At 71.7% G+C, this 56596-nt stretch carries 52 protein-coding genes, 1 tRNA gene and 1 pseudogene (2 of these 54 cut by a window edge); 33 read left to right on the plus strand and 21 right to left on the minus strand.

Annotation, left to right across the window (positions count from 1 at the left end):
• Window positions 1-8, plus strand: partial view of a hypothetical protein gene (locus tag J2S41_RS38975; RefSeq protein ID WP_310375923.1) — the 3' end only. It extends 349 nt beyond the left edge of the window; only the last 8 of its 357 coding nucleotides appear in the window; its start codon lies beyond the left edge, outside the window; its stop codon occupies window positions 6-8.
• A gap of 603 nt (window positions 9-611) precedes the next feature.
• Here the strand turns inward: J2S41_RS38975 and J2S41_RS38980 are convergent.
• From J2S41_RS38980 to J2S41_RS38990, 3 genes are all read right to left on the minus strand, one after another.
• Window positions 612-683: transfer RNA gene (locus J2S41_RS38980), tRNA-Arg, on the minus strand.
• A gap of 183 nt (window positions 684-866) precedes the next feature.
• A complete protein-coding gene (locus tag J2S41_RS38985; RefSeq protein WP_310375925.1) occupies window positions 867-1538 on the minus strand; it encodes a DUF305 domain-containing protein in 672 nt (223 codons plus the stop codon).
• Window positions 1539-1546: 8 nt separating this feature from the next.
• Window positions 1547-2320, minus strand: coding sequence for a thioredoxin-like domain-containing protein (locus J2S41_RS38990; protein ID WP_310375927.1), 774 nt, complete (start codon window positions 2318-2320; stop codon window positions 1547-1549).
• Window positions 2321-2426: 106 nt separating this feature from the next.
• Between J2S41_RS38990 and argS the strand changes: the two genes are divergently transcribed.
• The 3 genes from argS to J2S41_RS39005 are packed head-to-tail and all read left to right on the plus strand — an operon-like array spanning window position 2427 to window position 6799.
• The gene (argS, locus tag J2S41_RS38995; RefSeq protein ID WP_310375928.1) at window positions 2427-4109 is read left to right on the plus strand and encodes an arginine--tRNA ligase; all 1683 of its coding nucleotides are present in this window, start codon (window positions 2427-2429) and stop codon (window positions 4107-4109) included.
• A gap of 3 nt (window positions 4110-4112) precedes the next feature.
• Complete coding sequence (gene lysA / locus J2S41_RS39000) at window positions 4113-5495, plus strand: diaminopimelate decarboxylase (protein WP_310375930.1); 1383 nt, start codon at window positions 4113-4115, stop codon at window positions 5493-5495.
• Window positions 5492-6799, plus strand: a complete 1308-nt coding sequence (locus tag J2S41_RS39005; RefSeq protein WP_310375932.1) for a homoserine dehydrogenase — start codon at window positions 5492-5494, stop codon at window positions 6797-6799. Before lysA ends, J2S41_RS39005 begins: the two co-directional genes overlap by 4 nt.
• Before the next feature lie 673 nt (window positions 6800-7472).
• Here J2S41_RS39005 and J2S41_RS39010 read toward each other — a convergent pair.
• Window positions 7473-8009 (minus strand): hypothetical protein, encoded by a 537-nt coding sequence (locus J2S41_RS39010; protein ID WP_310375934.1) that lies wholly within the window; start codon window positions 8007-8009, stop codon window positions 7473-7475.
• A gap of 248 nt (window positions 8010-8257) precedes the next feature.
• On the opposite strand from J2S41_RS39010, the gene thrC reads away from it, so the two are divergent.
• Window positions 8258-9307 (plus strand): threonine synthase, encoded by a 1050-nt coding sequence (thrC, locus tag J2S41_RS39015; RefSeq protein WP_310375937.1) that lies wholly within the window; start codon window positions 8258-8260, stop codon window positions 9305-9307.
• Between the two features lie 7 nt (window positions 9308-9314).
• Here the strand turns inward: thrC and J2S41_RS39020 are convergent, their stop codons facing one another.
• Together J2S41_RS39020 and J2S41_RS39025 are read right to left on the minus strand one after the other, a co-directional pair.
• The gene (locus J2S41_RS39020; RefSeq protein WP_310375939.1) at window positions 9315-11201 is read right to left on the minus strand and encodes an MFS transporter; all 1887 of its coding nucleotides are present in this window, start codon (window positions 11199-11201) and stop codon (window positions 9315-9317) included.
• Between the two features lie 37 nt (window positions 11202-11238).
• A complete protein-coding gene (locus J2S41_RS39025; RefSeq protein ID WP_310375941.1) occupies window positions 11239-11724 on the minus strand; it encodes a MarR family winged helix-turn-helix transcriptional regulator in 486 nt (161 codons plus the stop codon).
• 175 nt (window positions 11725-11899) lie between these two features.
• Here J2S41_RS39025 and J2S41_RS39030 point away from each other — a divergent pair, with 175 nt between their 5' ends.
• From J2S41_RS39030 to J2S41_RS39045, 4 genes are all read left to right on the plus strand, one after another.
• Complete coding sequence (locus tag J2S41_RS39030) at window positions 11900-15163, plus strand: efflux RND transporter permease subunit (protein ID WP_310375942.1); 3264 nt, start codon at window positions 11900-11902, stop codon at window positions 15161-15163.
• An 85-nt stretch (window positions 15164-15248) separates the two neighbouring features.
• On the plus strand, window positions 15249-16451 hold the full coding sequence (locus J2S41_RS39035; RefSeq protein WP_310375943.1) for an MFS transporter: 1203 nt from the start codon (window positions 15249-15251) through the stop codon (window positions 16449-16451).
• A 175-nt stretch (window positions 16452-16626) separates the two neighbouring features.
• Entirely contained in the window at window positions 16627-17493 is an 867-nt protein-coding gene (locus J2S41_RS39040; protein ID WP_310375944.1) for an SPFH domain-containing protein, read from the plus strand.
• A gap of 12 nt (window positions 17494-17505) precedes the next feature.
• Window positions 17506-17694 carry a type II toxin-antitoxin system antitoxin gene (locus tag J2S41_RS39045; protein ID WP_310375945.1) on the plus strand — a complete coding sequence of 63 codons (189 nt, stop codon included), beginning with the start codon at window positions 17506-17508 and terminating at the stop codon, window positions 17692-17694.
• On the opposite strand, the gene J2S41_RS39050 is transcribed toward J2S41_RS39045, so the two are convergent.
• Window positions 17684-18046, minus strand: a complete 363-nt coding sequence (locus J2S41_RS39050) for a hypothetical protein (RefSeq protein WP_310375946.1) — start codon at window positions 18044-18046, stop codon at window positions 17684-17686. The genes J2S41_RS39045 and J2S41_RS39050 overlap by 11 nt on opposite strands.
• Window positions 18047-18126: 80 nt before the next feature.
• Here J2S41_RS39050 and thrB point away from each other — a divergent pair, with 80 nt between their 5' ends.
• The 8 genes from thrB to J2S41_RS39090 all read left to right on the plus strand — a co-directional run bounded on the left by thrB (window position 18127) and on the right by J2S41_RS39090 (window position 27482).
• Window positions 18127-19071 carry a homoserine kinase gene (gene thrB / locus J2S41_RS39055; protein WP_310375948.1) on the plus strand — a complete coding sequence of 315 codons (945 nt, stop codon included), beginning with the start codon at window positions 18127-18129 and terminating at the stop codon, window positions 19069-19071.
• 301 nt (window positions 19072-19372) lie between these two features.
• Window positions 19373-21373, plus strand: coding sequence for a transcription termination factor Rho (gene rho, locus J2S41_RS39060; RefSeq protein ID WP_310375950.1), 2001 nt, complete (start codon window positions 19373-19375; stop codon window positions 21371-21373).
• Window positions 21374-21471: 98 nt separating this feature from the next.
• Window positions 21472-22665, plus strand: coding sequence for a nitric oxide synthase oxygenase (locus J2S41_RS39065; protein WP_310375953.1), 1194 nt, complete (start codon window positions 21472-21474; stop codon window positions 22663-22665).
• A gap of 14 nt (window positions 22666-22679) precedes the next feature.
• Window positions 22680-24761 carry a methyl-accepting chemotaxis protein gene (locus J2S41_RS39070; protein WP_310375955.1) on the plus strand — a complete coding sequence of 694 codons (2082 nt, stop codon included), beginning with the start codon at window positions 22680-22682 and terminating at the stop codon, window positions 24759-24761.
• A gap of 153 nt (window positions 24762-24914) precedes the next feature.
• Entirely contained in the window at window positions 24915-25145 is a 231-nt protein-coding gene (gene rpmE, locus J2S41_RS39075; RefSeq protein WP_310375956.1) for a 50S ribosomal protein L31, read from the plus strand.
• Window positions 25146-25235: 90 nt separating this feature from the next.
• Window positions 25236-26324, plus strand: coding sequence for a peptide chain release factor 1 (prfA, locus tag J2S41_RS39080; RefSeq protein WP_310375957.1), 1089 nt, complete (start codon window positions 25236-25238; stop codon window positions 26322-26324).
• 60 nt (window positions 26325-26384) lie between these two features.
• Complete coding sequence (locus tag J2S41_RS39085) at window positions 26385-26954, plus strand: permease-like cell division protein FtsX (protein ID WP_310375958.1); 570 nt, start codon at window positions 26385-26387, stop codon at window positions 26952-26954.
• A complete protein-coding gene (locus tag J2S41_RS39090) occupies window positions 26955-27482 on the plus strand; it encodes a SigE family RNA polymerase sigma factor (protein ID WP_310375960.1) in 528 nt (175 codons plus the stop codon). It begins immediately after the preceding gene.
• On the opposite strand, the gene prmC is transcribed toward J2S41_RS39090, so the two are convergent.
• The gene (gene prmC / locus J2S41_RS39095) at window positions 27479-28312 is read right to left on the minus strand and encodes a peptide chain release factor N(5)-glutamine methyltransferase (RefSeq protein WP_310375962.1); all 834 of its coding nucleotides are present in this window, start codon (window positions 28310-28312) and stop codon (window positions 27479-27481) included. The two genes, J2S41_RS39090 and prmC, sit on opposite strands and share 4 nt — an antisense overlap.
• A 169-nt stretch (window positions 28313-28481) precedes the next feature.
• On the opposite strand from prmC, the gene J2S41_RS39100 reads away from it, so the two are divergent.
• Window positions 28482-29996 carry a GGDEF domain-containing protein gene (locus J2S41_RS39100; protein WP_310375964.1) on the plus strand — a complete coding sequence of 505 codons (1515 nt, stop codon included), beginning with the start codon at window positions 28482-28484 and terminating at the stop codon, window positions 29994-29996.
• On the opposite strand, the gene J2S41_RS39105 is transcribed toward J2S41_RS39100, so the two are convergent.
• Together J2S41_RS39105 and J2S41_RS39110 are read right to left on the minus strand one after the other, a co-directional pair.
• Window positions 29986-30285 (minus strand): hypothetical protein, encoded by a 300-nt coding sequence (locus J2S41_RS39105; protein ID WP_310375966.1) that lies wholly within the window; start codon window positions 30283-30285, stop codon window positions 29986-29988. The two genes, J2S41_RS39100 and J2S41_RS39105, sit on opposite strands and share 11 nt — an antisense overlap.
• Before the next feature lie 816 nt (window positions 30286-31101).
• Entirely contained in the window at window positions 31102-31758 is a 657-nt protein-coding gene (locus J2S41_RS39110) for a MerR family transcriptional regulator (protein WP_310375970.1), read from the minus strand.
• 93 nt (window positions 31759-31851) lie between these two features.
• Here J2S41_RS39110 and J2S41_RS39115 point away from each other — a divergent pair, with 93 nt between their 5' ends.
• Together J2S41_RS39115 and J2S41_RS39120 are read left to right on the plus strand one after the other, a co-directional pair.
• Window positions 31852-32808 carry a hypothetical protein gene (locus J2S41_RS39115; RefSeq protein WP_310375972.1) on the plus strand — a complete coding sequence of 319 codons (957 nt, stop codon included), beginning with the start codon at window positions 31852-31854 and terminating at the stop codon, window positions 32806-32808.
• Window positions 32805-33245: an ABA4-like family protein gene (locus tag J2S41_RS39120; protein WP_310375973.1), complete on the plus strand. Its 441-nt coding sequence runs from the start codon at window positions 32805-32807 to the stop codon at window positions 33243-33245. Before J2S41_RS39115 ends, J2S41_RS39120 begins: the two co-directional genes overlap by 4 nt.
• A 93-nt stretch (window positions 33246-33338) precedes the next feature.
• Here J2S41_RS39120 and J2S41_RS39125 read toward each other — a convergent pair whose 3' ends face one another.
• On the minus strand, window positions 33339-33575 hold the full coding sequence (locus J2S41_RS39125; RefSeq protein WP_310375975.1) for a hypothetical protein: 237 nt from the start codon (window positions 33573-33575) through the stop codon (window positions 33339-33341).
• Window positions 33576-33671: 96 nt separating this feature from the next.
• Window positions 33672-35330, minus strand: a complete 1659-nt coding sequence (locus J2S41_RS39130) for a glycoside hydrolase family 10-like protein (protein WP_310375976.1) — start codon at window positions 35328-35330, stop codon at window positions 33672-33674.
• 90 nt (window positions 35331-35420) lie between these two features.
• On the opposite strand from J2S41_RS39130, the gene J2S41_RS39135 reads away from it, so the two are divergent.
• Window positions 35421-36062 (plus strand): L-threonylcarbamoyladenylate synthase, encoded by a 642-nt coding sequence (locus tag J2S41_RS39135; protein WP_310376869.1) that lies wholly within the window; start codon window positions 35421-35423, stop codon window positions 36060-36062.
• Window positions 36063-36671, plus strand: a complete 609-nt coding sequence (locus J2S41_RS39140; protein ID WP_310375978.1) for an arsenate reductase/protein-tyrosine-phosphatase family protein — start codon at window positions 36063-36065, stop codon at window positions 36669-36671. It begins immediately after the preceding gene.
• 169 nt (window positions 36672-36840) lie between these two features.
• On the opposite strand, the gene J2S41_RS39145 is transcribed toward J2S41_RS39140, so the two are convergent.
• The 7 genes from J2S41_RS39145 to J2S41_RS39175 all read right to left on the minus strand — a co-directional run bounded on the left by J2S41_RS39145 (window position 36841) and on the right by J2S41_RS39175 (window position 43007).
• A complete protein-coding gene (locus tag J2S41_RS39145) occupies window positions 36841-37443 on the minus strand; it encodes a DUF998 domain-containing protein (RefSeq protein WP_310375980.1) in 603 nt (200 codons plus the stop codon).
• Window positions 37440-38642, minus strand: coding sequence for a glycosyltransferase (locus J2S41_RS39150; protein WP_310375982.1), 1203 nt, complete (start codon window positions 38640-38642; stop codon window positions 37440-37442). Before J2S41_RS39150 ends, J2S41_RS39145 begins: the two co-directional genes overlap by 4 nt.
• Before the next feature lie 324 nt (window positions 38643-38966).
• The gene (tsaD, locus tag J2S41_RS39155; RefSeq protein ID WP_310375985.1) at window positions 38967-39965 is read right to left on the minus strand and encodes a tRNA (adenosine(37)-N6)-threonylcarbamoyltransferase complex transferase subunit TsaD; all 999 of its coding nucleotides are present in this window, start codon (window positions 39963-39965) and stop codon (window positions 38967-38969) included.
• Window positions 39962-40579 carry an L-threonylcarbamoyladenylate synthase gene (locus J2S41_RS39160; RefSeq protein ID WP_310375987.1) on the minus strand — a complete coding sequence of 206 codons (618 nt, stop codon included), beginning with the start codon at window positions 40577-40579 and terminating at the stop codon, window positions 39962-39964. Before J2S41_RS39160 ends, tsaD begins: the two co-directional genes overlap by 4 nt.
• Window positions 40576-41226: a tRNA (adenosine(37)-N6)-threonylcarbamoyltransferase complex dimerization subunit type 1 TsaB gene (tsaB, locus tag J2S41_RS39165; protein ID WP_310375989.1), complete on the minus strand. Its 651-nt coding sequence runs from the start codon at window positions 41224-41226 to the stop codon at window positions 40576-40578. The genes J2S41_RS39160 and tsaB overlap by 4 nt, the downstream gene beginning before the upstream one ends.
• Complete coding sequence (gene tsaE, locus J2S41_RS39170; protein WP_310375999.1) at window positions 41189-41704, minus strand: tRNA (adenosine(37)-N6)-threonylcarbamoyltransferase complex ATPase subunit type 1 TsaE; 516 nt, start codon at window positions 41702-41704, stop codon at window positions 41189-41191. Before tsaE ends, tsaB begins: the two co-directional genes overlap by 38 nt.
• Window positions 41705-41816: 112 nt before the next feature.
• Window positions 41817-43007 carry a cytochrome P450 gene (locus J2S41_RS39175; RefSeq protein WP_310376000.1) on the minus strand — a complete coding sequence of 397 codons (1191 nt, stop codon included), beginning with the start codon at window positions 43005-43007 and terminating at the stop codon, window positions 41817-41819.
• 188 nt (window positions 43008-43195) lie between these two features.
• Here J2S41_RS39175 and J2S41_RS39180 point away from each other — a divergent pair, with 188 nt between their 5' ends.
• Window positions 43196-43858 (plus strand): MarR family transcriptional regulator, encoded by a 663-nt coding sequence (locus tag J2S41_RS39180; RefSeq protein ID WP_310376001.1) that lies wholly within the window; start codon window positions 43196-43198, stop codon window positions 43856-43858.
• Between the two features lie 1220 nt (window positions 43859-45078).
• Here the strand turns inward: J2S41_RS39180 and J2S41_RS39185 are convergent.
• Entirely contained in the window at window positions 45079-46581 is a 1503-nt protein-coding gene (locus J2S41_RS39185; RefSeq protein ID WP_310376002.1) for an SDR family oxidoreductase, read from the minus strand.
• Between the two features lie 214 nt (window positions 46582-46795).
• Between J2S41_RS39185 and glyA the strand changes: the two are divergent.
• Window positions 46796-48004, plus strand: a pseudogene (gene glyA, locus J2S41_RS39190) (serine hydroxymethyltransferase); the annotation flags it as partial.
• Here glyA and J2S41_RS39195 read toward each other — a convergent pair.
• Window positions 47939-49054, minus strand: a complete 1116-nt coding sequence (locus tag J2S41_RS39195; protein WP_310376003.1) for a TerC/Alx family metal homeostasis membrane protein — start codon at window positions 49052-49054, stop codon at window positions 47939-47941. The pseudogene glyA and the gene J2S41_RS39195 sit on opposite strands and share 66 nt — an antisense overlap.
• Window positions 49055-49434: 380 nt before the next feature.
• Here J2S41_RS39195 and J2S41_RS39200 point away from each other — a divergent pair, with 380 nt between their 5' ends.
• The 9 genes from J2S41_RS39200 to atpD all read left to right on the plus strand — a co-directional run.
• The gene (locus J2S41_RS39200; protein WP_310376004.1) at window positions 49435-49821 is read left to right on the plus strand and encodes a Cg1360 family ATP-synthase-associated protein; all 387 of its coding nucleotides are present in this window, start codon (window positions 49435-49437) and stop codon (window positions 49819-49821) included.
• Window positions 49822-49987: 166 nt separating this feature from the next.
• Entirely contained in the window at window positions 49988-50206 is a 219-nt protein-coding gene (locus tag J2S41_RS39205; protein WP_310376005.1) for an AtpZ/AtpI family protein, read from the plus strand.
• A 25-nt stretch (window positions 50207-50231) separates the two neighbouring features.
• Window positions 50232-51035: a F0F1 ATP synthase subunit A gene (gene atpB, locus J2S41_RS39210; RefSeq protein ID WP_310376008.1), complete on the plus strand. Its 804-nt coding sequence runs from the start codon at window positions 50232-50234 to the stop codon at window positions 51033-51035.
• Window positions 51036-51126: 91 nt separating this feature from the next.
• Window positions 51127-51366 (plus strand): ATP synthase F0 subunit C, encoded by a 240-nt coding sequence (atpE, locus tag J2S41_RS39215; RefSeq protein WP_306834708.1) that lies wholly within the window; start codon window positions 51127-51129, stop codon window positions 51364-51366.
• An 80-nt stretch (window positions 51367-51446) separates the two neighbouring features.
• The gene (locus J2S41_RS39220) at window positions 51447-51998 is read left to right on the plus strand and encodes a F0F1 ATP synthase subunit B (RefSeq protein ID WP_310376009.1); all 552 of its coding nucleotides are present in this window, start codon (window positions 51447-51449) and stop codon (window positions 51996-51998) included.
• A complete protein-coding gene (locus J2S41_RS39225; protein ID WP_310376870.1) occupies window positions 51995-52816 on the plus strand; it encodes a F0F1 ATP synthase subunit delta in 822 nt (273 codons plus the stop codon). The genes J2S41_RS39220 and J2S41_RS39225 overlap by 4 nt, the downstream gene beginning before the upstream one ends.
• A gap of 86 nt (window positions 52817-52902) precedes the next feature.
• A complete protein-coding gene (gene atpA, locus J2S41_RS39230) occupies window positions 52903-54546 on the plus strand; it encodes a F0F1 ATP synthase subunit alpha (RefSeq protein ID WP_310376010.1) in 1644 nt (547 codons plus the stop codon).
• A 2-nt stretch (window positions 54547-54548) separates the two neighbouring features.
• Complete coding sequence (locus J2S41_RS39235) at window positions 54549-55478, plus strand: F0F1 ATP synthase subunit gamma (RefSeq protein WP_310376012.1); 930 nt, start codon at window positions 54549-54551, stop codon at window positions 55476-55478.
• Window positions 55478-56596: the 5' portion of a F0F1 ATP synthase subunit beta gene (atpD, locus tag J2S41_RS39240; RefSeq protein ID WP_310376014.1), read on the plus strand. Its footprint extends 312 nt past the window's final position; the window shows 1119 of its 1431 coding nt (coding positions 1-1119); it begins with the start codon at window positions 55478-55480; its stop codon lies off the right edge, out of view. The genes J2S41_RS39235 and atpD overlap by 1 nt, the downstream gene beginning before the upstream one ends.

Here is a 56596-nt window from a genome sequence, read left to right on the forward strand (position 1 = left end):
AGGATTGACCCTTCGCCTTTCCCACTCCCGGCGGCTCCCTCCCCGCATGCTCGGAGCGGGCACCGCTCGCCCGTGGCCGGCCTCCCTGCCAGTCCCGCCGCGCGTCACCGAGCCATAGCGGAGTCCGGTTCCCCGCCGCGGTGGCCTAGGTCCGGTTGCGTGGGCGTTGGCGGCGTGAGGCGCGCCAGAATTCGGCACATCCGCATGCGATGCCCAATGACGTGACCATGAGCCAGGTGGTGCGGCTGAAGGGCGGCTCGCCACTGATGATGTTGCCGCCGACACCGGCGACCAGGCCGGTCGCGACTCCCAGCATCGCCCACACCCCGGCGCGTACCCACCTGTTCCGCACGCCACGGCCTCCTTCGCTGCGCGATCGGCTCCGTCGGCCTGTAGGCATGCCTCGAACCTCAGGCCGCTGCACGCAGTGAAACATGGGCACGCAATCCCCGCCGTCGATCGCTGAGCGCCCGGCCGGTCCGCTGATCCTTTGGCGGAAGCGCCGAATCGACTGCGCCTCGAAGGCCGCCTGTCGGCGAGCCGGACATACGACGAAGCCCCGCGCTCTGGTTTCCCAGGATCACGGGGCTTGTTTCGCTGCTCAACCTCTGTGCCCCCGGCAGGATTCGAACCTGCGCCCCCGCCTCCGGAGGGCGGTGCTCTATCCCCTGAGCTACGGGGGCTCAGCGACCCTCAGAGACTAGCAAACCCCCGGAGCCCGCAGCGAATCGGTATCCGCGTGGCGGGTCGGGACGCGGCCGCGGTGCCGACCGGGCCCGGCGGGTGCGGACGCGGAGGGGAACAGCGAAAGAGCGGCCCGGCCGTCACAGGCCGGGCCGCTCTTCGGGAGCGAGAAACGCAGGGGCTCAGCCCGCCGGGAGCTCGCTCTTGATGATCTGGATGGCCTGGATCTCGCGCTGCTGGCTGGCGACCATCGTCCCGGCCAGCCAGTCGACGTCCTCGTTGCCGGTGAGGTCGACGACCTCCTCGGCCATGTGGATGCCCCCCAGGTGGTGCGTGAGCATCAGGTCCAGGAACAGTTTCTCCGCCTCCACCCCCGTGGCCGCGCGCAGCGCGTCCAGCTGTTCCGGCGTGGCCATGCCCGGCATGAGGCCGTTGGTGAGGCTGCCCTGGGAGTTGGGCATCCACGCCATGCGGGGCTCGGAGCCGGTCGGGTCGAGGCGCCAGTCGCGGAGCCAGGCGCTCATGGTGCCGATCTGGCCCTGCTGGGTGATGGCGATGTCGGCGGCGAGCGACGCGACCTGGTCGTCCTGGGCCTTGGTGTGCATGATCATGGCCATTTCCACGGCTTGGGCGTGGTGGGTGGACATGTCGCGGATGAAGCCGGCCTCGACGGAGTCGTCGCCGGGGGTGGTGGCGAACGGGGTGAGGAAGCCGGCGGCGTAGCCGAGGGCCAGGCCGATCACGACGGCCAGCGTGAGCCAGACGGTCGTGAAGCGGCGGGCGGGGGGAGCGGGGACGGGCTCCTCCGAGCCGTCGTCGGTGGACGGCTCGGAGGAGATGTCGGTGGTGCTCATGAAAGGGGTCAGCTTCCGGTGCTGATCTCGCGCGGCGTGGTGCCGGTGGCGGTCACGCCGGAGGAGCAGCCGGCGTTGGGTTCCTGGGTGGCGTTGACGCGCAGCGCGCGGATGAACGAGTCGATGCGGTCGTCGTCCGCGGTGTCGACCTTCAGCTGGTAGCCCCAGGCCTGCAGCGAGATGTTGTTGGAGAGGCCGTCGACCGGGCTCATCAGCATGAACTCGTTGCCCTGGACCTTCTCGGCGAGCTTGTCGATCTGGTCCTGCGGGAGGCCGGTCTTGTACGTGATCCAGACCGCGCCGTGCTCCATGCTGTGCACCGCGTGCTCGTTGGCGATCGGCGCGTCGTACACGTCACCCATGCAGTTCTGCCAGGCGGTGTTGTGGTCGCCGCCGACCGGCGGGTTCGTCTTGTACGTCTGCGGGCCGCTCTTGTGGTTGGCGGTCAGCATGCCGGGGTCGGTCTCCCGGTAGTTGACGATGCCGTCGATGCCGGCGGCGCGGTCCTCCCAGGACTCGCTGCCCTTGATCACGGCGAACGCGCCGTAACCGATGATGCCGACCGCCAGCGCACCGACCGCCACGAACAGCAGGATCGGGCCCCAGCTGCGCTGCTGGGCCACCTTGACCGGCGTGACCGGTTTGCGCGGGCCCTTGCCGCCGCCGGGACGGGCACCGCTGCCCTTGGGCTTGCCGCCCCCGGGGGAGTTCGGCTTGGCGCCGGCAGCCGGCTTAACGACGGAGGGCCGGCGCTCGGGGCCACCCTGCGTGCTGATGCTCATCATGCCTCGTCAGGTCGATCGGTCTCGGGGGACGGTGTTCGCCCCAGATATACGAGTAACCGGGCCGCCACCAAGTTCCCGAGTCTACCCCCGATAGCATGGCTCGGTGACTCCCGCCAAGCTCTCCGAAGTCGTCCTCGCCGCAGCCCGGGCCGTGTTCGCGGCCAGGGGCCTCGACTCGTCCCTGCTTCCCGCGTCGATCTCGGTGGAGCGACCGCGCAACCCGGAGCACGGCGACTACGCATCGACGATCGCCATGCAGGTGGCGAAGAGGGCCGGCGTGCCGCCGCGCGAGCTGGCGCAGGCGCTGGTCGAGGAGCTCGGCCAGGCGCCGGGCGTCAGGTCGGTGGAGATCGCCGGGCCGGGCTTCCTGAACATCCGGCTGGACGCGGCCGCGGCCGGTGAGCTGGCCCGCCTGGTGGTGGAGAGCGGCGAGAGCTACGGGAAATCCGACAAACTCGCCAAGCAGAAGATCAACCTGGAGTTCGTCTCGGCGAATCCGACCGGCCCGGTGCACATCGGCGGCGTGCGGTGGGCCGCGGTCGGTGACGCGCTGGCCCGGCTGCTGCGCGCGGCCGGCGCGGAGGTCGGTACGGAGTACTACTTCAACGACGCCGGCTCGCAGATCGACCGCTTCGCGAACTCGCTGCTCGCCGCCGCGAAGGGCGACCCGGCGCCGGACGACGGCTACGGCGGCGCCTACATCGCCGAGATCGCGCAGACCGTGATCCAGGAGCACCAGGACATCCTGAAGCTGAACGAGGCCGAGGCCCGCGAGGAGTTCCGGCGGTACGGCGTCGACCTGATGTTCGCCGAGATCAAGAAGAGCCTGACCGACTTCGGCGTGCACTTCGACACGTACTTCAACGAGAAGGATCTGCACGACCGCGGCGCGCTGGGGCACGCGCTGGACCGGCTCACCGCGCAGGGCCACACGTACGAGCGGGACGGCGCGGTCTGGCTGCGCACCACCGACTTCGGCGACGACAAGGACCGGGTGCTGCGCAAGTCCGACGGCGACTGGACGTACTTCGCCGCGGACTGCGCCTACTACCTGGACAAGCGGGAGCGCGGCTTCGACCGGGTCGTGATCATGCTGGGCGCGGACCACCACGGCTACATCGGCCGGATGAAGGCGATGTCCGCCTGCTTCGGCGACGACCCCGCGGTCAACCTGGAGATCCTGATCGGCCAGTTGGTGAACCTGGTCCGCGACGGCGCCCCGGTCCGCATGTCCAAGCGGGCCGGCACGGTCGTGACGCTGGAGGACCTGGTGGACGCGATCGGCGTGGACGCGTCCCGGTACGCGCTGGCCCGCTACTCCTCCGACTCGCCGATCGACATCGACGTGGAGCTGTGGACCAGCGCCAAGTCGGAGAACCCGGTCTACTACGTGCAGTACGTGGCCGCCCGTACCGCCAGCATCGCGCGCAACGCCGCCGAGTCCGGGCACGCGCGCGGCACCGCCGCGGACTTCCGGCCCGAGCTGCTGCACCTGGACCGCGAGCTGGAGCTGCTGAAGACGCTGGCCGAGTTCCCGGCCGCGGTCGAGTCCGCCGCCGAGCTGCGCGAGCCGCACCGGGTCGCCCGCTACCTGGAGGAGGTGGCGACCGCCTACCACCGGTTCTACGACAACAAGATCGACGGGAAGATCCAGCGCATCCTGCCGGCGGGCGACGAGGAGTTCACCGAGACCCACCGCGCGCGGCTGTGGCTGAACGAGGCCACCCGAACGGTGATCTCCAACGGATTGTCCCTGCTCGGCGTCTCCGCCCCGGAGAGGATGTAACCCATGCGCGCACACGAGGCCGGCGCCCTGCACGGCGACCTGGGCACCCGCGGTCCCGAGTGGCTGCGGGTCCCCGCCGACGTCAACGCGCTGCTCCCGCAGCTCTGGCCGCGGCACGTGGCCCGCGGCACCGACGGCGTCCTGGAGATCGCCGGCAGGACCGTGCGGGAGCTCAAGGAGGAGTTCGGCACGCCCGCGTTCGTGCTGGACGAGGACGACATGCGCGCCCGCTGCCGGGAGTTCCGCGACGCCTTCCACGACGCGGACGTCTACTACGCGGGCAAGGCGTTCCTCTGCAAGGCGGTCGTGCGGATCGTCGCGGAGGAGGGCCTGTTCCTGGACGTCTGCTCCGGCGGCGAGCTGGCCACCGCGCTCGCGGCCGGCATGGACCCCGCGAAGATCGGCTTCCACGGCAACAACAAGTCGGTCGCGGAGCTGGAGCGCGCCGTCGAGGCGGGAGTCGGCCGGATCATCGTCGACTCGATCCACGAGATCGACCGGCTCACCGCGATCGTCCGGGAGCGGCGGGCCACGCAGCAGGTCCTGATCCGGGTCACCGCCGGCGTCGAGGCCCACACGCACGAGTTCATCTCGACCGCGCACGAGGACCAGAAGTTCGGGTTCTCCATCGCGGGCGGCGCCGCGTACCGTGCGGCTCTGAAGGTCCTGGACGAGGGGACGCTGGAGCTGAGGGGCTTCCACTCGCACATCGGCTCGCAGATCTTCGACACCAGCGGCTTCGAGCTGGCCGCGCGCCGCGTGCTGGAGCTGGTCGGCGAGATCAAGCAGGCCCGCGACGTGGACCTGCCGGAGCTGGACCTGGGCGGCGGGTTCGGCATCGCCTACACCACCCAGGACGACCCCTCCACGCCGAACGACCTGGCCAAGCGCATGCGCAAGATCGTCGAGGACGAGTGCGAGGCGCAGGGGCTGGTCCGGCCGCACCTGTCCATCGAGCCCGGCCGCGCCATCGTCGGCCCGGCGATGTTCACGCTCTACGAGGTCGGCACGGTCAAGGACCTCCAGATGCGCACCTACGTCAGCGTGGACGGTGGGATGAGCGACAACATCCGCACCGCGCTCTACGACGCCTCCTACAGCGCCACGGTCGCCGGCCGGAGAAGTGACTCACACCCGATCCTGGCCCGGGTGGTGGGAAAGCACTGTGAGTCCGGGGACATCGTGGTGAAGGATGAATTCCTGCCCGCCGACGTGCAGCCCGGAGATCTTCTCGCCGTTCCGGGCACGGGCGCGTATTGCCGCAGCATGGCCAGCAACTACAACCATGTGCCGCGCCCGCCCGTGGTCGCGGTCCGGGGCGGTGCGGCCCGCGTCATCGTGCGGCGGGAGACGGAAGCGGATCTGCTCGCATTGGATGTGGGATGACGAAACCAGCTGTTCGCGTGGCCCTGCTCGGCTGCGGCACGGTCGGCGCCGAGGTCGTGCGGCTGCTGCACGACCAGGCCGAGGACCTCACCGCCCGGATCGGCGCGCCGCTCGAGATCGTCGGCATCGCGGTCCGGCGGCTCGGCCGTGATCGCGGCGACCTGCCCGTCGACCCGTCGATCTTCACGACGGACGCGCTCGGCCTGATCAAGCGCGACGACGTCGACGTGGTGATCGAGGTGGTCGGCGGCATCGAGCCCGCGCGGACGTGGCTGGTCGAGGCGCTGCGCGCGGGCAAGAGCGTGGTCACGGCCAACAAGGCGCTGCTGGCCGAGGACGGCGGCACGCTGCACGACGCGGCCGCGGAGGGCGGTGCCGACCTCTTCTACGAGGCCGCGGTGGCCGGCGCGATCCCGCTGCTGCGCCCGCTGCGCGAGTCGCTGCACGGCGACCGGATCAACCGGGTCACCGGCATCGTGAACGGCACCACCAACTTCATCCTCAGCTCGATGGACTCCTCCGGGGCCGGGTTCGCGGAGGCGCTGGAGGAGGCGACCGCGCTCGGCTACGCGGAGGCGGACCCGACCGCGGACGTGGAGGGCTTCGACGCCGGCGCCAAGGCCGCGATCCTGGCGTCGCTGGCGTTCCACACCCGGGTCACCGCCGCGGACGTCTACCGCGAGGGCATCACCGAGGTCACCGCCGCGGACGTGGCCAGCGCCCGCGACATGGGCAGCACGATCAAGCTGCTGTGCATCGCGGCGCGCGGCGTCGACGCGGACGGCACCGAGTCGGTCAGCGTCCGCGTCCACCCCGCGATGATCCCGCGCAGCCACCCCCTGGCCAGCGTCGGCGACGCGTACAACGCGGTGTTCGTGGAGGCGGAGGCCGCCGGGCAGCTGATGTTCTACGGCCGCGGCGCCGGCGGCACGCCGACCGCGAGCGCGGTCCTCGGCGACGTGGTCGCGGTCTCCCGCAACCGCCTGGCCGGCACCTGGGCCCCGAGCGAGTCCGCCTACGCCAAGCTCGCGATCCGCCCGATGGGCGACGCGATCACGCGCTACCACGTCAGCCTCGACGTGGCCGACCGCGCGGGCGTGCTGGCGCAGGTCGCCGGCGTCTTCGCCAAGCACGACGTCTCGATCGCCACGGTCCGCCAGGCCGGCCACGGCGACGAGGCCAGCCTGGTCATCGTCACGCACACCGCCCGCGACGCCGCACTCGCCGCGACGGTCGAGGAACTGCGCCACCTCGACATCGTCCGCAGCATCGCCAGCGTGCTGCGCGTCGAGGGCGATTCCTGAGAGCCGATATTCCCGCTCCCGGCGTGGTCCCGGTCCGCATGCTCCCGCGGGCACCGCTCGGCCGTGGCCGGCCTCCCTGTCAGTCCCGCGTGCGGTCACCCACGCGACTCCCGCGGCGGCCGGGTCCGCCGGCGCGGCCTCGGCACCACGACCGCGCGGGCCGGCCGGCCAGCCGATGACCGCAGGCGGGCGCGGTCCGCGCTCGCTGCCGGGCTCGGCCGCGAACGCCGGCAGCGCGCCCTCACCGTGGCCGCCGGTTCGCGGCCGTGAGCGCGGGTAGCGCGGTCTCGGCGTGGCCGGCCGCCGGTCCGCGGCTTGTGTGTTGAGCGCGGGCGGCGGTGCCGCCGTGGCGCCGGCTCGCGGCTTGGCTGCGAAGGCGGGCGGTGCGGCCCTCGCGGTGGTTCGCGGGTTGGGCCACGAACGTGGGTGGCGCGGCGCCGCTCTGCGGCTCATGGGATGAGCCCGGGCGGCGGTGCCGCCGTGGCCGCGGGTTTACGGCTTGGGCCGGGAAGGCGGGCGGTGCGGCCCGCGCGGCGGTGGCCGCCGGTTCGCGGCTTGTGTCGTGAGCGCGGGCGGCGCGGTCCCGCGGTGGCCGCCGGTTGACGGCCGGGCCGGGAACGCCGGTGGGGCGGCGGATCTTGAGATCCGTCGCCCCGGGCGTTGGTCAGGAAGGTCAGGCGGCCGCGAACGGGTCGGTCGTGGTGCCGGTGGTGGTGCCGTCCTCCAGGTTGACCGTGGAGCCGTCGGCGGTGACGGACTCGAGGGAGCCGTTGAAGTCGGTGTCGGTGATCGTGTAGTCGGCCACGCCGTCGCCGTCCTCGTCGATCTCGATCACGTCGACCAGGCGGTCGGCGTTGCTGTCCGTGGCCGTGCCGTCGGTCGTGCCGTCGCCGTCGATGTCGGCCTCGGCGTAGTCGAGCAGACCGTCCGCGTCGGTGTCGGTCGCCGCGGTGTCGTTGATGCCGTCGCCGTCGGTGTCCGCCCACACCGTCTCCGCGACGCCGTCACCGTTCTCGTCGAGGCTGGAGTAGTCGGTCGCGCCGTCACCGTCGGTGTCGATGTAGGTGTACGTGTTCCCGGCCGTGTCCGTGTCGGTGAGCGCGGTCTCGAACTCCGTCGGCGCCGCCAGCTCGTCGTTCAGCGAGACGGTGTCGAACTCCACCGGAGCCTCGTCCGTGGTGGTGTCGATGCCGCTGAAGTCCTCGCTCATGGATCTCCCCTTCGAGATGTGGTCGGTGCGCCCCCGGCGCTGAGAGAAATATGCCGGATCGGGCTGCTCACCGGATATCCCGGAAATGTGCCACCACTGCTCATCCGATGATCAAGGGGGCGGCGGCATCGGTCACCCGCTCAGGCGGGTCATGTCCCGCCAGGTGGGTACCGGCCGGTGTGTCCTCGACCACGTGCACCGCGGTAGGGCAGGCTAGGGGCGAACGGCGTCCGAGGGGGAGCAGCATCATGTGGCGTGGCTTGATCGAGGCGTACCGGGACCGGCTGCCGGTCACCGAGGCGACACCGGTGATCACCCTGCACGAGGGCAACACGCCGCTGGTGCCGGCGCCGGAGCTCTCCACGCGCACCGGCGCCGACGTCTGGCTCAAGGTCGAGGGGGCGAACCCGACCGGTTCCTTCAAGGACCGCGGCATGACCATGGCGGTCTCCCGCGCGGTCGAGGAGGGCGCCAAGGCGATCATCTGCGCCTCCACCGGCAACACCAGCGCGTCCGCGGCGGCGTACGCGGCCCGTGCCGGCATCACCTGCGCGGTGCTGGTCCCGCAGGGCAAGATCGCGCTGGGCAAGCTGGGGCAGGCGCTCGTGCACGGCGCCAAGCTGCTCCAGGTCTCCGGCAACTTCGACGACTGCCTCGCGCTCGCCTCGAAGCTGTCGCTGGACTACCCGGTCGCGCTGGTCAACTCCGTGAACCCGGACCGCCTCCAGGGGCAGAAGACCGCGGCGTTCGAGATCGTCGAGGCGCTCGGCGACGCGCCGGACATCCACTGCCTGCCGGTCGGCAACGCCGGCAACATCAGCGCGTACTGGATGGGTTACCAGGAGGACCACGCCGCGGGCAACGCCACCCGGACGCCGCGGATGTTCGGCTTCCAGGCGTCCGGCGCCGCGCCGATCGTCAAGGGCGAGGCCGTGCGGGAGCCGTCCACGATCGCCACCGCGATCCGGATCGGCAACCCGGCCAGCTGGACCAAGGCGGTCGACGCCCGGGACGCGTCCGGCGGCCTGATCGCGGCGGTCACCGACCGGGAGATCCTCACGGCGTACCGGCTGCTCGCCCGTACCGTCGGCGTGTTCGTGGAACTGGGCAGCGCGGCGAGCGTGGCCGGCCTGCTCCAGCAGGCGGAGGCGGGGCGGGTCCCGGCCGGCTCCACCGTGGTGTGCACGGTCACCGGCCACGGCCTCAAGGACCCGGAGTGGGCGATCTCCACCGCGCCGTCGCCGACCACCATCCCGAACGACGTGCTCGCCGCCGCGCGCTCGCTCGACCTGGCGTAACCGCCGGTCAGCGCGGGGCGGGGCCGGCGAGCAGGTCGCGGGCCAGGTGCCGCAGGCGGGCCACCACCTCCGGGCTCATGTCCGGGTGCCAGCCGTCGAGCAGCCGGGCCAGCGTCTCGGTGCGGGCCTCGGCCAGTCGCTGCCACACCGCGTCGCCGGCCGGCGTCAGCGTCAGCTCGCGCTCGCCGTCGACGTACCCGGTCTCGCGCAGCTCGGTGAGCCAGGCGGCCACCCGGTCCGGCGGCAGCAGCCGGTGCGCCGGGACGCGGTCCAGCGTGGTCGAGCCGAGCCGCCCGATGCGGCCGAGCAGCCAGGTCGCGCCCGGTCCGACGCCGGTCCGGGCGCGCGTGGCCAGCTCGCCGTAGAGCCGCTCCGCGTCCTCGCGCAGCGCCAGCGCACCGAGCACGCGCTCCAGTTCGTCGACCGGGCGCGCGGCCGGTGCCATGCCGAACATCTCCGGCGGCAGCACCGGCGTGGTCACCCGCAGCGGCACCTCGGCCAGCAGCCAGGACAGCACCACGGCGACGCCGAGCAGCACGGCCAGCGTGTGGAATCCGACGTGCACGCCGTCCGTGTAGACGCGCACGTACAACGCGAAGGCCTCGGGCGTCTGCGGCGCGCTCATCACGTTCGCGTCGGAGAGCCGGGCGGGCAGCGACCCGGCCACGATCGCGGCGAACAGCATCGGCCCGACCGCGCCGCCGAACCAGCGGATGTACAGGTTGGCGAACGTGGCCACGCCCAGGTGGCGCGCGTCCGTGGCGTTCTGCACCGCGATCTGCACCATCGGGTAGATCAGGCCCAGGCCGAGCCCGATGAGCAGCGTGGCCAGCAGGATCAGCGCCAGCGGCGTGCTCACCTCCATCCGGCCCAGGATCAGCATGCCGATCACGACCAGCACGCAGCCGGTCCGGGTGAGCAGCCGGTACCGGCCGGTCCGGGCCACCACCACGCGCCCGGCGGCCACGGAGGCGAGCAGGCCGGCGGAGAGCGGCAGCAGCGCCAGCGCGGACGTGGCCGGGCCGCCGTCGCGGGCGAGTTGCAGGTACGGCGGCAGGCTGCCCACGGTCGCGAAGAGCGCGGCGCCGCCCAGCATGCCGATGGTGGACGCGGTCAGGAACACCGAGCCGGTGAAGAGTTCCGGCGGTATCACCGGCAGCGCGGCCCGGCGCTCGCACGCCACGAACGCGGCCACCAGCAGCGCGGTGACGCCGAGCGCGCCGGCCGTCCACGGCAGGCCGCGCCCGTCCGAGCCGGCCCAGAAGACGGCCAGCAGCGCGCCGGTGCCGATCATCGCCATCAGCGTCACGCCGGCCAGGTCCAGCGGTACGCGTACCGCCGTGTGCCGCCGCGGCGCCGTGAGCGCGACCGCGATCAGCAGCAGCAGCGCGGACGCGGACGTCACGTGGAACAGCCACCGCCAGGAGAGCGCCTCCGCCAGCAGGCCACCGGGGATCGGGCCGAGCACACCGGCCGCCGCGTAGGTGAGTCCGAACGCGTCCTGGAACGGCGCCCGCTCGTCGGCCTGGGCCAGTTGGGAGGTGAGCACGTGGGCGAGCACCAGCGCGGTCCCGGCGCCGACGCCGTAGATCACCTGGGTCCAGATCAGCGTGCGCATCTCGCCGGCCCGCCCGCCCAGCGCGGCGCCCGTGGCCATCGTGGCCAGGCCGGCCATCAGCAGCGGCCGCGGTCCGTACCGGTCGCCGAGCCGCCCGGCGAGCGGCGCCGCCGTGATGGTGGCCAGCAGCGACGCGGAGATGATCCACGCCGAGCGGGTCGGCCCGCCGACGTCGGTCGCCAGGTCGCGCAGTGCCGGGCCGTGCCAGGTGGTGTTCGTGGCGATCACCAGCGGCACGCCGAGGAGCGCGAGGAGCGGGAGCGTCCGGCGGGCCATGCCTACAGGCTATGTGGACATATTCGATAATTCTTCGCTAATGGAGGTTTTCGGCGACGGGCTCGGCGCGCTCCTCGGCCACGTCCGCCTCGACGGCCGTGACCAGCAGTTCCGTGGCGCGCACGATGACCTCGAGCTCCGGTGCGGACATGCGGCGGAGCACGCGCGCCTGCCGGTCGGTGCCGGCCATGATGATCCGCTCGACGGTCTGCCGGCCGTGCGCGGTGAGCACCACTCGTCGTACCCGCCGGTCATGGGGGTCCTCGTGTCTTTCCACCAGATCGTGGGCGACGAGCCGATCGACGATCCCGGTGACGGTGGCCAGGCTGACGCCCATGAAGCGCTGCAGTTCCTGACCGGATGCCCCGCCGCCGGCGCCGAGCATGAGTAGGATCTTGAGCTGCGGCATGGTCAGATGCGCGTCGAAGAGCGGGTTGGACCGATCGTGCGCGAAGAGGTACTGCAGTCGGCGCTGCGTCTCCATGATCTTCGCGATCAGCCGGTCCTTGTCCTCGTCGGCCACCCGCGTCTCCTGCCGTCTCGCCGTCCGAATCTGCCGGGAACGTCCAGCTCTTTCCGGAAACGGAGCCTTGTCGTGAACGTGATCTAGGGGATGTCCCCGATTGTGGGCAACTTGTTCGCGTAAGGCAAACTATTCGTGTCGAGCTAACTTACCCCAGCAGGAGAAGAGTCTGCTCATGTCCTTGCTCGCCAGACTGAGTCTCGCGAACCGGGGTCTCGTCGCCCTGATCGCGATCATCGTTACCGGCTTCGGGGCCTTCGCCATCCCGTCCCTCAAGCAGCAGCTGCTGCCCTCGCTGGAGTTCCCGGCCGCGTTCATCTTCGCCTCCTACCCCGGGGCCTCGCCGGAGATCGTCGAGCAGCGGGTCACCGAGCCGATCGAGAACAGCGTCCAGGGCATCGAGGGCCTCGACGAGGTCACGTCCACGACCAGCGAGGGCTCCTCGACGGTTCAGGTCATGTTCGAGTTCGGCACGGACCTGACCCAGACCGTGTCGAAGATCGAGAGCAACCTGGCCCGAATCCGCAGCCAGCTCCCGGAGGACGTCGACCCGACCGTCTTCGCCGGCAGCACCGCGGACCTGCCGGCCATCGTGCTGGCCGCGTCCGGCGGCACGGACGAGGCCGCGCTCGCGGCCACGCTGAACGAGACCGTCATCCCGGAGCTGCAGGGCATCGACGGCGTGCGGACCGCCGAGGTGAGCGGCGCACGCACCATGAGCATCGCCATCACGCCGGACCTGGCGAAGTTCGGCGCGGCCGGCGTCAACCCGGGCGGCATCGCCACCGCGCTCCAGGCGAACGGCGTCTCCGTCCCGGCCGGCACGCTCACCGAGGGCGAGCGCACGCTGACCGTCCAGGTCGGCACGCCGATCTCCTCCATCGAGGACCTGCAGAACATCTACCTGAGCGGCACCGGCGGCCGCGCGGTCCGGCTCGGCGACATCGCGACCGTGGCCGAGGTCCCGGCCGCGCCGACGTCCTACACGCGCACCGACGGCGTGGACAGCCTCGGCATCTCGGTCACCGCCACGCCGGACGGCAACGCGGTGCGCATCTCCGAGGAGATCCGCGACCGCCTCGACGAGCTGCAGACGGCCAGCGGCGCCACGCTCACGGTCGTGTTCGACCAGGCGCCGTTCGTGGAGAAGTCGATCGAGAGCCTGGCCACCGAGGGCATGCTCGGCCTGATCATGGCGGTCGTCGTCATCCTGGTCTTCCTGCTCTCCATCCGCTCCACGCTGGTCACCGCGGTCTCCATCCCGCTCTCCGTGCTGGTCGCGTTGATCGCGCTCTGGATTCAGGACTACTCGCTCAACCTGCTCACGCTCGGCGCGCTCACCATCGCGGTCGGCCGCGTGGTCGACGACTCGATCGTGGTGCTGGAGAACATCAAACGCCATCTCGGGTACGGCGAGGCGAAGCTCCACGCGATCACCACCGGCGTGCAGGAGGTCGCCGGCGCGGTGCTGGCGTCCACGCTCACCACGGTCGCGGTCTTCGCCCCGATCGCGCTCGTCGGCGGCTTCGTCGGCCAGCTCTTCGCGCCGTTCGCCATCACGGTCACGGTCGCGCTGCTCGCCTCGCTGGTGGTGTCGCTGACCATCGTGCCGGTGCTGGCGTACTGGTTCCTCCGCCCGCCGAAGGGCACCGCGGAGGAGGCCGAGGCGGTCCGCAAGGCCGCGGAGGAGAAGGAGCTGCGCAGCCCGCTCCAGCGGTCGTACCTGCCGGTCATCCGGTTCGCCACCACCTGGCGCTGGACCACCATCCTGATCGGCGTCGTGGTGCTGGCCGTCACCGGCGGGCTCGCCACCCAGCTGAAGACCAACTTCATCGACCAGTCCGGGCAGGACACGCTGAGCATCTCCCAGGAGCTGCCGGTCGGCACCAGCCTGGAGGCGACGAACGCGCAGGCCAAGCGCGTCGAGGCGGTGCTGTCCGGGTCCGACGAGGTGAAGTCGTACCAGGCCACCGTGGGCGGCGGCGGTCAGGCATCGCTGTTCGGCGGCGCCAGCGGCGCGAGCAACGCGAGCTTCTCCGTCACGCTGGAGGAGGACGCCGACACCGAGGCGTTCACCCAGCACCTGCGCGACGAGTTCGACGACCTGGGCCCGTCGGCCGGCGAGATCACCGTCGGCGCGGACTCCAGCAGCGGCTTCAGCGGCAACGAGCTCGCGGTCGTGGTCAAGGCCTCCGACCCGGACGCGCTGGCCGCCGCCACCAAGCAGGTGCAGGACGCGATGGCCGCCACGCCGGACGTGACGGACGTGACCAGCGACCTCGCCGAGAGCGTGCCGCGGATCGACATCACGGTCGACCGCGAGGCCGCGACCGCCCGGGGCCTGAGCGAGGCGCAGATCGGCCAGCTCGTCTCCGGCGCGTTCCGGGACGCCCCGATCGGGCAGGTGACGCTGGCCGGCGGCGAGCGCAGCATCGTGCTCGACCTGGGCGGTACCGCGCCGGCCGACCTGGCCACGCTCCGTGCGTACCCGCTGCAGACCCAGGGCGGCGTGGTGCCGCTCGACGACGTGGCGGACGTCGATGAGGTGCGCGGCCCGGTCGAGATCACCCGGATCAACGGCGACCGCAGCGTCACCGTCACCGGCACGGTCGGCGGCTCCAACGTCGGCGCCGCCACCACCGAGCTGACCACGAAGCTGGACGCGCTCACCCCGCCGGCCGGCGCGAGCTGGGAGATCGGCGGCGTCAGCGCGGACCAGGCCGAGGCGTTCCAGCAGCTGGGCCTGGCGGTTCTGGCCGCCATCGCGATCGTCTTCATCATCATGGTGGCGACGTTCGGCTCGATCGTCCAGCCGCTGATCCTGCTGGTCTCCATCCCGTTCGCGGCGACCGGCGCGATCCTGCTGCTGCTGGCCACGGACACCGCGCTCGGCGTCCCGGCGCTGATCGGCGTGCTGATGCTGGTCGGCATCGTGGTCACCAACGCCATCGTGCTGATGGATCTGATCAACCAATACCGCAAGCAGGGGTACGGCGTGCAGGAGGCGGTGATCGAGGGTGGCCGGCACCGGCTGCGGCCCATCCTGATGACCGCGATCGCCACCATCTTCGCGCTCACCCCGATGGCGCTCGGCCTGACCGGCGAGGGCGGGTTCATCTCGCAGCCGCTGGCGGTCGTGGTGATCGGCGGTCTGATCAGCTCCACGCTGCTCACGCTGCTGCTGGTGCCGGCGCTCTATACGCTGGTCGAGGGCCGGCGCGAGCGTCGCGAGGAGCGGCGGGCGCGCAAGGCGGAGAAGGCGCGGGCCGGTGTTCCGGCCCCGGCTCCGTCCGCTCCGGCCGATTCATCCGCGCCGGCCGCACCGGCGAAGGTCGACTCGGTGCCGGAGACGTCGGGTGCGCTGCGTGAGGGCACCGACCAGTTCGAGGTGCTCCGCCTGCCGCGGAGCAACAAGTCGCCGCTGCCTCCGCAGGAGTAGGCGACGTCACGCCGAGGCGCCCGCCGGATCCGTCCGGTGGGCGCCTCCGTCGTTCGGGCCTCGATCGTTTGAGTAAGGTCCCCATGTGAGTTCACCCCTGTCGCTGCTGGCCCGCAACCCGGACTTCCGGCGGCTCTACCTCAGTGAACTCGTGGTCTTCGGCGCGGACTGGTTCGTCATGGTGCCGCTGCTGGTGCTGCTGACCGAGCTGACCGGCAGCGGCGTGCTCGGCGCGCTGGTGATGACCGTGGACACCGGGCTGAACGCGCTGCTGCTGCCGTACTCGGGCACGGTGGTGGACCGGGTCGACCGCCGTACCGTCATGATCTCCGCGAACCTGGTGGCGCTCGCCGCGTCACTGCTGCTGTTCACGGTGCAGGGCGCGGGCACCGCGTGGCTGGCGCTGCTGGCCATGGCCGCGGTCGCGGTCGCCAAGTCGTTCTACACGCCCGCCGCGCAGGCCGCGCTACCCAACGTGGTCGACCCCGCTGACCTGCCCGCGGCGAACGCGCTGGCCGGCGGCGCCTGGGGCATCATGGTCGTGGTCGGCGCCTCGGTCGGCGGCGTGCTCAGCGGACTGGCCGGCCCGTACGTCTGCTTCGCCGTAGCCGGCGCCGGACTGCTCGTCGCGGCCGTGCTCACCGCCCGCATCCGCCGCCCGCTCCAGGCCGCCTCCGGCGCCTCCCCCGCGCACCCGCTCGCCGCGATCCGCGAGGCGCTGCACCACATCGGCGGCAGCTCCCGCCTGCGCGCACTGATCACCGTCAAGTCCGCGGTCGGCCTCGGCAACGGCGTCATCGCCGCGTTTCCCCTGGTGGTGGCCGCCTGTGGGGTGGGCCCGGCCGGTGTCGGCATCCTCTTCGCGGTACGCGGCGCGGCCGTCCTGGTCGGCCCGTTGGTCACCCGCCGCCTGCTCGACCACCAGAGCTGGCTGCTGCCCGGCCTGGCGATCTCGATGGGCGTCTACGGGCTCGCGTACGCCACCGCGGCGTTCGCGCCGTACTTTCCGCTGCTGGTGGCGCTGGTCTTCGTGGCACACTTCGCGGGCGGGACCAACTGGATGCTGTCCAACTTCGCGCTCCAGGGCGCGGTGCCGGACGCGCTGCGCGGCCGGGTCTTCGCCACCGACCTGATGCTGACCACGATCGCGATCTCGATCAGCCAGCTCGGCGTGGCCGCCGTCATCGACCACGTATCCCCACGCCACATCATGCTCGCCAGCGGCGCCGTCACCCTCCTCTACGCCTGCGCCTGGTCCATCGCCACCCGCCCCCGCACCCGCCCCTGATCTCGCGCGGAGGACGCGCCGGGCGGAGAGTCCACTGTGGCTCCGCAAGCTTCAGGCCGGACATTCGTCGCATGCCGGGTCCGCCGCCGTCGCCGGTGCGGCAGGCGGATGTGCGGAGGAGGGGTTGTGGTCGAGTGGTAGCATGGTGATATCACTTCGATATGGGGGAGATGTCATGGAGCGGCGGGTCTTCCGGGTCAACGGATTTGTGGTGATCGGGCTGCTGGTGCTGCTGACGGCGGCGGCGGCCGGTGCGGTGGTGCCGTTCGTGAACGCGGACGGTGGGGAGGTCGTCGTCGCGGTGGCGGCGGTCGTGGTGGCGGTGATCCTGACGATCGCGTCGACCGGGTTCGTGGTGGTGAATCCGAATGAGGCGCAGGTGGTGCAGTTCTTCGGGCGCTACCTCGGGGTGATCCGGGCCGAGGGTCTGCAGTGGACGTGGCCGTTCACGGCGCGGCGGCGGGTGACCATGCGGGTGCGCAACTTCGAGACCGACCGGCTGAAGGTGTCGGACGCGGACGGCAACCCGGTGGAGATCGCGGCGGTCGTGGTGTGGCGCGTGGTGGACCCGGCGGCGGCGGTGTTCGCGGTGGACGACCACGTGGAGTACGTCGCGGTGCAGGCGGAGACGGCGGTGCGGCACCTGGCCACCAGCTACCCGTACGAGGCGCACGACACCGGGCGGTCCAGCCTGCGGGACAGCTCGGTGGTGAGTGAGGAGCTCACGGCGGAGCTGCGCGAGCGGTTCGAGCGGGCCGGCGTGGAGGTGCTGGAGTCGCGGACCACGCATCTGGCCTACGCTCCGGAGATCGCTCAGGCGATGCTGGCGCGGCAGCAGGCGAGCGCGATCGTCGGCGCGCGGTTCCAGATCGTGGAGGGCGCGGTCGGCATGGTGTCGAACGCGTTGGAGCGGCTGCGGGACGAGCACGTGGTAGAGCTGGACGAGGAGCGCAAGGCCCAGATGGTGGCGAACCTGCTGGTGGTGCTGTGCGGCGACCGGGCCGCGCAGCCGGTGGTGAACACGGGGTCGCTGTACTCCTGAGGGGACCGGTCGATGCCGGAGCGCAAGAAGCTGTTGTTACGCCTGGACCCGCAGGTCTACGACGCCGTCGCCAGGTGGGCGGCCGACGACCTGCGCAGCGTGAACGCGCAGATCGAGTTCGCGCTGCGGCAGGCGCTGCGGGCCGCCGGCCGTAAGCCCAAGGCCGAGCCGCCGGAGCGGGACGACGACGCTACTGAATGAACGGAGGCCGCGGGCCCGGGTCCGCGGCCTCCCACGGCTGTGCCCGGCCGGACCGGGACAGCACGGCCGCGATCAGCGCGCCGAGCCCGCCGACGGAGAGCGCGGTCGAGATCAGCCAGTGCACGCCCGCGACGACCGAGTAGAGCGACCGGTCCGACGACTGGAACACCCAGGGGAGCGTGATCTCCCAGACCATCGAGACGATCCCGGACGCCAGCAGCAGCGCCAGCCCGAGCGTGGCGAGGCGCGCGGTACGCGGCGCGAGCGACCGGGCCCGCGCGCGGACGAGCACCAGCCCGGTGACGCAGGCGACGAGCATCGGCAGGTGGAAGACCGCCGTGAAGAAGGACATGCGCCGCAGGTTATCCGCGGGTCGCAACCGGTGCGCCACCCGCGCGGAGGGTGACGGACCGACCTCCCTAGGCTGATCACGTGGCTCTCTCCTTCGTCACTGATCCCGTCACGGTGCGGGTGCCCGCCACCAGCGCCAACCTCGGGCCCGGATTCGACGCGCTCGGGCTCGCGCTCGCCCTCTACGACCACGTCACCGGCCGGGTCACGGACGACGGCTGCACGGTGACGGTCACCGGCCAGGGCGCGGGCGAGCTGCCGGACGGCGCGGAACACCTGGTCGCCCGGTCCGCGTACGCGGCGTTCGACCTGCTCGGCGCGCGCCCGCCCGGGCTGGCCCTGGCCTGCGAGAACCGCATCCCGCAGGCCCGTGGCCTGGGCTCCTCCTCGGCCGCGATCGTGGCCGGGATCGAGGTGGCCCGGTCGCTGGTCGCCGGCGGGCGCGAGCTGATGGACGACGCGGCCGCGCTGCGCCTGGCGAACGAGTTGGAGGGCCACCCGGACAACGTGGCACCGTGCCTGCTCGGCGGCTTCACCATCGCCTGGACCGACGGGTCCGGTGCACACGCGGTACGGCTGGCCCCGGCCGCGGACGTGCATCCGACCGTCTTCGTGCCCGAGCTGCGCGGGCTCACCGCGCACGCGCGCGCCGCGCTGCCGGCCGAGGTGCCGCACGCGGACGCGGCGCGCAACGCGGGCCGGTCCGCGCTGCTGGTGCACGCGCTGACCGCGGCGCCGGAACTGCTGCTCCCCGCCACCGAGGACCGTCTGCATCAGGACTATCGGGCGCCCGGAATGCCGGAGAGTGCGGCACTCGTCCGGCGGCTCCGAGCGGCCGGCGTGGCCGCCGTGATCAGCGGCGCGGGCCCCACCGTGCTGGCATTGACGCAGGTCCCCGGCGACTTCGAGGCCGGTGAGGGGTGGTCCGCCACGCCGATTACCGTGGACTCGGGTGGTGCTGATCTGTCGAGTAGTACACTGGGACACGCCGAGCGGTACACTATTGCCGCAGGTCGCAAGAGTTGATTACGCTCTAGACCTAGCACGACCGCGAAGCAAAGCGATGATCTCCTGCGGGTCGGTGCACCCCCGAAGCTTTCGGCGGTCAGCCCGTCTCACCTCCTGCCTAGGCATGACGCCGTTCCGCAGATGTCACGGCCGCTGTCGGCGGCGATCCCGATCTGTCGATCCAGACCGATTGGAAACCGCTCTCCGGCTGCCGTGCAGAAGACTCCCGTGACGCGATGTGCGAGGCGGGAACCGAGGCCGCCCGGCCACCACATGACGAAACACCCGGGCAGCCCGGCCTTACGAGGGAAGGAATCCATTGAGCGACACCACCGACGTCACGTCGGATGCTTCCAAGGTCGCTGACGACGCCGCGGCAGGCACCACCCGCCGCCGGCGCTCCGGGACCGGCCTGACGGCGATGCTCCTGCCCGAGCTGCAGAGCCTCGCCGCGTCGCTCGGCATTTCCGGCACCGCCCGGATGCGCAAGGGCGAGCTGGTCGCCGCCATCTCCGAGCGTCAGAGCGGCGGTGCGAGCGGAGGCGCCCCTCGTCAGCGCGCGGAGGTCGCCGCGGCGGCCGCACCGGTGCGCGAGGAGGTGCGGGCCGAGATCCGCGAGAGCGCCGACGCCCCGGCCGAGGCCCCGGCGGAGACGCGCGCGCCGCGCCGGGCCTCCCGGGCCGCCGCCGGCGCCCCGGAGCCTCGCAACGAGACCGAGGAGGCGCCGGAGCCGCAGCAGCGCGAGGGCCGCAGCCGTCGGGAGCGCGGCGACCGGACCGACCGCAACGACCGCGGCGAGCGGGCCGAGCGCGGTGACCGCGAGCGCAACGACCGCGGCGAGCGGGCCGAGCGTGGCGAGCGGGCCGAGCGTGGCGACCGGGCCGAGCGTGGCGAGCGCGGCGACCGGGCCGAGCGCGGCGACCGCAATGAGCGCGGCGACCGCAACGAGCGTGGCGACCGCAACGAGCGTGGCGACCGCAACGACCGCGACCGGGACCGCAACGACCGGTCCGAGCGGGCGCCGCGTGGCGCCGACCGGGACCGCAACGACGACACCGAGGACGACGAGGACGGCGGCGGCCGGCGCGGCCGGCGCTCCCGCTTCCGGGACCGTCGTCGCGGCCGTGGCGAGCGCGAGGGCGGCGAGCGCACCGAGCGCGGCGGCAACGAGCCGCAGTTCTCCGAGGACGACGTGCTCGTCCCGGTGGCCGGCATCATCGACGTGCTGGACAACTACGCGTTCGTCCGCACCACCGGCTACCTCTCCGGGCCGAACGACGTCTACGTCTCCATGTCGCAGGTGAAGAAGTACGGCCTGCGCCGCGGCGACGCGATCACCGGCGCGGTGCGCGCGACCCGCGAGGGCGAGCAGCGGCGCGACAAGTACAACCCGCTGATCCGGCTCGACACGGTCAACGGCATGGAGCCGGACGAGGCCAAGCGCCGTCCCGAGTTCTACAAGCTCACGCCGCTCTACCCGCAGGAGCGCCTGCGGCTGGAGACCGAGCCGCACATCCTGACCACGCGCGTCATCGACCTGGTGATGCCGATCGGCAAGGGCCAGCGCGCCCTGATCGTCTCGCCGCCGAAGGCCGGTAAGACGATGGTGCTCCAGGCGATCGCGAACGCGATCACCCACAACAACCCGGAGTGCCACCTGATGGTGGTGCTGGTGGACGAGCGCCCCGAAGAGGTCACCGACATGCAGCGGTCGGTGAAGGGCGAGGTCATCGCGGCCACGTTCGACCGTCCGCCGCAGGACCACACCACGGTCGCGGAGCTGGCGATCGAGCGGGCGAAGCGCCTGGTCGAGCTGGGCCACGACGTGGTCGTGCTGCTGGACTCCGTGACGCGTCTCGGCCGGTCGTACAACCTGGCGGCGCCGGCCTCCGGCCGCATCATGTCCGGTGGTATCGACTCGACCGCGCTCTACCCGCCGAAGCGCTTCCTCGGCGCCGCGCGCAACATCGAGAACGGTGGCTCGCTCACCATTCTCGCGACCGCGCTGGTGGAGACCGGGTCCATGATGGACACGGTCATCTTCGAGGAGTTCAAGGGCACCGGTAACGCGGAGCTGAAGCTGGACCGGAAGATCGCCGACAAGCGCACCTTCCCGGCCATCGACATCCACCCGTCCGGCACGCGTAAGGAGGAGATCCTGCTCGCGCCGGAGGAGCTGGCCATCACGCACAAGCTCCGCAAGGTCCTCCACTCGCTGGAGTCCCAGGCCGCGCTGGACCTGCTGCTCGGCCGGCTCAAGGAGACCCGGACGAACATCGAGTTCCTGATGCAGATCGCGAAGTCGACACCGGGCGAGTAGAAGACCTGCACAGATCCTCGGCGGGTACGGCGAAAACGTACCCGCCGAGGATTTTCGTTCTGCCGCGAAGCGATGGTTTTGTGGTCGAACATGGGGGTGTGTCGCACGCCGTCCCCGGTTACCGGGATAACCCCACCCCTCCGTGGGACCCGGACGCGCCGGTGGACGCGATCGAGGCCGAGGAGTTCCTGCGCCTCTGCTACCGCGAGGACACCCGGCTCGGCCCGGTCGAGCCGCGGCTGTCCGTGGTGCGCGCGCAGATCGCGGCGACCGGCACCTACGCGCAGACGGCGGACGAGGTCGCCTACGGCGCGAAGGTGGCCTGGCGCAACGCGTCCCGCTGCATCGGCCGCCTCTACTGGCGCAGCCTGGTGGTGCTGGACCGGCGCGACGCGCGCACCGCGGACGACGTCTTCGCGCTGCTCCTCCGGCACCTGCGGCAGGCCACCGGCATCGGCACCCCCGGTCAGCTGCGCCCGATCATCTCGATCTTCGCGCCGGCGACGCCGGGCCGGCCGTACCCGCGGATCTGGAACGAGCAGTTGATCCGGTACGCCGGTTACCGCCGCTCCGACGGCAGCGTGCTCGGCGACCCGCGGATGGTGGAGTTCACCGAGGCGATGACCGCGCGCGGCTGGCGCGGTGCCGGGACCGACCACGACGTGCTGCCGGTGGCGATCGAGACGCCGGAGGAGGGCGTGCGGCTGTTCGAGCTCCCCGGCCAGGCCGTGCTGGAGGTGCCGCTGACCCACCCGGACCTGCCCTGGTTCGAGGAGCTGGGGCTGCACTGGTACGCGGTCCCGGCCGTCACGAACATGCGGCTGACCATCGGTGGCCTGCACTACCCGCTGGCGCCGTTCAACGGCTGGTACATGGGCACCGAGATCGGCGCGCGCAGCTTCGGCGACGCGGACCGGTACGACGTCGTGCCCGAGGTGGCGAAGCGGATGGGGCTGGACACCTCGTCCGAGGGCACGCTCTGGCGGGACCGCGCGCTGATCGAGCTGAACCGGGCCGTGCTGCACTCCTTCGACCGGGCCGGCGTGAAGATCTCCGACCACCACACCGAGTCCGAGCGCTTCCTGTCCCACCTGCGCAACGAGGAGCGGGCCGGTCGTCAGGTGCCCGCGGACTGGAGCTGGATCGTGCCACCGATCTCCGGTTCCGCCACCCCGGTCTTCCACCGCTACTACCACGAGGCGGACCTTCGGCCCGCGTTCTACCTCGACGAGGACGCGCACGAGCGGGCGCTGCGCCCGGACCGGCGGAAACCCTCAGCTTCGGAGCGCTGACGCCGATCGGGGACGTGGAATCCAGGTCCGCGCGCGAGGGGATGTACCGGATGTACCCACGGCTGCTGCTGCCGGTGCTGGCGGTCTGGGACCGCACCCGGATGACCGTGCGACTGTCGATCATCATGGTGGTGCTCCTGGTGCCGTGCATGAGCGCGGTCTACGGCTTCGTGCACTTCGCGCAGGGCCAGATCACGTTCTCCGAGCGCGAGGCCGACGGGAACGAGGTGCTGCTGCCCGCGCTGGAGCTGTTCGGCGGGGCGCTGGCCGGCGAGCGCCCGGACCTGGCCGCGCTGGACGCCGCGATCGCGGCGAACGCGGAACTGCTCGAGGACGGCACGCTGGACGAGGCGCGGGCCGCGCTCACCGAGGCCGCGGCCGGGGACACGACCTCGGGCGCGGACCGGATCGCGTTCGGCGAGGCGCTGGCCGCGTTCATCACCGGCGTCGCGAACGAGTCCAACCTGATCCTGGACCCGGACCTCGACTCGTTCTACGTGATGGACATGGAGGTCGTGCAACTCCCGCGCGGGCTGCTGGCCGCGGCCCGCGCCGCCGCGCCGGTGAACCCGGCCGGGACCGCGCTCGTCGCGGAGCAGGCGGTCTACGCCAGCGAGCTGACCACGGTCGCCGCGAACCTGCGCGCCGGCGCGGAGACGTCGCTGGCGAACACGTCCGACGGCGCGCTCGCCGGGCGGCTGGCCGGCGTGGAACGCGTCGCGGCCGCGGCCGAACGGCTCGCCGCCGAGATCACCGCGGGTTTGGGCGGCACGGCCGCGGTCGACCCGGCCCCGCTCGGCGAGGCGGTGACCGCGGTCACCGGTGACCTCTACGCCGCGCTGGGCGGGCTGATCGAGACCCGGGTGGACGGCTTCGAGCGGGAGCGGGACGTCGTCCTGACGATCACCGTGGTCGGCGTGCTGCTGGCGCTCTACGCGGGCGTCGGGCTCTGGTGGCACACCCGCTTCCACGTCGGGCACATGGTCGAGGGCGTACGCGCGATCGCGGCCGGTGACCTGGCGCCGCGCCCGCTGCCGGCCGGCCGGGACGAGTTCGGCGACATCGGCCGCGCGCTCGGCACCGCGCGCGAGAAGATCGCGGCCCAGGAGGAGGATCTGCGCGCCGGCCAGGACGCGCGCGAGCAGCAGCTGCACACCAGCCTGACGCAGCAGCAGAGGTCCGAGGCGCTGCTGCGCGAGCGGGCGAAGGAGGCGATCGCGGAGACCGCGTCCACCATCGCCGGGGAACTGGCCGCCGTGGCCGGCCAGGTGGACCAGGTGCGCGCCGCCACCAACCGGATCGACGAGCGGATGGCCTCGGCCGCGGAGATCACCCAGTCCGTGGTGACCCGGGCGGCCGAGGCGGACCGGGTCACCGGCGCGCTCAACGCCAGCCTGCGCCGCGTTGCCGAGATGGCCCAGGTGATCGCGGGCGTGGCCGACCAGACCCGCATGCTGGCGCTGAACGCGACCATCGAGGCGGCCCGCGCCGGCGAGATGGGCAAGGGCTTCGCGGTGGTGGCCGGCGAGGTCAAGGACCTGGCCACCGCGTCGGCCCGGTCCACCGAGCAGATCGCGAGCACCATCTCCTCGCTGGAGACGGACGTGGCCGAGATGTTCGCCGCGATCGGCGGCGTCACGGACGGCATCGGCAGCGTGAACAGCGCCACACTCGAGCTGCGCCAGATCGCGGTCGAGCAGCACGACCTGGTGCAGGGCCTGAACCGGGGCGTCGCGGAGACGCTGGACCGGATCAACACCATGGTCGACCTGACCGACAAGCTGGAGCGGCGCGAGTTCCCCCGGTTCCCGGACAGCGGCGCGGTGACGCTGGTCGTGGACGGCGAACGGCACGCCGGCCGGCTGCTCGACCTGGGGCTGGGTGGCCTGCACTGCAGCGTGCCGAGCCTCGACCGGCTGGGCCTGGGCGCGGAGGTGACCGCGGAGTTCCGGGTCGGCGGCACGACCGCCTCGCTGCCCGCGACCGTGGCCCAGCGCTCCGGCGACGACGTGCGGCTGCGCTTCACGGAGGTGCCGCCGGACGTGCGCGAGCGGCTCTCCCGGCACCTCACCACGCTCGGGAATGCGCTGACGTGAGCCTCGGTTACACCACCCGGAACGGTCGCCGTCTCCCGGTGCGGACCTCGCACCCGCGACATGGCAGACTGGACCATCGGCCAGCGGTTCCGGTTCACGCTCCACGATCGGCGTCGAGCGACCCGGCGACCACCCACGAGAGGACCGAGGCACATGAAGAAGGACATTCACCCGCAGTACGCCGTGACCGAGGTGTCCTGCTCCTGCGGCAGCACGTTCACCACGCGGAGCACCGCGAAGGACGGCAAGATCTCCGTCGAGACCTGCAGCGCCTGCCACCCGTTCTACACCGGCAAGCAGCGCGTGCTCGACACCGCGGGTCGCGTGGCCAAGTTCCAGCAGAAGTACGCCAAGGTCCAGAAGGCCGGCGCGAAGAACAAGTAGCTCCCCGTACGGCGCTCGTCTCCTGCCTTCCCGGCAGGGGCGGGCGCCGTTCGTCGTTTCGTGCCGGGTCTTCACGAGAAAGAGCTTGAGATGAGCAACGAACGGCTGAAGTCGCTCCTGGAGGAGTACGCCGACCTGGAGAAGCGGCTCGCCGATCCGGCCATCCACGCGGACCAGAACACGGCCCGGCGGGTGGGCCGGCGGTTCGCCGAGCTCGCCCCGATCCACAAGGCGCACGCGGAGCTGGAGCAGGCCCGGGAGGACCTGGAGGCGGCCCGCGAGCTGGCCGCCGAGGACCCGGCGTTCGCGGCCGAGGCCGAGGAACTGTCCACGCGCCTGCCCGAGCTGGAGGAGCGCCTCGCCGAGCTGCTCATCCCGCGGGACCCCAACGACGCCAAGGACGTGATCCTGGAGATCAAGGCGGGCGAGGGCGGCGAGGAGTCCGCGCTGTTCGCCGGCGACCTGCTGCGGATGTACCAGCGGTACGCGGAGCGGCACGGCTGGGTCACCGAGATCATCGAGGCGCAGAGCTCGGACATGGGCGGCGTCAAGGACGTCTCCGTCGCGATCAAGACCAAGGGCGTGCCCGACGGCGGCAACGGCGTCTGGTCCCGGCTCAAGTGGGAGGGCGGCGTGCACCGGGTGCAGCGCGTGCCGGTCACCGAGTCGCAGGGCCGCATCCACACCAGCGCCGCGGGCGTGCTGGTGCTGCCGGAGGCCGAGGAGGTCGACGTGCAGATCGACCCGAACGACCTGCGCATCGACGTGTTCCGCTCGTCCGGCCCCGGCGGTCAGTCGGTCAACACCACCGACTCCGCGGTCCGGATCACCCACGTGCCGACCGGCGTGGTGGTCTCCTGCCAGAACGAGAAGTCGCAGCTGCAGAACCGGGAGCAGGCCATGCGAATCCTGCGCGCCCGGCTGCTCGCGGTCGCCCAGGAGGCGGCGGCGGCCGAGGCCTCCGACGCGCGCAAGTCGCAGGTGCGCACGGTCGACCGGTCGGAGCGCATCCGGACGTACAACTTCCCGCAGAACCGGATCACCGACCACCGGATCGGCTTCACCGCGTACAACCTGGACCTGGTGCTCGCCGGCGACGTGGACGGCGTGCTGGACGCGCTGACCGAGGCGGACCGGGCCGCGCGCCTGGCCGGTGACACGGAACTGTCCCGGAAGTAAGTGACGTAACCGGGGGCCCGGCCGGTCCTACCCCATGACGGTCTCGATATGGGGAGTGACATGGATCAGGATCTGAAGGGCCTCTTCGGGCGGGCGGTCGCGGACGAGCCGGTGCCGCTGGGCGACATCGCCGCGGACGCGATCACCGGCGGCACGCGGATCCGCCGGCGGCGCCGGGTGCTGACCGGGTCCGCGGCCGCGGTCGCGCTGGTGGCGGTGCTCGGCGCGGTGAACCTGGTGCCGCGGCCCGCCCCCGCGCCGGAGGTGGTCCAGTTCGGGTTGGCCAGCTGGTCCGAGTGCGACGTCACCGACCAGTTCGCCGACGAGGCGGCGATCTTCCTGGAGCATGACGCGACGGCCGAGCAGCGGGCCGCGCTCGACCGGTCGCTCGCCGCGGACCGGGCGCTGCGCGGCTACTTCTTCGAGGACCGGCAGGCCGCGTACCAGAAGTTCGTGACGCTCTGGGCCGACTCACCCGACCTGGTCAACTCGGTGACGGCGGAGCAGCTACCGGAGGCGTTCCGGGCGCGGCTGACCGACCGGAGCGAGTGGGCCGGGTTCCGGGCCCGGTACGAGAACGCGCCGGGTGTCGACGAGATCATCGGCGCGGTCTGCCCCGAGGGGGACTGAGTGCGGACCATCGAGCTGGACGCCGCCCCCGTGGCCGCACCGGCCTCCCCGGACGCGGGCTTCACCGAGTTCGCCACCGTCGCCGCGCCGAGGCTGCGGCGCACCGCCTACCTGATGACCCGCGACTGGCACCTCGCGCAGGACCTCACACAGATCACGCTGGCCAGGATGTACGCCTCATGGAAACGGGTGCGGCGGGCGGCGAACCTGGAGGCGTACAGCCGCAAGGTCCTGATGAACGTGGTCTTCGACCACCGGCGGCGGCGCAGCGAACTGGTCGTCGCGGAGCTGCCGGACCGCGGCGTGGACAGCGGCGGCACGCCGGAGCTGCACATCGTGCTGTTGCGCGCGCTGGCCACGCTGCCGGTCCGGGATCAGGCCATCGTGGTGCTCCGGCACTGGGAGGACCGCAGCGTCGATCAGGTGGCGGAGATCCTCGGTGTCTCCGCCTCCGTGGTGAAGATGCAGAACATGCGGTCCCTGGCCCGGCTGCGTGAGCTGCTGGGCGAGGACTTCCCGCTCGCCTAGGCCTTGTGCGCGGTGGTGTAGCGGGCGCGCTGCGCGAGGTCGTACCGGAGCCGGATCACGGCGAACCGGCCGTCCTCGCGCAGCAGCGCCGGCACCTCCGCGCCGTGCGTCTCGTCGTGCTCGACCGCGAACGAGCCGCCGGACCCGAGCAGCCGCGCGGCCGTGCGGATCACGGCGGGGATCAGGTCCAGGCCCTCCGCGCCGCCGAACACGGCCTGCGGCGGGTCGTGGTCGACCTCCACCGCGACCTTCGTGCCCAGCGGCACGTACGGCGGGTTGCACAGCACCAGGTCGACGGTGCCGTTCAGCTCGGCCAGCACCGAGGCGTCGGCGACGTCACCCTCCACCACGGTCACCGGCGGGTCGCCGGCCTCGGACCGCTCCGCCGCGTTGCGCCGCAGCCAGGTCAGCGCCTCCGGCGAGCGCTCCACCGCGAAGACCGTCGCGTCCGGGCGCTCGTTCGCCACGGCCAGCGCGATCGCGCCGGAACCGGAGCACAGGTCCACCACCACCGGGCGGGAGTGACCGGCCAGCGCGGCCAGGCCCCAGTCGGCCAGCAGCTCGGTCTCCGGCCGGGGCACGAACACGCCCGGCCCGACGGCCAGCTCGACGTGCCGGAACGGCGCGCGCCCGGTGATGTGCTGCACCGGCACGCCGGACGCCCGCGTCTCGACCGCCTTGACGTACTCCAGCAGCGCCTGCTCGGTGAAGCCGTCGGAGAGCAGCAACTGGCTGCGGGACACGCCCAGCACGTGGGCCGCCAGGATCTCCGCGTCGACGCGCGGGGACGGGACACCCGCCTCTCCCAGGCGAGACGTCCCCCGGGCCACGACCGCGGAGGCTCGTGTCCGTTCCGTGCCCGCGAGGGGCTTTCCATGAGCGTGGGTCACGCCATAATCATTACGGTACGCACATCGCGGCGCGCCGGAAGCACGCCGCGCGAGCACAACATTGCGGCGGACCGAGCGGAACGCCGCCGAACACCGTGGGAGGCGCCGGGTGGGCTGGCTCGACCGGGTCACGGACCAGGCCGACCACCTGCGGGAGGCGCGCAAATTGCAGCAAGCTGACCGCTCGGCGGAGGCGTCCCGGTTGCTGGAGCGGGTCGCCGAGACCACCCGTGATCCGTACGCGCGGACGGACGCGCTGGTCCAGCGGCTCGGCACGCTGATCAACCTGGGCCGCACCGCGGAGTACGGCCCGGCCATGGACCGCGCGTTCGAGGCCGTGCAGGAGCTGCCGGAGCCGTACGTGCGCGGTCAGCTGCACGCGTTCGCCGCGCTCGCCGCCCACCACCAGGGAGCGCTCGACCGGTGCGTCATGCACCTGGTGCAGAGTTCACGCGCGCTGAGCGTGGTCACCGACCCCGACTCGGACGCCGCGTGGGGCTGGCACGACCTCGCCATGGCGTACTCGTACCTGGCCTTCCACGGTTACGCGCTGTCCGCGATCGAGCGCGCCCGGAAGATCGGCGCGGCCGCCGGCATGCCGGAGGAGGTGCTGGCCGCGCCCGGCATCCGCCTGCGGAACGCGATCGCGCTGGACCACGCCGGCGACACGGACGGCTGCCTGCGCGTGCTCCGCGACGTCAGCGACGACCTGACCCGCATCCACCGCGCCGGCCACCTGGACCGCATCCGCCCGAGCGGGCGCGCCGCGTACGGGTACACGGTCGCCCGCCGCGCCGCGCTGGGCGAGGGCTCCGCCGCGGACGCCCGCGCGCTGCTCGGCCACGGCGGCGACAGTGCCCGCGCACGTGACCTGCGCCGACTCGGCGAGGTGTGCCTGTCCATCGCGGACGGCCGTACCACGGACGCGCTCTCCCAACTCGGCGCCGTCACGGTCGCGCCGGAGACGCTCGGCGCGGCCGAGCCCGCGCGGCTGCGCAGCATCTCCTACGCCCGGGCCGGCGACCACGAGGCCGCGCACCGCGCCGACCGGCTCGCGTTCCGGCTCGCCACCCAGCGCAACGACCGGCTCCGCGAGGTCTACGTCGACGGCATCGCCGCCCGGCTGGACCAGGAGGAGATGCGCCGCGCCGCCGCCCGCACCGGCGGGGAGGCGCTCACCGACCCGCTCACCGGCCTGCCCAACCGCCGCCGGCTGGAGGCGTACGTCGCCGGCCTCGCCGAGCAGGGCGAACGCGCCGCACTCGGCGTCTGCGACCTGATGGGCTTCACCTCGGTCAACACCGTGCACGGCCACCACGCCGGCGACCTGGTGCTGCAACGCGTGGCCGGCGTGATAAACCGCGTGATGCGCCGCGGCGACTTCGTGGCCCGCTACGGCGGCGACGAGTTCGTGGTGGTGCTGCCCGGCGCCGGCATGGCCCAGGCCACCGAGGTCGGCCGCCGGATCTCCACCGCGCTGGCCGCCGAGGACTGGGAGGCCCTGGTCCCCACCACGCCGATCTCCGCCCGCCTCGGCTGGGCCGAGATCAACGGCTCCGCACCGGAGGGCCGCGGCGGACTGGCCGAGGCCCTGGTCCGCGCGTTCCGCACGGTCACCGCATGACGCCGGTCTCCGGCCCGTCGTAGACCCGCTGCCCCACCGATATCCGGAAGTGAAACGTCGCCGTCCGCCCCTCCACCGCCACCAGGAACTCCCCGGGCGTCGCCATCCGATAGATCTGCCGTCGCCGCGGCGACCAGGGATGCTCCGGCTGATACTCCCGCGCGGTCTTCAGCGCCACCTCCTGCGCCGCCTCCTCGCTGTCCCCGGCCGGCGCCACATTCGTCACCCGCCAGTGCCGCCCCTCGCCGTTGCCGCTCTGCTCTTCGATCACGATGAACCAGCCGCTCATGCGCCCGAGCCTAGGCACGCGCCGCCACCGACCCCCTCATCCTCATCCTCCGCATCCCGGGGACCCCGCGGTCGGTGTGCTCGCTTCCGGCGTGGTGCGGCCCGCATGCTCCCGTGGGCGCTGGGTTTTCCCGGGGCCGAGCCCCGGACCCCGCGGTCGGTGTGCTCGCTTCCGGCGTGGTGGGGCCCGCGTACTCCCGCGGGCGCTGCGTTTCCCGGGGCCGAGCCCCGGGCCCTGCGGTCGGTGTGTCCGCTTCCGGCGTGGTCGCGGTCCGCGTGCTCCGGCGGGCGCTGGGTTGACCCGGGGCCGAGCCCCGGACCCCACGGTCTGGGTGCCCGCTTCCGGCGTGGTGGGGCCCGCATGCTCCCGCGGGCAAACCTCGCGGCGTCTGCGCCGCCGCTCCGACGCCGCGTCGGAGCCGGTTCCGCCGCTGGTTACCGCAGAAGCACGCGGTTGCCGCCGCCGCGTGCGAACCGGCCGCGCCGGAAGTCCCGGCGGACTTCATCGGGTGGTCGCCGATTTCCGCGCTGCTGCCGGTGCCACTGCCGCTCGGGTCCGGTCGGGTGGTTTCGGTGCGTGGACGGCCGCGGGATGGGTTCGGTCGCTCCGCGCCCGATATTTCGGTATATCTGGGGTGGCGGTGACCGTCCACCGTGACTTTGTGAACCTCAGGCACGTCATCCACGCCGAATGACGTGCCTGAGGCTGACAGGGTGGGCGATCCGAGTTCTCAGCTGCGCGGCTGTCGTGATCGATGCGGGTCATCGTCGGGCCTCGCTTGCCGCCTCGCAAGGTTCGCCGGCGACGCGAGGCCGGTCACGGCTCGGGAGCGTCCGCGGTGGGCTCGGCGCCGGTCTCGCTGAAGAGGTCGATGGAGGCGTTCTCGTGGGCGAGGCGGCGGAGTGCGGCCTGGAGCGCGTCCCCGACGACCGTGCCGATCACCGCGCCGGTGACCACGTCGTCGGGGTTGTGCTCGGTCGCGACGCCGCGTAGGTCGGACTCGGCGATGATCTCGGCGGCCTGCGCGTACCGGTCGATCTCCCGCATCAGGTAGTCGACGCCCAGCTCGCGGAAGGTCAGCATCACCTCGGCCAGGCGGCGGCGGCCCGGGCTGGCCGGGTCGACGCGCCAGCCCCAGCGGGTGATCAGCGCGTCGACGTCCGCGATGGCCCGGGCGAGTTCCGGGGTGGGCGGCTCGTCGTGCACCCCGGCCAGCGGGTAGAGCGTGCGGCCGAGGCGGCCGTGCAGATTCTTGTGGTCGACGTCGCGCAGCACCTCGCGGATGGTGGCGATCGGCAGCCGGCCCACCTCCAGCAGCGCCCGGACCAGTCGCAGCCGGCGCACGTGCCCCTCGTCGTAGCTGGCCTGGTTCGGGCTGGTCAGCACGCCGGGCGGCAGCAGGCCCTCCCGCAGGTAGAACTTGATCGTCGGCACCGGCACGCCGGTCCGCCGGCTGAGTTCCGCGACACGCATGCGTTCGTACCCCTTGTGATCTTCCGCGATCCTGGCGGATAGTCTACCTACCGATAGTAGAAAGTTCTGCTATCCATTAGCGGGGTGATGAGGATGTTCCATCAACTGCACCGTCCGTTGGCCGTCGTCTCCGGCGCCATGGTGGCGCTGGCCGTGGTCTGCGCCTTCGGGCTCTGGCTCGACGACCGCGTCCTGGTGGGCGCGCCAATCTGGCTGAAGCCGCTCAAGTTTGCTGTCTCGATCGTCATCTACGCGCTCACGCTGGCCTGGATGATCTCGCTGCTCGACGCGCGGCGGCGCCGGACCGGCTGGTGGCTGGGCACCGTGATCGCGGCCGGCCTGATCGTCGAGATGATCGCGATCGTCGGCCAGTTGCTGCGCGGCCGGCAGAGTCACTTCAACGTGGCCACCGCGTTCGACACCGCGGTCTGGGCGGTGATGGCCGCGAGCATCATGATCGTCTTCGTCGCCACGCTCGGCCTCGGCCTGGTGTTGCTGCGCCAGCGCCTCACCGACCGCCCGGCCGCGCTCGCCATCCAACTCGGCATCGGCATCGCGCTGGCCGGCATGGCCATCGGGTTCCTGATGACGTTCCCCACGCCCTCGCAGGTCGGCGCGCTCGCGGACGGCGCCGCACCCACGCTGATCGGCGCGCACGGCGTCGGCGTCGAGGACGGCGGCCCCGGCCTGCCCGTGGTCGGCTGGAGCACGGCCGGCGGCGACCTGCGCGTCGGCCACTTCATCGGCCTGCACGCGCTGCAGGCCCTGCCGCTGCTCGCGTTCGCGCTGACGCCGCTGTCGCGCCGCCGCCCGCTTCTCGCCGACCCGGCGGTACGGACCAGGCTCATCGCGACCGCCGGCGTCGGCTACGCCTGGCTCACCGGCGTGGTCACCTGGCAGGCGCTGCGCGGCCAGCCCGTCACCGCACCGGACGCGCTCACGCTCGCCGTCGCCGCGCTCGGCCTGCTCACCACGCTGACCGCCGCGACCTGGGCCGTGCGGTCCCACGCGTGCGACGCCGCCCTGCCGGTCGCCGGCGGTGTGCGGTGACCGCGCTGCTGTTCCAGCTGGCGTTCCTGCTGGCCGCGCCGTTCTGGGCGCTGATGATCCTGGCCCCGGCCTGGTCGTGGACCCGCCGGATCGTCGGCTCCCCGCTGATCGTGCTGGCCCCGCTGTCGATCTGGCCGATCGCGCTGGGCCCGGATCTTCCCGCCTTCGCCGCGGAGATGCTGTCACCCGACCTGGCCGGGGTCAGCGCTCTCCTCGCCGGTCCCGGCGTGGTCACCGCGGTCTGGGCCCACCTGATCGCCTTCGACCTCTTCATCGGCCGCTGGATCCACCTCGACTCCCGCGACCGCGCCCTGCACCCCGTCGCGATGGCCCCGATCCTCATCCTCACCATCCTGCTGTCCCCGGCCGGCCTCACGCTCTATCTCGTCATCCGCGCCGTGCGCCGGTCTCAGCCCGCCAACTCGACCCGGCGGTAGGTGGAGGCGGTGGCGGCGAGGCGCGCGTCCGCGGTGACCAGCGCGGCTTTCCGCACATGTTGGTGACCGTTGCGGCATCAACCGCGATCATGCTCAGTAGTCCCCCCGGCGCTCACGGCGGATGATGTCGGCGGCGTCCGGAGCATCCGGTCCGCCGCCGCCGGTGGACGCGAGTTCTCGCCTGATGTCGGCGATCAGCTCACGGCTGCGGCTGATCGAAGCCTGGCGGGTGATCAGGAGCAGCAGCGGCTCCTGCAGTGACTCGCCACGCTCGCGCGCCTGTCGTAACAGCGCTTCCAGCACGTCGTCAGTCGTCACGGTGGTGGCCATGTCCCGCTCCTGCACGGGTTCCAATGTCATTGGCATGCCACCAACACAATCGACCATGTCGACCCGCGCCGCCCTGTTTCCGGCAGATCCGGGTGATCAGCCGGCGGTGATGGGGACGCTGGGGGTGCCCTCGTTCCAGGAGCGGTCGAGGGCCGTGACGCAGTACGTGACGGTCGGGGCGGCCGGGGCGGAGGCGTCGATCCACTGCTGATCGGTGGCGCCGGTGGCGCGGGCGGTGGCGACCAGGGTGGCGCGGGAGCCGTCCACCCGGTAGAGGGCATAGGACGTGGGCTCGGTGCCGTCGGCGGCGCGGCCGGTGACCGTGACGGCGCCGGTCTTCGGGTCGCGGACGGCGGCGGTCACCATGGGGGCGGCCGGAGGGGTGGACGGGAGCTGGGGCATCACGGCCGGGAGCGCGGGCGTGGCGTAGTGGTCCTTGACGTACCGGGTGACCGAGCCGAGCTTGTCGGCCTTGAGCTGCTTGGCGCTGAAGTGGACGCTGCCGGTCACCTCGGGGTGCGTGCGGTTGAGCGTGAGCTGCTTGCTGAGCTGGTCCGGCTCCTTCCACGCGCCGGACTCACCGGCCCGGTAGTCGGCCTGGCCGATCCAGAGTTGCACGCCGGTGCCGGCCACGGTCTTCGTCCACCAGGGCAGCAACGCGGCGTAGTCGGCGCGCTCGAAGCCGATGTTCCAGTAGAGCTGAGGAACGATGTAGTCCAGCCAGCCCTCGCGCACCCACTTGCGGGTGTCCGCGTAGATCTCGTCGTAGGCCTGAAGGCCGCGGCTGGCCGAGCCCTCCGGGTCGGTGCTCTCGTTGCGCCAGATGCCGAACGGGCTGATCCCGAACTTGACCCACGGCTTGAGCTGCTTGATCCGCTCGGACATCTCCTTGACCAGCAGGTTCACGTTGTCGCGGCGCCAGTCGCCCTTGTCGGTGATGCCACGGTTGTGCGCGGCGAACGCGGCGTCGTCCGGGAAGTCCTCGTCGTCCTCCGGGTACGGGTAGAAGAAGTCGTCGAAGTGCACGCCGTCCACGTCGTACCGCTCGACCGCCTCCAGCATCGAGTCCTCGACGAACGCGCGCGCCTCCGGGATGCCGGGGTTGAAGTAGAACCGCCCGTTCTCGCTCGGGTAGACCACGCGCCACTCCGGGTGCGCGCGCAGCGGGTGGTTGGGCGCGAGCTGGTCGAGGTCGTCGCCGGCGCCGTTGGCCGCGGCCGGCTGGCTGCCCCGGTACGGGTTGAACCAGGCGTGGAACTCGAGGTTGCGTGCGTGCGTCTCGGCGATCATCCACTCCAGCGGGTCCCAGCCGGGGCTCTTGCCGTCGCGCTTGCCGGTCAGCCAGTCGGACCAGGGCGCGTACTCCGACGGCCAGAACGCGTCGCCGCTGGGCCGCACGTGCACGAAGACCGCGTTGTGGTTGAGCTTCTGCGCCAGGTCGAGCCAGCCCAGGTACTCCGCCTTGACCTGCGCCTCGGGCAGGCCCTTCCGGCTCGGCCAGTCGATGTTGTTGACCGAGGCGATCCACATGCCGCGCAGCTCGCGCCGCGCCGAGGTGGCCACGCCGTTGCAGGAGCCGGCCGTGGACGCGTTCGCCGTGGCCGCGCCGAACGGCTCGCGGGCCTCGGCCGCGCTGCCCGATCGATCGTCGGCCCAGCGGATCAGACCCAGCGTGGCGACCACGACGAGCACGGAGAGTCCGGCGGTCAGTCCGATGAGTAACTGGCGGCGGGTGGGCTTCGTCAGCTCGGGCACCCGAACCAGTCTGCCGATCGCCGGCGAAATCGCAAACCTTGCCACCGGTGCGGGTGCGCGCTCAGCCGCCCATGGCAGACTCTCCCCGTGATGCTCTATGACTGCCGGTCCGCAGCCGATCGTGATCGAGGCATCGCCGCCGCGGTCGAGGCAGCGAAGAACGGCGAACTGGTGGTCATGCCCACCGACACGCTCTACGGCATCGGCTGTGACGCGTTCTCGTCGGCCGCGGTGAACTCGCTGTTCAACGCGAAGGGCCGCGGCCGGACGCCCCCGCCGGTGCTGGTCGGCTCGCGCCACACGCTGAACGGGCTGGTGCTGATCCTGCCGAAGGCCGCGCGCGACCTGGCGGACGCGTTCTGGCCCGGCCCGCTGACGATCATCGTGGACCACGCGCCGAGCCTGCAGTGGGACCTCGGCGAGACGAACGGGCAGATCGCGGTGCGGCAGCCGCTGCACCCGGTGGCGCTGGAGGTGCTGCGCGAGGTCGGCCCGATGGCGGTGTCCGCGGCGAACAAGACCGGCCGCGCGGCGCCGCTGACCGCGGCCGAGGCGCAGGACCAGATGGGCTACTCGGTCCGGACCTACCTCGAGGCCGGGCCGTGCCTCGACCCGGTGCCGAGCACGATCGTGGACGTCACCGGCGACGTCCCGCGGATGCTGCGCGCGGGCGCGGTCCCGTTGGAGAAGCTGCGGGACGTGGTGCCGGACATGCTCGGCCAGGAGGACTGAATGCCGCCGTTTTCCGTGCTGCACGTCTGCATGGGCAACATCTGCCGCAGCCCGATGGCCGAGCACATGCTGAACATGGCGTTCGCCCGCCGGCTGGCCGGTGCGGACGCCATCACCGAGGAGCTGATCTACTCGCACAGCGCGGGCACCGGCGGCTGGCACGCGGGCGAGAAGATGAATCCGCCCGCGGCCCGGGAGATCAAGCGCCGCGGCGGTGACGCGTCCGCGTTCGAGGCCCGCAAGCTGCGCTCGGACCACATCGACGCGGCCGACCTGATCCTCACCGCCACCGCGGACCAGCACGAGTACGTGCTGGCGCTGCGCCCGGACGCGGCCGCGCGCACGTTCGTGCTGGCCGAGTTCGGCCGGCTGCTGGCCACGGTCGACGAGTCCGCGCTGCCCGAGCCGGGCGTGACGCCGGAGGCGGTCTACGCGCGCGGCGTCGCGCTGGTGGCCGCGGCCGACGCGGCCCGCGCCGGCGCAGAACCGCTGCCCACGGACGACCTCGATGACCCGTGGGGCCGCGGCGACGCCGCCTTCGTGCGGATCGCCGACGAGATCGAGGCGACGGTGGAGCCGCTGGCCCAGCGCCTGCTCGCCGCGTCCTGACGACCACGATCAAGAGCCATGTGGGTTTCCCGCTTCCGGCGGGGGATCAGCGTTCACTCCGGCTCAGGGGTGGGGGCAGAGGCATGCTCCCGCGAGCACCGGCCGGCCGTGGGCGGCCTCCCTGCGCGATCCGTGGCCGCAAGACCTCCCGGTCGTACCGTCGATGGGGTCATCGGGTCTGCTCCGCGCGTTTGATCACCCAGGCGCTCAGGCCGGTGGCGAGCAGGACCAGCGCGAGCAGCAGGCGTTCGGCCAGCCCCGCGTAGGGCGGGCGGGAGCTGCCGAGCAGTACCTCCGGGCCGTGTACCGCGGCGAACGCGGCGCAGGCCGCCAGCGTGGCGAACCCGACCGTGCGCAGCAGCCGCGCCCGCTGCCCGGACTTCTCCGCCACCAGCAGCGCGACCAGCGGCGGCAGCCCGACCGCCGCGGCGGCGGCGTAGCGGTGCACGACCCCGGCCGCGGTGAGCGGCGTACCCGGGAGGTTGGTGGGGAAGAACGCCACCGCGATCAGCGAGACGACCCAGACGGCCAGCAGCGCGACCAGCCGCCGGGTGCGGGGCAGGCCGCGCCGGGCGCCCGCGCAGAGCCAGACGCCGGCACCGGCCAGGCCGCAGGCGGCCAGTGCCAGCAGCACCGCGCCGGACCGGGACCGGACCGCGTCGCTGACCAGCTCGTTCACCTGATCCACGCCGCCGTGCAGCAGCAGGCCGGAGCCGGCGGTCGTGGACAGGGCCAGGCAGAGCAGCGCGTAGCGGAACCAGTCTCCGGTCACCGTGCGGCGCCCACGGGCTCCCGGCGCGGGTGGACGCGGTCGTGGCCGATCGCGTAGAGCTGCTCGAACGCGGTGATGCTGCGCGACTCGTCGTGCTGCTCGGCGACCGCGCGGGCCCGGCGGCCCATGGCGACGGCCAACTCCGGGTCGCGGAGCAGCGTGATCAGCCGGCGGGACAGCGCGCGGGTGTCGCCCGGCTCGAACAGCCAGCCGGTCTGGTCGTCGATGACCAGGTGGGGGAGCGCGGCGGCGTTCGCGCCGAGCACCGGGCGGCCGCAGGCCATCGCCTCCAGCGTGACCAGGCTCTGCAGCTCGGCGGTGCCGGGGTTGACGAACACGGTCGAGGCCGCGTACGCGGACGGCAGCTCCTCGTCCGGCACGAACCCGGCGAACCGCACGTCCTCCTCGACGCCGAGCTGCCGGGCCGCCGCGCGCAGCGCCCGCTCCTCCGCACCGGTGCCGACCAGCAGCAGCTGCGAGTCCAGCTCGCGCCGCACCACCGCGAACGCGCGGACCAGAACGTCCAGGTTCTTCTCCGCGTCGAGCCGGCCGACGAACGTGACCGTGGGCTTGTCCGCCAGCCCGTAGCGCTGACGGAAGCCGGCGCCGTCGCCGGTGTCGCGGAAGCGCGTCAGGTCGATGCCGCAGGAGATCGGCAGCACCGGCCCGGGCACGCCGGCCACGGTGGCGAGCGCGGCGGCGTACGGCGTGGGCGCGGTCACCACGTCCGCGTGGGCGAACACGCGCGCCGCGTCCCGCCACGCCCAGGCGTGCACGGTCTCCCGGCCGGCCTCACCGATCGGCAGGTAGTGCGCCAGGTTCTCCGGCATGAAGTGGTTCGTGGCGACCACGAAGATCCCGCGCTCGTGCGCGGCCGCGACCAGCGCACGGCACACCGGGAAGTGGCTCTGCACGTGCACCACGTCCGGCCGGACCTCGTCCAGGATTCGCCCGGCCGCGCGGCGCAGCCCCACCGGCAGGCAGTACCGGAAGTCGGGGCGCGTCGGGACCGGCAGCGACCGCACGCGGTGCTCGACGATCCCGGCCTCCGTGGTCCGCGTGCCGCTGCGGAGGCCGGTCGCGGGGCTGACCACGTGCACCTCGTGCCGCTCGCTCAGCGCGGACGCGAGCCGCTGGGTGAAGTACGAGGCGCCGTTGATGTGCGGGGCGTACGTGTCGGAGCCGATGAGGATGCGCACGGGACTTCTCCTTCGGGCCGGGGCCGGCGGTCCGGCGCACGTCGCGCCGGATTCATGCCGATGACTCTCGGCCGTGAAGGGGGTCCCGGTCGTCCACCGGTGGAGCTGTTCCGCATAACCCCGCGGTACGGGCTGTCGCGGCCGGTCAGGCGCGTGATCGCGGCGTCGTGCCGCCCGCGGCCGGTGCGCGACCTACCCAACACGCCCAAATAATTCGATATTTCCGGCCATATCGTGCCGGGAAGTTCCAGTAAGGGAGATCAGGTCGGGGGCATTAAGGGACCCGTGGCCGCGCCGGGCGGCCACGGGTCGGCAAGACGACTACTAGAACGATTCGATCGTCAGCGAGGTCTGCGGCTGCACCGGCGTGTGGTTGTCACTGGCCAGGTAGTCCCAGGCGGCCATGGCGATCATCGCGCCGTTGTCCGTGGACCACTTCAGCGGCGGCAGGCACAGCCGCACGCCGGCCTCCTCACAGAGCTGGGCGGCCGCGGCGCGCAGCGGCGGAGAGGCGGCCACGCCACCCACGATGACCAGCGAGGACGACGGGTACGTGGCGAGCGCGCGCCGGCACTTCGCGATCAGCACGTCCATGCAGGCGGCCACGAAGGACGCGGCCACGTCCTCGACCTTCCAGCCCTTCTCCGCCTCCAGGTAGCGCATCACCGCGGACTTCAGCCCGGAGAACGAGAAGTCCAGCCCGTGGTTGATCACCGGGCGCGGGAACGGGATGTTCGGCACGCCGGCGCCGGCCATCCGGTCCACGACCGGCCCGCCCGGGTAGCCGAGCCCGAGCATGCGCGACACCTTGTCGTAGGCCTCGCCGACCGAGTCGTCCAGCGTGTTGCCGATCAGCTTGATGTCCGACGGCCCGTTCATCCGGGCGAGCAGCGTGTGCCCGCCGGAGACCAGCAGGATCATCGCGGGGAACTCGACCCGCTGCTCCTCCAGGTCCGCACTGCGCAGGTGGCCACGCAGGTGGTTGACGCCCACGATCGGCACGCCCCAGCCCGCGGCCAGGCCGGACGCGGTGTCGAGGCCGACCATCAGCGAGCCGATCAGCCCGGGGCCGCGGGTGACGCCGATCGCCTCCAGCTCGCGCGGGTCGATGCCGGAGTCCTCGATCACCATCCGTACCGTCGGAATGATCTTGTCGATGTGGGCGCGGCTGGCCACCTCGGGGTAGACGCCGCCGTACCGGTTGTGGATGAGCACCTGGGACGCGACCGCGGACGCGACGACCTGCCCGTGCACGTCCACGAGCCCGACGGCCGTGTCGTCACAGGACGTCTCGATGCCGAGGATGAGCCCGTTCGACGTCATGACAGAACCTTCTCGATCTGGTCAGCGGGGATCTGGCCGGCGCGCTCGATCCGCGGAGCCGGCAGGTTGCAGTTCACCAGCGTCGACGGTACGGACTGGCGCGGCCCGCCGTCGAGCACGACGTCGGGCTCGCCGTCCAGCATCGCCAGGATGTCGGGCACGGTCTCCGGCGTCTCCTGCGCGTGCGCGTTCGCGCTGGTGACCAGCAGCGGGCCGGTCTCCCGGATGATCGCCAGCAGCGCCTCCTCCCTGGGGATGCGCACCGCGACCTCCTCCCGCCCGGCTAGCCACTCCGGCGCCGCGGCCGGGTCCACGCCGAACGCGATGGTGATCGGCCCGGGGGCGAACGCGTCCAGCAGCTTCCGCGCGTCCGGAGTGATCACCACGCCGAGGCCGGGCAACTGGTCCACGCCGGACACCATGATCGGCAGATTGCGCGCGGCCGGCCGGTTCTTCAGCGCGAAGATGCGCGCGGCGGCCTCGGGACGGCCGGCCGCGGCGGCGAGGCCGTAGACCGTGTCCGTCGGCACCAGCGCCACGCCGCCGGCCAGCAGGCTGTCCCGCGCGGCGGCGACGATCTCGGGCGTCACGTCGGTGACTTTCTGGAGGATCACGGAATCTCCCCGGTGAACGGCGGCGTCTGTTCGTTGATCGGGCTCACGAAGTCGGCCGGGGCCCAGTCGGCGTCCGCCGGCGGCGTGACCGTGAGCGTGTAGGTGGCGAGCGAGGACGGAACCTCGACGCCGCTGTCGGTCACGGACACGCCGGCCAGCAGCTCGCGTGCCCGGTCGCGGAACGAGCCGGCCAGGATGATCTCCGAGTGCGCCGCGCGGACCGCCTCGGCGATGTCGGACAGGGTCCCGTGCCGCATCAGCGAGGCCTTGCCGTGCTCGTAGACGGCCGCGTAGACGTTGCCCGCGCCCGCGTTGCGCAGGCAGAGCACCGGCAGGTCCGCGTCCGGCGCCGCGGCGAACGCCAGCACGCGCAGCCCGTGGACGCCCACCACCCGGCGGCCCAGGCTGAAGGCCAGGCCGTTCGCGTACGCCACACCGGCGCGCACGGAGCTGAGGTTGCCCGGGCCGAGATTCACCGCGATCAGCGCGATGTCCGCGGGTGTTCGCCCGGCGGCGGCCAGCGCGGTCTCGACCAGCCCGCCGATGCTGGTGAAGGAGGGGTCGTCGCGCCTCAGGACGGTTTCCGTGCCGTCCAGCGTGACGCCGTAGTTAATCGACGATGTCTCGATCGCCAGCGTGAGCCCCATGGGTGTCCTTCGAGATAGCGGCGTGCAGGTCGGCGAGCGCGCCGGTCCACCGGTCGCAGGTGGCGGAGAACGTGAGCGAGCGGCCGTCCGCCTCGTCCGTGGCGACGAACGAGACGGCGAGGTGGCAGGGGAACTCACCGGCGATCTTCTCGCCCCACTCGATCAGGCTGATCGCGTCCTCCTGGTACTCCTCCAGGCCGAGGTCCCGGTACTCCTCGACGTCGGCGAGCCGGTAGGTGTCCACGTGCAGGATCCGCGACTCCTTGGTCGCGTAGAACTGCGCGAGCGCGAACGTCGGGCTGGTGACCGGGTCGGTCGAGCCCAGCGCCTCGGCGACCGCCTTGACGAACGTGGTCTTGCCCGCGGCCAGGTTGCCGCTCAGCAGCACGATGTCGCCGGGCCTCAGCCGCTCGGCGAGCGCCGTGGCGATCAGCGCCGTCTGGGCCGGCGAGCCGGAGACCACACTGAATGAACGCATGTTGACACTTCCCCAAACTCTCCGCGGGCGGAAGCCCGAGGTAGGCCGACCAGCCTAGTCCGGCCGATGAGGATTGTCCCATCCGCCGGGCGGGGTTCCACCAGGTGAGCGGTCACGCGTCCCAGGTGACCGGCAGGCTCTTGACGCCGTAGATGTCCGCGGTCTCCGGGCGGAGCACGACCGACTCCGCCGGCCCGGCCAGGCGCAGCGTCGGAAAGCGGCCGAGCAGCGCGGCGAACGCGACGCTCAGCTCCACCCGGGCCAGCTGCTGGCCCAGGCACTGGTGGGCGCCGTGCCCGAACGCGAGATGCGCGGCGCGCGGCCGGGCCAGGTCGAGCGCGTGCGGATCGGTGAAGCGGTCCGGGTCGCGGTTGGCCGTGTGGTACGACAGCACCACGGTGGTGCCGGCCTCGATCGTGTGCCCGCCCAGCTCGACGTCCTCCAGCGCGGTCCGCATGAACGTCTTGGCCACGCTCAGGTAGCGCAGCAGTTCCTCCACCGCACCGTCGGTGCCCGTGGGGTCGGCGCGCAGCGCGGCAAGCTGATCCGGGTTGCTCAGCAGCGCGAACGTGCCCAGCGCCAGCACGTTCGCGGTGGTGTCGAAGCCGGCCGCGAGCAGCAGCAGCGCGATGCCCTGCAGCTCCTCGTCGGTCAGGTCGCTGCCGGTGAGGTCGCTGAGCACGTCGTCGGTCGGGTGCGCGCGCTTCGCGGCGACCAGCTCCGCCAGGTAGCGCTGGGTGGCGGTGTAGGCCGCGATCAGCTCCTCGTCGCTCACCTCACCGCCCATGAAGGTGTCGATCTGCTCCTGGAAGCGGCCCCGGTCCTCGTACGGCACGCCCAGCAGCTCACAGATCACCATCGACGGGATCGGCCGGGCGAACGCGGGCACCAGGTCGACCGGCGGGCCCTGCCGCTCCATGGCGTCCAGGCAGCCGGCCGTGATCTCGGCGACGCGCTCGGCGAGCAGCCGCATCCGCCGTACCGTGAACCGGCCCTGGAGGTGCCGGCGGTACCGCCCGTGCTCCGGCTCGTCCATCAGCAGGAACTCGCCCGGCGGGGCCGGCGGGATGTCGAAGTCGCCCACGTTCAGCAGCTCCTTGCGCGAGCTGAACCGCGGGTCGGCCAGCACGGACCGGACCAGGTCGAACCCGGTGACCAGCCAGCCGGGGCGACCGCCCAGGTGGGTGACGCGGCTGATCGGGCCGTGCGCGCGCGCCTCCAGCAGCTCGGCCGGCGGGTCGAACGGGCAGCCCGGCGTGCGGGCGACCGGCATGGCGGCGACGTGGTGAACGGATTCCCCCATGACAATTCCTCATCTCGTTCGGGTGTCACCGAAAGCTACGTTGCACCGGGGAATCAGGTCAATTATCTGAATCGTGTATGTGCAGCTCATGGCCGATATATTGGTGCAATGGCGGGGCATTCGAATGCAACGGCGTGTTGCAATGAATGGTGCTGAAAGCAATACTGTTCGGCATGCCAGGAGGACGGTTGACGCACCAGGATCGGCGGCGGATAGCGGCCGGGCTCGCGGGCCGGCTCACGTACGCCGAGATCGCCCGGCAGCTCGCCCGGCCGACCTCGACCATCAGCCGGGAGATCGCGCGCAACGGTGGCCCCGGCGGATACGAGCCGGAGCGGGCGCACCGTGCGACGGCGCGGCGGGCGCGGCGTGGCGGGCCGGTGTCCGCCCCCGTCTCCTCGGCCGCGACGGTCGACGCCGCGCAGGAGAAGATCATCGAGCTGGCGGTGCGGTCCGGGCTGCCGAGGACCATCGCGCGCGTCCACATGGACCTGCTGATGTCCGAGACCGGCACGCGCACCGCGGCCGAACTGTCCCGCCGGCTCGAGATCAGCCCCGCGTCCGTCTCCGCGTCCGTGAACTTCCTGATCGACACCGGGTACGTACGGCGCGAGCGCGACCCCCGCCGTCGCCGCGACCGCTACGTGGTCGACGATCAGGCCTGGTACCACGCCGTCGTGATCAGCTCCCGGCAGACGCTGGAGACCGCCCGCGCCGCCCTGGCCGCCGCGGCCACCATCGCCCCCGACGACCCGGTCGGCCGCCGCCTCTCCAAGGCCGGCACCTTCCTGGAACGCGTCATGCTCGACTCCATCGAATCCGCCGACCGCTCCCGCTCCCTACTCACCTGAGCCGGACGCCTCCACCTCACTTTGTGAGCCGCAGGCACGTTATCCGGCGCGAATTACGTGCCTGCGGCTCACAAAGTGAGCGTGGTGATCGACTTGCGTCGGCGATATGACGATATTTCGGGCGCGGAGCGCCCGGACTGTCCTCCGTGCGGACCCGGCCTCGCCGCGGAAATCCGGTGCGCGCTATTGGGATCGGGATTCGCGCGTTGTTGGAGCCGCGGTTCGCGCGTTGCCGGGGTCGCGGTTCGCGCGTTGCCGGGGTCGCGGCTGATCGCGGCTGATCGGCGCCGGGATTTTTCGGCCGGCGGCGATTGATCGCTTCACTTTGTGAGGCGTAGGCACGTTATTCGGCGTGAATTACGTGCCTGTGGCTCACAAAGTGGGCGTGGTGATCAACTGACGTCGGCGATATGGCGATATTTCGGGCGCTGAGCGCCCGGGCCGCCTTCGTGCGGAGCTGGTCGCGCCGCAAGGGTCGCGATTCGCGCGTTGCCGGGGGCGCGAATGGTCGCGTGGCTGGATGGCGCTGCGGTCTTTCCGCTGGCCGCGATTGATCGCTTCACTTTGTGAGGCGTAGGCACGTAATTCGGCGTGGATTACGTGCCTGTGGCTCACAAAGTGGGCGTGGTGATCGACTTGCGTCGGTGATATGGCGATATTTCGGGCGCTGAGCGCCCGGACTGCCGTAGTGCGGAACCGGCCTTCCGCAAGCCTGTTCTTCGTGTGCTGGCCTCCGTTGCCAACCCGCATGAGGGCGGCCGTGCCGCCGCCCCGAGCGACGTTTCCAGCGACGGCACGTTACGCGCACCACGCCACTCAACCGGCGACCGCCGCGCGCCTCCTCGGCCACGCCGGAAATCGGTTCGGACGCCCGCGTGGTGCAGCCGGCCACGCCGGGATGAGCTCCGACGCCGCGTGCTTGCCCGGCCACGCCGGGATCGGCTCCGACGCCGCGTGCTTGCCCGGCCACGCCGGGATCGGCTCCGACGTCGCGTGCTTGCCCGGCCACGCCGGGATCGGCTCCGACGTCGCGTGCTTGCCCGGCCACGCCGAGATCGGCTCCGACGTCGCGTGCTTGCCCGGCCACGCCGGGATGGGCTCCGACGCCGCGTGTTTTGTGGCCCGCCGTGTCGGGACGGGTCCGACGCCGCGTGCTGTGGGCCGCCGTGTCGGGATCGGCCCGGACGCCGCATGGTTGGTCGGGCCGCGCCGGGATCGGTTCAAGCGCTGTGCGCTTTCCCGGCCGGGCCGGGAGCGGGTCCGGGGGAGGGGAGGGCGGAGCGGGCGATGTTGCGGGCCATGCCGCCGAAGATGATGGCGTGGAAGGGGAAGACGGCGGCCCAGTAGGCGTGGCCGGCCAGGCCGTGGGGGAGGAAGACGGCGCGCTGGCGGTAGGTGGCGGTGCTGTCGGGGGCGGGGTCGGCGTACATCTCGAGCCAGGCGCGGCCGGGGAGGCGCATCTCGGCGCGGAGGCGGAGCATGCGGCCGGGGACGATCTCCTCGACGCGCCAGAAGTCGAGGGCCTCGCCGACGTAGAGGCGGTGCGGGTCACGGCGGCCGCGGCGGAGGCCGACGCCGCCGGAGAGCGTGTCCAGCCAGCCGCGGGCGGACCAGGCGAGGGGGAACGAGTACCAGCCGTGTTCGCCGCCGATGCCCTCGATGACGCGCCAGAGCGCGTCGGACGGGGCGTTCACGGGCTGGGAGCGTACGTCCGTGTAGACGCTGCCGCCGGACCAGACCGGGTCGGTGGGCAGCGGCTCGGCGGAGGCGTCCCGGCCGGCGGCGGACGTCCAGCGGGTCTCCACCTGTACGTCGCGGAGCTTGCGCAGCGCCAGCCGGACCGCCTCGTCGAACGGGGTCGGCTCCCACGGGGCGGTGTAGGCGGCGATGTCGTTCTCGTGCGCTACGGCCTCGTGGATGAGGCTCTCCACCAGGGGGCGGGCGATCGCGTTCGGTACCGGCGTGACCAGGCCGACCCAGTGCGAGGAGAGTGACGGGGTGAGCGCGCGGACCGGCAGGAGCACGCGGCGGCGGAGTCCGGCCACGGCCGCGTACCGCTGCATCATCTCGGCGTAGGTGAGCACGTCCGGTCCGGCGATGTCGAAGCCGCGGTTGACCTCGAGCGGCAGGGTCGCGGCCTCGATCAGGCGGCGCAGCACGTCCCGTACCGCGATGGGCTGGATCCGGTTGTTCACCCAGCGCGGCGTGACCATGACCGGCAGCCGCTCGGTCAGGTAGCGGAGCATCTCGAACGACGCGGAGCCGGAGCCGATGATCACCGGGGCGCGGAGCACGGCCGTGGGTACGCCGCTGTCCAGCAGGATCCGGCCGACCTCGGCGCGGGAGCGCAGGTGCGCGGAGTGCTCGCGGCCTTCGGGCTCGGGGCCGCCGAGGTAGACGATCCGGGTGACGCCGGCCCGGCGGGCGGCCTCGGCGAAGTTGCGGGCGCCGATCCGGTCCGCCTCCTCGAAGCCGCGCCGGCCCAGCGAGTGGATCAGGTAGTAGGCGACGTCGACGCCGTCCAGCGCGGCGGTCAGCGTGTCCGGGCGGCTGACGTCGCCCTCGGCGATCTCCACCTGGCCGGCCCACGGCACGTCGCGCAGCCGGCCGGCGTTGCGGGCGAGGCATCGCACCCGGAATCCGGCCTGGACCAGGCGCGGCGCCAGGCGCCCGCCGATGTATCCGGTGGCGCCGGTGACCAGGCAGAGCGCGTTCTCTCGCATGGAGACCATGATTGCCCCGAAAACCGACCCCAAACAGCCATAGACTCGGGTGGCCGACCTGGTGCCGTGAGCGAGCTTGCGAGTGAACCATCGGCTCAGCGCCGACCGCACGGATACCGCAGCCTGCAGGGGAGCGGGGCATGAGCGAGCTTGCGAGTGAACCATCGGCTCAGCGCCGACCGCACGGATACCGCAGCCTGCAGGGGAGCGGGGCATGAGCGAGACGTTTTGGGGCCCGGATTTCGATGCCCTGCACGAGACCGATCCCGAGCTCGCCGAGGTGCTGCTCACCGACCTGCACCGGTTGCGGGACGGGCTGCAGTTGATAGCCAGCGAGAATTTGACCTCGCCGGCGGTGCTCGCCGCGATGGGGTCGACGTTGAGCAACAAGTACGCGGAGGGCTATCCGGGGCACCGGTACTACGGCGGGTGCGGGCCGGCGGACCGGGCCGAGGAGCTGGCGGTGCACCGGGCGCGGGCGTTGTTCGGCGCGGATCACGTGAACGTGCAGCCGCACTCCGGCGCGTCGGCGATCATGGCGGCCTACGCGGCGCTGGTGCAGCCGGGGGACACCGTGCTGGCGATGGATCTGCCGCTCGGCGGCCACCTGACCCACGGCAGCAAGGTCAACTTCTCCGGCAAGTGGTTCAATCCCATCGGGTACGGGCTGCGCCGCGACACCGAGCTGATCGACTATGACGAGGTGCGCGACCTGGCCCGCGCGTACCGGCCCCAGATGATCATTTGCGGCGCCACGGCGTACCCCCGGTGCATCGACTTCCGGGTCTTCCGCGAGATCGCGGACGAGGTCGGCGCCTATCTGATGGTGGACGCCGCGCACTTCATCGGGCTGGTCGCCGGGAAGGCGATGCCGTCGCCGGTGCCGTACGCGGACGTGGTCTGCGCGACCACGCACAAGGTGCTGCGCGGCCCGCGCGGCGGCATGATCCTCTGCCGCGACGGCCTGGCCAGCCGGATCGACAAGGCGGTCTTCCCGTTCACCCAGGGCGGCCCGCTCATGCACGCGGTCGCGGCCAAGGCCGTCGCGTTCCGCGAGGCCCAGCAACCCGGATTCCAGGGGTACGCCGCGCGGGTGGTCGCCAACGCGCGGGCGCTCGCCGCCGGCCTGGCCGCCGAGGGCGCGCGGTGCGTGACCGGCGGCACCGACACGCACCTCGCGGTCGCCGACCTCTCCCCGCTCGGCGTCACCGGCCGGGACGCGGAGGAGCGCTGCGACCTGGCCCGGATCACGCTCAACAAGAACGCGATCCCGTACGACGACCAGAAGCCCACGGTGGCGTCCGGCATCCGGGTCGGCACCGCCTGCATCACCACGCAGGGGATGGACGAGGGCACCTCACGGGAGGTCGCGGCGCTGATCGCCCGCGCCGTGCGCGCCGACCCGGGCACCGCGGCCGGGCTCGCCGCCCTGCACGAGGTGGCCGACGAGGTCACCGCGCTGGTCCGCCGGTTCCCCGCTTACGCCAGGCCGGCCGCCACGGTCTGATCGGCGCTCCACCCGGCGGCTGGTCCACAGGCTGGTCGCGGTCACCGTGGCCAGCACCAGCACGATCACGGCGAGCGAGAGCGTGGTCGGCACCTCCGGCACCCAGGACCAGCTGCCGTGCGCCCAGTGCAGGACCAGCTTCACGCCGATGAACGCGAGGATGACGCCGAGCCCGTAGTTCAGGTGCCGCAGCCGGCCCAGCGCGTCGTGCAGCACGAAGTAGAGCGCGCGCAGGCCGAGCAGCGCGAACGCGTTCGTGGCGAGCACCAGGTACGGGTCCTCGGTCACGCCGTACACGGCCGGCACGGAGTCGACCGCGAACACGATGTCGGTCATGAAGATCGCGGTCACCACCAGCGCGGCCGGGGTCAGCGCGCGCCGCCCGTCCACCCGGGTGACCAGCTTGAAGCCGTCGTAGTCCTTGGTCACCGGCAGCCAGCGGCGCAGCATCCGCACCGTGCGCATGTCGTCGACGTCGATCGTCGCCTCCGGGCCCTGGCCGGCCTCGCGCAGCACCCGGACCGCGGTCCAGACCAGCACCGCGCCGAACAGCAGGAAGACGCACGTGCCGGTGGCCAGCGCGCCGGCGCCGAGCGCGATGAAGACCGCGCGCAGCAGCAGCGCGCCGACGATGCCGTAGAGCAGCACCCGCTGGCTGAGCGCGGGCGGCACCGCGAACGAGGCCAGCAGCAGCATGAAGACGAACAGGTTGTCGACCGACAGGGACTTCTCCACCACGAAGCCGGTCAGGAACTCGATCGCGGGCGTGCCGCCGTACACCCACCAGAGGAAGCCGAAGAAGACGAACGGCAGCGCGAGATAGAACGCGGTCCAGCGGAGCGCCTCGCCCATCGCCACCTCGTGCGGGCGGCGGGTCAGCCAGACGTCCACGGCGAGCAGGGCCAGCAGTCCGATGATGGTGGCGGCCCAGAGGCCGGGGGACGCGATCGAGTCGAGAGCGTGCACGGCAACTCCTCGAACGTTCACCGTCCGAGGTCTCCCCCACCCGATGCACGTGGGTGGCCCGCCGGGGACCCTGTCGGAGGATCCGTACTGACCGGCGTGCGCTTCTCGGGGTACTCCCCTCGCTGCGTCGATGGTAGCCGTTTCGACCGGCCTGAATGGTAACCAGATCGCGCGATATTGGTTACTCTCGGTGGAGAGGTCGATCGGAGGTGGCAATGATGCTGCTCGACGTTCTGGTGGCCGTGTTTCTGCTGCTCTGCATGGGCATAAGCTGTGCCGCGCTCTCGTCCGGGCACGGCGTCCGCCGTCGTCACCGCTAGGTGCCGGTATTCTCGCCGGCTGAGGTCGCTGCCGAGGCTGGGGAGACGATGATCGTTCGGTTGGGTCACATCGTGTGGCCGCTGGCCGCCACCGCGGTGCTGACCGTGGTGCTCGCCGTGGCCGGCCTGGCGGTCGACGGCCGTGCGGGCCTGCTCGGTGCGCTGCTCGGCGTCGCGCTGATGGCGGGCGGCTATCTCCTGTCCAATCTGGCGGTCGCGTGGGCCGACTCGGTCATGCCGAAACTGGTGCTGACCGTCGGCCTGGCCACCTACATATTCAAGATCACGCTGCTCGGCACGGTGCTGCTCGTCGTGGTGGACCGGGACTGGGCCGGCGTGCGGATGACCGCGGTCGGCATGGTGTGCGCCCTGGTGATCTGGATATCGGCGCAGGTCTGGTCCTCGATGCGCGCTCCGGTCGTACCTCCTCCGGTGGTGTCCGACTAGGTCCTTCAGGTGACCGTTGTCGGAAATCAGCGAGTCCTCTCCCGGTGGCGGACGACGGGGAGTACGGTGTCACACGATGAGCCGGACCCCCGAGAGGACCGCACAACTGTGTTGTGTGGGGGGTGAGTCCTAGCCTCCTGCCAGCGGCTGATATCGTCGCCGCGTCATGGCCGATGACCCTTCACCCCAAGCTCCTGAGCCCAACTCGGGGGCCGATGCCGGTTGGTCGGCAGTCGGTTACCTGTTGGGCGGCATGATCGTCTGGGGTGGCGCGGGCTGGTTGCTGGACCGGTGGCTCGGCCTGCCGAACGTGGGGCTGCTGATCGGGCTGATCGGCGGCACCGTGGCAGGGGTTTATCTGATCGTGAAGAGGCTGGGCGCGTGAACGGCCCCGACCGACGGAGGATGCGTTGAGTAAGTCCCCGCACGTTCTCGCCGCGGAGTTTCCGCCCGGAGTGGAGAGCTTCGACTTCCAGACTCTCGTCCCGGGGCTCGAAGGCACGATGTGGGCGCAGGCGGCTACCAAGATCACGCTGCTGGTGTGGCTCTCCGTCGCCATCCTCATCGTGTTCTTCCTGGTGGCCTACCGCAGCCCGAAGATCGTGCCGACGCGGGGCCAGTGGATCGCGGAGTCGATCTACGGCTTCGTCCGGGACGGCATCGCCAAGGACATCATCGGCAACAAGCACGGCGCGCGATTCGCGCCGTACCTGACGACGTTGTTCGTCTTCATTCTTCTGAACAATCTCTGGGGCATCGTTCCGTTCGCCCAGATTTCACCGAACTCGCACATCGCGTTCCCGATCGTGCTCGCGGGCTTCACCTACGTCATCTACATTGCCGTCGGCATTCAGGCGCAGGGCCTCGGTCACTACATCAAGAACAGCATCTGGGTGTCCGGCGCTCCGCTCTGGGTGCAGCCGATCCTGGTGCCGATCGAGCTGTTCCAGGTGGTGCTGCTCCGCCCGGCCACGCTCGCGATTCGACTTTTCGCCAACATGTTCGCCGGCCACATGATTCTGCTGGTGTTCACGCTCGGCGGTGTCGCCCTGATGAACGCGGAAGCGGTGTTCCTGAAGCCGGTCGCGCTCCTCAGCTGGGGAATGGCGATCGTGATGACGCTCTTCGAGCTGTTCATCCTGGCTCTCCAGGCGTACGTCTTCACGCTGCTGACCGCCACGTACCTGCAGAGTTCGGTCGACCCGGCGCACTGACGCGGTCGCTCAAGCAACGCTTCGCAAAAAGTAGTATTCGCCTTAATCGTCCGCGTCATTCGTACGCGGCAACTCAGGAGGATTCACCAGCATGACCGACACCGTCACCTACCTGGCCGAGATCTCCGGCAACATCAACGTCGTGGGCTACGGCATCGCCGCCCTCGGCCCGGGTATCGGCGTGGGCCTGGTCTTCGCCGCCTACATCCAGGCGACCGCGCGTCAGCCCGAGACCGCCGGCCTGACCCGCGTCTACATGTTCATGGGCTTCGCCGTGGTCGAGGCGCTCGCGCTGCTCGGCCTGGTTCTCGCGTTCGCACAGCAGGGCTGAGCGACCACGTCGACGGCTCCCGCGCGGAGCCGACTCGGTGATCGGCGGGAACGACGAATCACCGGCCAGATGGGAGTGTTATGAAGGCTGTAATCGCTGCTGAGGAGCACGGCGGCGGCAATATTCTGCTGCCGCCGGTCTCCGAAATCATCGTCGGTCTCGTCGCGTTCGCTGTCATCCTGTTCGTCCTGGCCAAGTTCGTCTTCCCGCGCATGGAGGAGACGTTCAAGGCCCGGGTCGAGGCCATCGAGGGCGGCATCGCCAAGGCGGAGACCGCGCAGGCCGAGGCGAACGAGCTGCTCGAGCAGTACCGGGCGCAGCTCGCCGAGGCCCGGACCGAGGCCGCCCGGATAAGGGACGAGGCGCGTGCCGACGCCGAGGCGATCCGTCAGGACGTCCTGGCCAAGGCCCGTGAGGAGTCCGACCGCATCATCGCCGCCGGGCAGGAGAACCTGCGCACGCAGCGCGAGCAGCTCGTCCGCGAGCTGCGCTCCGAGATCGGCACGCTCGCCGTGGACCTGGCCGGCCGCATCGTGGGCGAGTCGCTCGCCGACGAGGCGCGCAGCCGGGGCACCGTGGAGCGGTTCATGGCCGAGATCGACGCGCCCGCCGCGTCGGGGGGTCGGCGCTGATGTCGATCGGCAACCGCGAGTCCTATGCCGCGGCGACGGACGAGCTCACCGCGTACGCCTCCACGGCGTCCGCGGCGGACGTCGCCGCGCTCGGCGACGAACTGCTCGCGGTCGCGCGGCTGCTCTCCGGTGAGCCGCGGCTGCGGCGCGCGCTGTCCGACTCGTCCACCACGGTCGAGCAGCGCACGGAGCTGGCCGGCGCGCTGCTGACCGGCAAGGTGGCCGCGTCGACGCTGCGCGTGGTGACCGCGCTGGTCGGCGCGCGCTGGCACTCGCCGAGCGAGTTCCTCACCGCGGTCGAGCAGACCGGGGTGAACGCGCTGCTGAGCAGCGCGTCCGCGGCCGGCGAGCTGACCGAGGTGGAGGACGAGCTGTTCCGGTTCGGCAAGGTCGTGGCCGGCGACCAGGCGCTCGGCGGCGCGCTCGGCGACACCTCCGTCCCGGCCGCGCGCCGGACGGAGCTGGTCCGGGAGCTGCTGGCCGGCAAGGCGAAGCCGGTGACGGTCCGCCTCGTCGAGGTGGCGCTGTCCGGGTTCGGTGGGCGCGGGTTCGCGGCGTCGCTGGACCGCCTGATCGAGTTGGCCGCGGACCGGCAGGACCGCGATCTCGCGTACGTGACCGTCGCGCGCCCGCTCGCCGAGGCCGACGAGGCGGCGTTGGCCGCCAAGTTGTCCGAGCTGTACGGTCGGGATGTGTCCCTCAAGGTCACGGTCGACCCGGCGATCATCGGCGGCATCAGTGTCAGGGTCGGTTCCGACCTGTACGACGGCACGATTCTGCGGCGGCTCACCGAAGCCCGCAAGGCATTCGCCAAGTAGGTCCGTTCCCTCGGAGCCCTCCCACCTGAGCGCGCACGCGCGCCGGCGGGGGAACGGCACCGAGACGACAGTAGAGAAGGCTGAGGATGGCCGAGCTGACCATCTCCTCGGATGAGATCCGGGGTGCGCTCGAGCGCTATGTTTCGTCCTACACGCCCGAGGTCTCCCGCGAGGAGGTCGGCATCGTCAGCGATGCGGGCGACGGAATCGCACACGTCGAGGGCCTGCCCTCGACCATGGCCAACGAGCTCCTGGAGTTCGAGGACGGCACCCTGGGTGTCTCCCTGAACCTGGAGGCCCGCGAGATCGGTGTCGTCGTCCTGGGCGGCTTCACCGGCATCGAGGAGGGTCAGCCGGTCAAGCGCACCGGCCGCGTCCTCTCCGTGCCGGTCGGTGACGCGTTCCTGGGCCGCGTCGTCAACGCGCTCGGCGAGCCGATCGACGACAAGGGCGACATCGAGGCGGAGGGCTTCCGCGAGCTGGAGCTCCAGGCGCCGAACGTGATGTCGCGCCAGCCCGTCAAGGAGCCGCTGCAGACCGGCATCAAGGCGATCGACGCGATGACCGCGATCGGCCGGGGCCAGCGGCAGCTGATCATCGGCGACCGCAAGACCGGCAAGACCACGGTCGCGCTGGACGCGATCCTGAACCAGCGGGACAACTGGCTCTCCGGCGACCCGAAGAAGCAGGTCCGCTGCATCTACGTCGCGGTCGGCCAGAAGGCCACCACGATCGCCACGGTCAAGGGCATCCTGGAGGAGAAGGGGGCGATGGAGTACACCACCATCGTCGCCGCTCCCGCGGACGCGCCGGCCGGCTTCAAGTACATCGCGCCGTACGCCGGTTCCTCGATCGGCCAGCACTGGATGTACAACGGCAAGCACGTTCTGATCGTCTTCGACGACCTGAGCAAGCAGGCGGAGGCGTACCGCGCCATCTCGCTGCTGCTGCGCCGCCCGCCGGGCCGCGAGGCGTACCCGGGTGACGTCTTCTACCTGCACTCCCGCCTGCTGGAGCGCTGCGCGAAGCTCTCCGACGAGCTGGGTGGCGGCTCGATGACCGGCCTGCCGATCATCGAGACCAAGGCGTCGGACATCTCGGCGTACATCCCGACCAACGTCATCTCGATCACCGACGGCCAGATCTTCCTCGAGGCCGACCTGTTCAACTCCGGTGTCCGCCCGGCCATCAACGTGGGCACCTCGGTGTCCCGGGTCGGCGGCGCGGCGCAGGTCAAGGGCCTCAAGGGCGTGGCCGGCCGGCTGCGTCTCGACCTGGCGCAGTACCGCGAGCTGGAGGCGTTCTCCGCCTTCGCCTCCGACCTGGACAAGGCCTCCCGCGCTCAGCTCGAGCGTGGCGCCCGCCTGGTCGAGCTGCTCAAGCAGCCGCAGTACTCGCCGTACCCGGTCGAGGAGGAGACGATCTCCATCTGGGCCGGCACCACCGGCGAGCTGGACGACGTCCCGGTCTCGGACATCGGCCGGTTCGAGCGTGAGCTGCTGCAGTGGCTGCGCCAGCACCGGGCGGACACGGTCACCGGCATCGCGTCGACGAACAAACTGTCGGACGAGGCGATCGAGCAGCTGAAGTCCGGCGTGGCCGAGTTCAAGCAGCTCTTCCAGAGCGGCGCCACCGCGAACCGGGTGAACGAGGCTCCGGCCGAGGCGCTCGGCGACGAGCACGTCTCCCGCGAGACGGTCACCCGGCACGTCGACTCGGACGAGAGCTAGTCATGGCCGGTCAGGTACAGGCGCTGCGCCGTAAGGTTCGCTCGGTCCGGTCGACCAAGAAGATCGCCAAGGCGCAGGAGCTGGTCGCCACCAGCAAGATCGCCAAGGCGCAGGAGCGGCAGGCGGCGGCCAAGCCGTACGCGGAGGCGATCACCGGCGTGCTCACCGAGCTCGCCTCGAACGCCAGCGTCGACCACCCGCTGCTGCAGCCCCGTCCCCGGGTGCTGCGGGCCGGCGTGCTGCTCATCACCAGTGACCGGGGCCTGGCCGGCGCCTACAACGCCAACGCGATCCGGACCGCCGAGGGCCTGATCTCTCGGCTCCGGGCGGACAACAAGGACGTGGCGCTGTACGTGGTCGGCCGCAAGGCCCTCTCGTACTACACGTTCCGGAACCGCCCGGTCGAGGCGAGCTGGACCGGCTTCTCCGGCGAGCCCACGTTCGCGGACGCTCGCAAGATCGGCGAGAGCCTGCTGGCGGCGTTCGAGGCCGGCGCGGACGACACCGAGGCCACCTACGGCCCGGACGGCATCCGCGGCGTCGACGAGGTGCACATCGTCAGCACCCAGTTCAAGTCGCTGATGACCCAGACCGCGCACTCGCGCTTCCTCGCGCCGATGCAGGTCGAGGAGAAGCGGCGCGAGGGTGGGCCGCGCCCGTCGTACGAGTTCGAGCCGGAGCCGGAGGAGATGCTCGCCGCGCTGCTGCCGAAGTACATCAACACGCGGATCTACGCGGCGTTGCTGGACTCGGCCGCGAGCGAGTGGGCCGCCCGCCGGCGGGCGATGAAGAGCGCCTCGGACAACGCGGACGAGCTGCTCAAGACCTACACGCGCGAGATGAACTCCGCGCGGCAGGCCGCGATCACCCAGGAGATCAGTGAGATCGTCGGCGGCGCCAACGCGCTGGCGGCGGCGGGAAGTGATGAGTGATGACTGCTGTAGTTGAGCCGCAGACCGCCGTGGGTCGCGTCGTCCGGGTCATCGGCCCGGTCGTCGACGCCGAGTTCCCGCGTGACGCGATGCCCGACATCTACCAGGCGCTGCACGTCGACGTGACCCTCTCCGAGGGCACCAAGACCCTGACGCTCGAGGTCGCCCAGCACCTGGGCAACAACATCGTCCGGGCCATCTCGATGCAGCCGACCGACGGCCTGGTCCGCGGCGCCGAGGTGCGCGACACCGGTTCGCCGCTGTCCGTGCCGGTCGGTGACGTGACCCGTGGCCACGTCTTCAACGCGCTCGGCGAGTTCCTCAACGCCGACGAGTCGAAGCTGGAGATCACCGAGCGCTGGCCGATCCACCGGGCCGCCCCGGCGTTCGCCGACCTCGAGCCGAAGACCGAGATGCTGGAGACCGGCATCAAGGTGCTGGACCTGCTCACCCCGTACGTGCGTGGTGGCAAGATCGGCCTCTTCGGCGGCGCGGGCGTGGGCAAGACGGTGCTCATCCAGGAGATGATCATCCGTGTCGCCCGGAACTTCGGCGGTACGTCCGTCTTCGCCGGCGTCGGCGAGCGGACCCGTGAGGGCAACGACCTCATCCTGGAGATGGACGAGGGCGGCGTGCTCGACAAGACCGCGCTGGTCTTCGGCCAGATGGACGAGCCGCCGGGAACGCGTCTGCGGGTCGCCCTCGCGGCGCTGACCATGGCGGAGTACTTCCGGGACGTCCAGAACCAGGAGGTGCTGCTCTTCATCGACAACATCTTCCGGTTCACCCAGGCGGGTTCCGAGGTGTCCACGCTGCTCGGCCGCATGCCGTCCGCCGTGGGTTACCAGCCCAACCTGGCGGACGAGATGGGTCTGCTGCAGGAGCGCATCACCTCCGTCCGGGGCAAGGCCATCACCTCGCTCCAGGCGATCTACGTGCCCGCGGACGACTACACCGACCCGGCGCCGGCCACCACGTTCGCCCACCTGGACGCGACGACCAACCTCGAGCGGTCGATCTCGGACAAGGGCATCTACCCGGCCGTGGACCCGCTGGCCTCCAGCTCGCGGCTGCTCGCGCCGGAGTTCGTCGGCCAGGAGCACTACTCGGTCGCCCGT

The sequence above is a fragment of the Catenuloplanes atrovinosus genome (assembly GCF_031458235.1).
GTDB classification, from domain to species: domain Bacteria; phylum Actinomycetota; class Actinomycetes; order Mycobacteriales; family Micromonosporaceae; genus Catenuloplanes; species Catenuloplanes atrovinosus.

What these genes read in the sequence shown, in the direction of transcription:
- J2S41_RS38985 (WP_310375925.1), bottom strand. Translation starts at nt 1,538, where the DNA reads ATGAGCACCACCGACATCTCCTCCGAGCCGTCCACCGACGACGGCTCG.
- J2S41_RS38990 (WP_310375927.1), bottom strand. Translation starts at nt 2,320, where the DNA reads ATGAGCATCAGCACGCAGGGTGGCCCCGAGCGCCGGCCCTCCGTCGTT.
- lysA (WP_310375930.1), top strand. Translation starts at nt 4,113, where the DNA reads ATGCGCGCACACGAGGCCGGCGCCCTGCACGGCGACCTGGGCACCCGC.
- J2S41_RS39005 (WP_310375932.1), top strand. Translation starts at nt 5,492, where the DNA reads ATGACGAAACCAGCTGTTCGCGTGGCCCTGCTCGGCTGCGGCACGGTC.
- J2S41_RS39010 (WP_310375934.1), bottom strand. Translation starts at nt 8,009, where the DNA reads ATGAGCGAGGACTTCAGCGGCATCGACACCACCACGGACGAGGCTCCG.
- thrC (WP_310375937.1), top strand. Translation starts at nt 8,258, where the DNA reads ATGTGGCGTGGCTTGATCGAGGCGTACCGGGACCGGCTGCCGGTCACC.
- J2S41_RS39020 (WP_310375939.1), bottom strand. Translation starts at nt 11,201, where the DNA reads ATGGCCCGCCGGACGCTCCCGCTCCTCGCGCTCCTCGGCGTGCCGCTG.
- J2S41_RS39030 (WP_310375942.1), top strand. Translation starts at nt 11,900, where the DNA reads ATGTCCTTGCTCGCCAGACTGAGTCTCGCGAACCGGGGTCTCGTCGCC.
- J2S41_RS39040 (WP_310375944.1), top strand. Translation starts at nt 16,627, where the DNA reads ATGGAGCGGCGGGTCTTCCGGGTCAACGGATTTGTGGTGATCGGGCTG.
- J2S41_RS39045 (WP_310375945.1), top strand. Translation starts at nt 17,506, where the DNA reads ATGCCGGAGCGCAAGAAGCTGTTGTTACGCCTGGACCCGCAGGTCTAC.
- J2S41_RS39050 (WP_310375946.1), bottom strand. Translation starts at nt 18,046, where the DNA reads ATGTCCTTCTTCACGGCGGTCTTCCACCTGCCGATGCTCGTCGCCTGC.
- rpmE (WP_310375956.1), top strand. Translation starts at nt 24,915, where the DNA reads ATGAAGAAGGACATTCACCCGCAGTACGCCGTGACCGAGGTGTCCTGC.
- prfA (WP_310375957.1), top strand. Translation starts at nt 25,236, where the DNA reads ATGAGCAACGAACGGCTGAAGTCGCTCCTGGAGGAGTACGCCGACCTG.
- J2S41_RS39085 (WP_310375958.1), top strand. Translation starts at nt 26,385, where the DNA reads ATGGATCAGGATCTGAAGGGCCTCTTCGGGCGGGCGGTCGCGGACGAG.
- J2S41_RS39105 (WP_310375966.1), bottom strand. Translation starts at nt 30,285, where the DNA reads ATGAGCGGCTGGTTCATCGTGATCGAAGAGCAGAGCGGCAACGGCGAG.
- J2S41_RS39110 (WP_310375970.1), bottom strand. Translation starts at nt 31,758, where the DNA reads ATGCGTGTCGCGGAACTCAGCCGGCGGACCGGCGTGCCGGTGCCGACG.
- J2S41_RS39115 (WP_310375972.1), top strand. Translation starts at nt 31,852, where the DNA reads ATGTTCCATCAACTGCACCGTCCGTTGGCCGTCGTCTCCGGCGCCATG.
- J2S41_RS39125 (WP_310375975.1), bottom strand. Translation starts at nt 33,575, where the DNA reads ATGGCCACCACCGTGACGACTGACGACGTGCTGGAAGCGCTGTTACGA.
- J2S41_RS39135 (WP_310376869.1), top strand. Translation starts at nt 35,421, where the DNA reads ATGCTCTATGACTGCCGGTCCGCAGCCGATCGTGATCGAGGCATCGCC.
- J2S41_RS39140 (WP_310375978.1), top strand. Translation starts at nt 36,063, where the DNA reads ATGCCGCCGTTTTCCGTGCTGCACGTCTGCATGGGCAACATCTGCCGC.
- tsaD (WP_310375985.1), bottom strand. Translation starts at nt 39,965, where the DNA reads ATGACGTCGAACGGGCTCATCCTCGGCATCGAGACGTCCTGTGACGAC.
- tsaB (WP_310375989.1), bottom strand. Translation starts at nt 41,226, where the DNA reads ATGGGGCTCACGCTGGCGATCGAGACATCGTCGATTAACTACGGCGTC.
- tsaE (WP_310375999.1), bottom strand. Translation starts at nt 41,704, where the DNA reads ATGCGTTCATTCAGTGTGGTCTCCGGCTCGCCGGCCCAGACGGCGCTG.
- J2S41_RS39175 (WP_310376000.1), bottom strand. Translation starts at nt 43,007, where the DNA reads ATGGGGGAATCCGTTCACCACGTCGCCGCCATGCCGGTCGCCCGCACG.
- J2S41_RS39185 (WP_310376002.1), bottom strand. Translation starts at nt 46,581, where the DNA reads ATGCGAGAGAACGCGCTCTGCCTGGTCACCGGCGCCACCGGATACATC.
- J2S41_RS39205 (WP_310376005.1), top strand. Translation starts at nt 49,988, where the DNA reads ATGGCCGATGACCCTTCACCCCAAGCTCCTGAGCCCAACTCGGGGGCC.
- atpE (WP_306834708.1), top strand. Translation starts at nt 51,127, where the DNA reads ATGACCGACACCGTCACCTACCTGGCCGAGATCTCCGGCAACATCAAC.
- J2S41_RS39220 (WP_310376009.1), top strand. Translation starts at nt 51,447, where the DNA reads ATGAAGGCTGTAATCGCTGCTGAGGAGCACGGCGGCGGCAATATTCTG.
- atpA (WP_310376010.1), top strand. Translation starts at nt 52,903, where the DNA reads ATGGCCGAGCTGACCATCTCCTCGGATGAGATCCGGGGTGCGCTCGAG.
- J2S41_RS39235 (WP_310376012.1), top strand. Translation starts at nt 54,549, where the DNA reads ATGGCCGGTCAGGTACAGGCGCTGCGCCGTAAGGTTCGCTCGGTCCGG.